The sequence below is a fragment of the Ureaplasma rhincodontis genome (genome assembly GCF_057537535.1).
On record NZ_BAAKAX010000001.1, the window covers coordinates 115,343 to 173,013 of the forward strand.

Here is a 57,671-nt window from a genome sequence, read left to right on the forward strand (position 1 = left end):
AAATACGCAGGAAAGTAGCTTTTTACTAAATTATTTAATACAAAAAAAGTGATAAAATCAATTTATCAAGAAGGAACAAACAAAATGTTAACAGTAGCCATAGTGGGTAAACCAAATGTTGGTAAATCAACTTTATTCAATAGAATCATTCAAAAAAGAAAATCAATAACTTTAGATAGTCCAGGAGTAACAAGAGATAGAATATATGACACTGTTACTTGACTTACTAAAAAGTTTGAACTAATTGACACAGGAGGAATTTCTAATGAAAACAACATCTTCCAAAAAAACATTAACGAGCAAGTTGATTTTGCAATAGAAGAAGCTCAACTTATTTTGTTTGTAATTTCATATAAAGAAGGCGTTGATTCAAATGATCAATATATTGCAAAACTATTAAAGAAAAATGCAAAAAATAAAAAAGTGATGGTTGTAGTTAATAAATCAGAATCAACTAATTCATTAGATATACAAAATCAATATTATGGATTGGGCTTTGGAAAGCCAACCTATGTAAGTTCTGAACATGGAATTGGTATTGGTGATTTATTAGACAACATAATAAAAGAATCTGAAACTTTGTTGACTACAAAAGAAGAAGATGAAGACGCTTATAAATTTTGTATTATAGGAAGACCAAATGTTGGAAAATCAAGTTTAGTAAATTCATTATTAAACGAAAATAAAGTAATTGTAAGTGATATACCAGGTTCAACCAGAGATAGCACTGATAATAAATTCATTTATAACAAAAAGAAATATATAATTTCAGATACTGCTGGAATTAGAAGAAAAGGAAAAATTCAAGAAAAAGTTGAAAAATATTCTATTCTTAGGGCCGAAATGGCAATTGCAAAATCTAAATTGATAATATTAATGCTGGATTGCTCAGAAGATTTTAAAGAACAAGATGAAGTTATTGGTGGATTAGCTTATAAAGCAAATATTCCAACAATAATAATTGCAAACAAATGAGACCTAGTTGAAAACAAGACCTCTAACACCATGGATGAAATTACCAAAAAAATAAGATCTAAATTTAAATTTTTGGCATGAGCGCCAATTATATTCATTAGTGCTTTGGATAAAAAAAGAATACATCTAATATTTAATACTATTTTTGAAATTGAAGAACAACTACAAAAACACATTTCAACTTCTATATTAAATGAAGTTGTTCTAAAAGCACAAATGATGCAACAGGCACCAATTTTTAAAGGACAAAGATTAACTATAAGTTATCTTACACAAGTTAAAAGTCAAATACCAACCTTTGTAGTCTTTTGTAATAATACAAAATATTTACACTTTAGTTATGCAAGATATATAGAAAATAAAATAAGAGAAACTTTTGGGTTAAATAAAATACCGGTCACTCTTTATTGAAAAAATAAAAATGCAAGAGAAAGAAACAAAAATTAGGATGAGCAAGAATGTTTTAGTTATAGGTGCTGGCGCTTTTGGAATTTCAATAGGTCAAACTATTCAAAAAAATAAAAATAATGTTTATTATTTAACTTATAAAAACGATATAAAAAATGAACTTCTTAATAAAAAATCAAAAGCATTTCAAGATATTGAATTATTAAGACCTAAAAACGTTTTTGTTTCTTATGAAGAAGCATCGTCTATAAAATATGATTTCATATTAATGGCTTTGCCTTCGAAAGTAATAACATCAACATGAGAAGAATTCATAAAAATTTATAAGCATAAAACAAAATTAATAAATCTTTCAAAAGGAATTAATGAAAAAGAAAGTTGATCTTCTTATTTTTTAAATTTTGATAAGGTAACAGACTATGCTTTTTTAAGTGGGCCTTCGTTTGCCAGAGAAATAATATTAAATCAGAAAACTCTTGTTAATCTTATTTGTAGTTCAGATATTATTTTTCATGAATTTGAATCAATAATAAATAATGATAATTTTAAAGTTTCTTATCTAGATTTAAGTTATGAAACATCAGCAACTTTAATAGCTAGCATGAAAAATATTGTAGCAATTGGAATGTCAATAGTTAAAAACAAGTATCAATCTCAAAATACCTTTTGTGCTTTAATAACTATTTGTTTTAAAGAAATAAAAACAATAACCAATAGTTTTCATAAGGTTTCTGATTTTGAATTAATTGAACCTTTCAGTTTAGGTGATATTTTGTTGACGTGTTCAAGTGATGAATCAAGAAACTTTAAATACGGACAGTGTGTGGCACAATTTGGAGTTAAAGAAGCAAATGAAAAATGTGCAAATCTCACAGTTGAGGGACTTAACGCAATCTCCTCTTTGGAAAAACTTTTAAAAGACAAAAAAATAAAAACTATATTCTTTTCGAATTTAATTGATTTATTGAATTTCAAAATCGATGTTGATGATTTCTTAAAGAATATTTGAGATAGTATTTAAAAAAGGAAAAATATGAAATTAATTTATACACCAGGATTGAATCCAACACCAATGTTAGCTATTGAAAATACAAAAAACAAAGAAGTTTTTAACGGAATAATGGAAGAATCAAATTTTAAAAAGATATTAAAAAACAAAAAATATATTGAAGAAGGAGAGCATTTTTTCAATATAAGTGCTTATATAATAATAAAGAATAATAATGCAATTTCTTTTGCTTTCACTGATTTTATGTATTTAATTTTCATTTTAAGAACAATTAACAGAGAAATTGTTTTTGAACTTTCTACAGAAGTATATAATGAATTTAAATCAATCATCGAAAATAATCTTAAAAATGAATTTAAAAAAATAAACTAATTAGGAGAATATAATGAGCAATAAAAAAAGAATAATATTGGAATTTAATGATTCAGAATTAACAAAGCTTCATGAATTTTATGAAGAATTCAAAAAAATAGAATATTTGGAAGAAGAACATACGTTTGAACAATTTTTAGCAGATATTTTAATAAAAACTACAGATGCAACTAAAAATATGGAACAAGCCTCAAAAGAGATGAAAGATGTTCAAAATATGATGAAAAATGTTAACAATGTAGAAGATTTATTGACAAAATTTAAAGATGTATTTGAGGGTCTTGATCCTGATTTATTCGAAGAACAAATGAATAATATGAAAAATTCAAATACTAAAAAAGAAGAAGCAAAAGATTCAAAAAAAGAATCAAAAGAAACTTCAAGAAAAACATATAAATCATAAGCACTAAAAGACTTATTACAATAAATGTTTTTTATATATAATATTTAAATGACAAGTGGTTAATTGCTGCTAATAAGCAGAGGAAAGTCCGCACTAGCACAACCTGAGATGGTTGTAGTGATTGTTGTATACTCAAATAAAGTATAGTAACTTGATCAGTTAACGTCAGAAAGTTTTGGAGTCTATGACTCAACAACTTTCAGTAAAGTGCCACAGTGACGAAGCCATAAAGCAATTTATGGAGTGAAACGGGGTAAACACCGCAAGCTAGAAACCAAAATTATGGTATGGGAACTTTTGAATTCGAACTGAAGAAAACAAAAGACATATATTCAATATATGTAGATAAATAATTAACGATGTTCATCATTACAGAATGCGGCTTATATCTTGTCAAGATCAAACACCTTTAAGGTGTTTTTTTTAATATAAAATATTTACAAATAAAAAATCACCTGCTTGTAAGGTGATTTTAATTTTATTCTGTTCAATACGAAAGAACATTGAAGTTTTTGTATTCAAATCTGCTTGTGCCGCCCTGTTCATATTCATTTGGGGCATAGTTCATTTCAACAATTACAGGTAGTGTATAAACAAAAGATTTTGTTGAAGGAGTATAAATTAAAGTGGGTTTTTTATTTTTATCTATTCTTATTCCTGCAGATTCAATGAAAAACATATCAGAATATAAACTATCTGTAGGTTGTATTGATTGGAAGAATCCTAAACTATTAGAAAAATTAAATATATTTATTCTTCTAGCTTCAAATAATTCCTTTTTCATTTGAATGTTGCTTATTCTATTTTGAAGATCTGCTTCAGAATTATATAAATTCAAATAATTATCACCAGGTTCAGTTCCAATTAAGAATGAGGCAGGGTTTGTCGCTGTTAATGGTTCAGTTTGATTATTATTAGTTAATGCTAGATCTTTTAGTTCCTTAATATCTTTTTTAAGAGCACGTTTTGTATTGCTTAGTCTTTTAGAATCAGTTATAAAATTTCCTTTAGATTTAACAATTGAATCTGCTTTTTCTTGAACTGCATTTAATTTTTTGAAATCTTTAATGTCGAATATTTTTTCATTAGCAGATAAATATTCTTTAGTATTTATATCTCCAAAATATGCATAGGCGTGAAATTTCATTTTTCCATTAAAATCATCAATAAATAATCAATTGTTTGGAATTTCAAAATGAATTGAATATTCTTTATTTTCGTTAGGGAAATATTTATTCATAAATGCTTTTTTCTCATCAGTTGTCATGCTTAATTTTAATAAAAGATTTCCAACTTCAACTTCTGAAGAATTTGATAAATTTTTGTATTTTGAATAATATGAGCTTGCATATTTAGTAGAATTGTCTTTTGAAATTAAATCAGTTTTATAATCAATAATATAATTCAACGCCTTTTTCTGATTAATTACAAGATCAGAGATTGGATTAGTTTCTTTATATATTAATTTCCTTTTCGTTCATACGTTGTTAATCATTTCTTGAGTATGTATCTTATATTTAATTTTCAAATTAGTAGAATTTAATGTAATAGTCTCTAAATATGTTTTATTCAATAGAGCTATTGACTGTTCAAATGTAGTAGAAACACTATCAATACTTGTTCTTAAATTTAAAACAATTCCTGTTGAATAATTAATTCAATCTTGCTTTTGTCATTTTTGAACATCAGCTTGAGTTTGCAAATCGTCAAATATTTTCTTTTCATCTAATCCATAACTTCTAAAGTCAATAGCATTTGGCGCTGAAAAATCAATAAATCCTTTAACAGTAATTATTGTATTGGCTGGTATAGGTATAGATTTATATTGGCCATTTAATTGAAGTTTTAAAATACCACTGTAATCAGAAGAACCATCGACAATTTTTACTGTGATATTTTCAAAATTAGGATTTTGATTTAAAGTTGTATTTAAAATTGTTTCATCATAATTAGAAACTAGATCAAGAAAGTTTAATCCTAATTTTTCAACAACTGATCAATAAGCAGAAGAATTAAGATTATTACCTTGACCAGATGAACTGATCTCTTCTAAATAATTTTGTGTTGAAGGAATTTTGGGGATTGTTTTTAAAACGATATTAAACTCTTGTGAATAAATAGAAACAAGCACTTTTAATTCATTATTAATAGTATCTAAAACTTTGTTTTTGATAATAATATCACCAGGATCAACTATTGTTCCTTTTGAAAAAATAATTTTCTTATTTTTAAAAATTGTTGTTTTTATAATATCGTTAGCTGAATTTAAGTTATTGTCAAAAGTTGAATCAAGTTTAACTTCATAAGTTTGATTCAATTCAAGTTTTTTATTAAGTTTAGTAATTTTAATTTTTAAATTTGTTACGGGTTCATTTTTAATCATGAAATTTAAGATTATTTCATCATTTGGAACAACCATAATGTCTAATTTAGTAATATCTTCAATAGTTTCTAAATTAGTTTTTGTAAATAATTTATTTTTATTCAATAAAATAAATTCCTTTATAGCCGGATGATTTGTAAGTTCTATATTTGATGGTAGAACAACATTATTTAAATTATTTATTATATTTTTTGCGTTGCTATTTTCATTGGGTTTTTTCAAAGAACATGCAGTTGCAGTTATAACAATACCTGTTGTTATTAATCCAACAGACAATGCAGCAAGTATTTTCTTTGTTAGATTTTTATTAATTTTTTTCATTTTACACACCTTATATTTATAAATTTATTATACATTCTTAAAGAAAATAGTGTTTTAATCAGTACAAAAAGACTAATTGCTATATAATAATTTTTAAATAACACAATGTAATTTTCAAAGTTTAATTCATAGTTTCATATATTTTTTTGAATAGGAAATATTATGAAAAAAATAACAATTGATAGTGTTGCTGACGAACTTTTTGAAGAATCTAATAAAAAAAACTTCAAAACAAATTGATTTCAAATTTGAAATACTTTATACGAGCATCTTAATGAAATTAAAATTTATAAAAAAGAATATAAAATATTGGGTTATAAAATTTGATTTAACGATTTCAACAAAAATTTTGATAAAGATTATTACTACATTGAGTTTGAAACAAAATATTCAAACAATGTCGGTACTAGAATAATAAATTTGAAAATTAATCAATAATTAAGTTACATTAAAAAAAACCATCCGTTAGATGGTTTTTTTATTATTTAATTAGAAAATCAACTATTTTATTTTGTAGAATTTCTTCTGAGATTCTTGAAGTATCATCACCAATCATTTTTCTTATTGATTTTGAATCACCACCATAAACTTTTGTAAGTTTTTCGATATATTCATCAATTTCTTTTTCTTGAACCTTAATTTTTTCAATTTCAGAAATTTTATCAAATACTAATGAAATAGTAACGGCCTTTTTAGCTTCTTCAAGGATTTGTTTATCAAATGCTTCTTTAGTAGAATTTGTTAATTCTAGATATTGATCTATTGTAATGTTTTGTTTTTTAAGTTCTTGTTCATAGTAATTCATTAATTGATTTTTTTGAACTTCTATTAATGAATTAGGCAAATGAGAGATAGTTGTATTTTTAACTAAGAAATCAACAATTTCTTTTAATGCTTTTTCTTTGTATTGTTGATGTTGTTCTCTATAAAGAAGATCAGAAATATATTTTTTGAATTCTTCAACAGTTTTTACACCATCGATTTTTTGTTTAGCAACAAATTCTTCTGAAAGTTTAGGTAATTTAGCAGATTTCATTTTATTCAATTTAACTTTAAACATAACGGGTTGTCCTGCTAATGTTTTTTCATGATAATCTTTAGGAAATTCTAATTCAATTTCTTTTTCTTCATTAAGTTTCATTCCTACCATTTTATCTTCAAAACCTGGTATGAATTGATTTGAACCAATTTCTAATTCAAAATCTTTTGCAGTTCCGCCAGGGAATGCTTTCTTGTCTTTAAATCCTTCAAAATCAAAAATAGCAATGTCGCCTTTTTCAAGTTTACCTTCTTTTTTATCTGAAATATTTTTAGAATATTTCAACATTTTTTCAATTTCAACATTTACTTCTTTATCGTTTGATTTAGTTGGTTTTTTTTCAGTAATTTTAATGTTTTTATAATCTTTTAATTCAATTTCAGGAACTTTATCATAAATACATTCAAAACTGAATTCATCTTTAGATAATTTAACAACATTTACTGTACTTCCTTCAAGAATGCTTGAATTATTGTTTTTGTATTCTTTAGATTCTTCAAGTTTGGCTATATTGTCATTAATAACATCATTTATGATTCTTGAAATAGCTTCGTTATCATTAATATATTTTTTAGCAATTTCATAAGGAACTTTTCCTTTTCTGAAACCTTCAATTTTAATATTTTTAGCTAGACCTTGTCTTTTTTTCTCAACAGAAGCTTGTCATTCTTGTTTATTAACTTCTATTTCAAATTTAACATTTGTTTTTTCGTCATTTTGTTTAATTATTTTCATATTAATTCCTATGGATTTTTATATATTTATAAACCATTATTATTTTACAATATTTTTAACTATAAAAAGAGCATTAATTAAATCTTTTAATTTTAAGTGTTTTTTTTATTTTTATATTCATAATTATTTTAATGAATTCTATTAATTAACTAATTCTATAAATTAAGTAATAAAGAAAAAATAAACACAAATGTGTTTATTTTTTTGCTTCTTCTAGTGCCTTTAAAAGATCATTAAGATTCTTAATATTAACTAATTTTTCATCATCAATAGTTACACCTAATTCTTCTTCGATTTTAAAAATCAAATTCATCATAGCAAGTGAATCTATTCCGATGTCTTTTAAATTAGTATCAAGATTATTAACATCTAATTTTATTTGGTTTTGACTAGCGATTTTTTGTATTATTTTTATAATATCCATAATAATCTTCTTTTTTATTTTTAATTAATTATATATGAAATTTTATAACTTGTTAATAAACTATTTTGGCTTGTTCATCTACAATTGAACACATTCTTTTTAGTATTGATCCCATGAATGAAAGAGAACCAGTTTGAAGACCTGGAGTAATAGCATGAGCAGCAGAACCTATTCCGTTTTTGATAATTGAACCTTGTTTTTTAGATTCTGCAGCTAAGAATGTGAATAATATTGTGCTTATTCATATAAATAATCAAAACAATAAACTTTGGGCACTATTTATAAATGAATCTTTGTACCCAGGAGCACCTACAATTAGGTTTGTGCTTCCAAACTCAGTTAAATTACTGAAACCTAAAAATACAGTAAATACAGTACCTATAATAATAGTATGAGCTATATTAAAATAATGTTTTGAAGTTTTATAGTAATTATTTTTTATATCTTCATCTTTGAAATAATGTTTTTTGTTTATTAATGTATTAATAGTTAATAATAAAAATTCTTTTGCAAATGTTTTTTTGTTTTTAAATTTAAAAATACCTTTAGCAAACATTAATAAACTTAATAATAAAACAACAATAACAACCATAGTGAATACAACACCGATGTGTGTAAATAATTCTCTTATATTAAACATCATAAATGCCGTAAAAAACATATATAAACATATACTTCCAAATGCATCAAAAAATTTAAATGGAGTTTCTGTATATTTTAAATAAGATTCAAAAGGGCTTTTTGGAATATCATTAGAAATTGTTGCTTCGTATTCTTTCATACTTTTAATAAGAATTTTGTTTTTCTTCTTTTCCACCAATGCGATAGATAAGAAAACAACAAAATTAATAACTAATCAAAGAGTAAAAGCAATAGCATATCACTGTGTCAAAAATACTTTTTGATAAATTGTTTTAATAGTTTTGAAAAATATATCATGATTATTTTCTAATGAAAATGGTCATAAACTAGTATCTTGATTATTTAATCCAATTACAAAGAAAAGACAAGATATTGCTAATACCAAACCACTAATAAAAGTGATTCAAATTAATTTTTTAATTATTTCGTTTTTAGAATTTGTTGCTATTATTTTTCTGAAACTTTTTAATGATGCAAAAGGAATAGCAATAATTAAAGAAAATAATATAAATGCCACTATTCAAGAACCAAATGCATATTGAAATGAAATGATTTGTCAAACTCAATCAGGAGATTTTCCTGAATAGTAATTGGCATAATTTGTAAAAGAACCATATATTAAACCCATAATGATAGCTAATATTAAAGAAATATAATTAGCATATGAGGTTTTAAATATTTTGTTTACAATTTTTGATTTTGATTTATTCTTATTCAAAAAATAACTTGTTAAATAATACACACCTATTAACAACATTAAAGCTGAACTTATACACACAAAAGAAATAGATTTCGGATCTGTTAATCAAATTGAATAATGAGATATTATATTTTGAGGAATTGGAGTTTGAGTCATAATAATTAAATAATAAATTTGTTTATAGCAACAGAAACTGCATTCTTCTGTTTAGAAGTTATGTGTTCATCTGTTAGTAAAAGAATATTTTTGTTTTTAGGTTTTCCGATAAGAATATTGAATCCTGTTTTTTTAAACATTTCATAATCATTACCTGAATCTCCCATTGATGCAAACAATTTTGCTTCAACATTAAGCAATTCGCTTAAAAATTGAATAGCTGAACCTTTATTAATGTTTTTAGGAGTTATTTCAACCACATAATCAGTAGTTATTGAAACATCAACTTCATTTGAAAATTTTTCAGCAATTTGTTTAGAAACTTTAAAAAGTTTATTAGTTGAAAACTTTTTAATTACGTTTATTTTATAAGCATCAGAAATTGTTTCTTCTCATGAAACAATCTTTGTTCCGCCTTTAAAAGAAGAAATAATATTTGGAAAAAAACCAAAACCATATACAGGCATTTTATTTTCTTTTAAGACTTTTTCTGAATAATAACTTATTCCTAATTTATTCTTTTTAACAATTTTAAAAATTTCTTCTACAATAGCCGCTTTAATTTTTCTTTCATAAAGAATTTTTTTATTTACATTATCATATATTAACGCTCCGTTTAAAGAACATAAATATGGAATTGTGTAATCTATACTATTTTCAACTTTTTCTGAAACAGAAGATGCAGAATTTAATGATCTTCCCGTTACAAAAATTACCATTCCACCTTTAGAAATATATTTTTGTAAAGATAAATTATTTTTTTTAGAAACATTATTTCTCTTGGTAACTAATGTTCCATCAAGATCAAGGGCTAAAATAGAAAATCTCATAATATTTTTATTTACTCTTTTATTTTTTTAATTAATGAATCGAAATCTAAAAATCCAACATGTCTTGAATGTTCTTTTCCGTTTTTAAAGAAAACAGTTGTTGGAATACTTTTAATATCAAACTCTTCTGCTAGAGATGGAGCTTCATCAATGTTGATTTTACATACATTGATTTCTGAAGATAATTCTTCGTTTACTTTTTCAAAAACAGGTATCATCATTTTACATGGTCCACATCATGTTGCGAAAAAGTTTACAACAGAAATTTCTTTTGATTTAAGAAGTTCTGTTAATTCTTCTTTTGTTTTAATAAAAATCATATTTATGACCTTTCTTGTTATTAATAATGTTATTTAATAATATCATTTATTAAAATATTAATTTAATTGATTTAATCATATAAGTTGAAAAAAAATAATAATTAGAATAGTTAAATAAAAAAAATAAACACAAAAATTTCATTTTGTATTTATTTTATTTACCTTTTTTATTCTTTTGATTTGATAAATCTACATTTAGGAAAACCAGAACATCCAATGAATTCTTGTCCTTTTTTAGATTTTCTTTCGATTAATTGTGATGAACATTGGGGACATTTTTCTTCCAAATAAACTGGTTTTTCAATCGATTCTAAATGTTTACATGCAGGGAAGCCTGAACATCCAATAAACTTCTTTTGGTATCTAGAAATTTTATAAACAAGTTCATTAGAACATTCGGGACATTTTCTATTAACTAACTCATCTTCTTTTTTAATTATATTTGAGTAAGCATTTTTAAGTTCTTTTTCAAATATTGGCGAGAATTTATTAAGTCTTTCTTTTCAATCGTATTCACCTATTGAAATTTTGTCTAAATTAGCTTCCATTTCTGCAGTGAATTCTTTTGAAATAATATTAGAAAAATTTTTAACTAATGAATCTATTAAATTCATTCCTAATTCATTAGGAATTAACTTTTTATTTTCATTAACAACATATCCTCTTTCTTCTCCTATTCTAGCCATTGAAGAATAAGTAGAGGGTCTTCCGACACCTGAATCTTTTAAAGCAGCAATCAATGTCGCTTCTGTATAGTAAGGAGGTGGTTGTTTTTCATGTTCTGAAAGAACTATATCTTTTGTTTTATAAATAGTATTTAATGTAAGATCTGGAAAAGCTTTGCTTAGTTCTTCTTTTAATTTTTTGAAATTACTTAAAACTAAATAACCATCGAATTCAATGGTTTTATGATTTGTAAAAAAATCATGACCATTATTTTTGAAATATAAACCACAATTTAGGAATATAGGTTTTTTCATTAAACTCATTAAAGTTCTATTTCAAACAAGTTCATATAATTTTTGAATATCAGATGCATTAATTCTAGAACTTGCAGTTAAATTTAAATTAGATGGCATTATTGATAAATCAATAGGCCTAATAGCTTCATGGGCATCTTGTATTTTTTGTTTAGATTTAACAGTTGCCTTTAAGCCTTCATAATAATCAGGACCATATTTTTTATCAATGAATATTTTAGACTGATTAATAAAATCTTCGCTTAATCTTTGAGAATCAGTTCTAGGATATGAAATTAATGCAGTTTGCTTGTTGTCTATTTCAACACCTTCAAACATAACTTGAGCAACAGAAGTTGTTTTTTTAGCACTTCAACCTAGCGAAGTTGCTGCTATTTGTAACAATTTATCGGTTGTTAATGGATTATGATTTTCTCCTGTTGTTTTAGTAGGTTTTGCTTTTTTAACCAATTCAAACTCATGGCCTAATGAATTATAAACTTTTTGAGCTTCTTCTTTAATTCCAAACTTGAATTTTTTAAGACTGTTAGGTGCATCTTTGTAAGGAGTGAATTTTTTTTCTAAATCAACAAAACTCAATTTAACATCTGTAAAAATTTTTGCTTCTATTTCTCATCAGCTAGAAGGAACAAATCTTCTTCTTTCCAATTCTCTTTCAACAATAAACAATAAAGCAACAGATTGAACTCTACCAGCAGAAATTGCATTCAAGTTTTTTCTTACATAATTAGAAAGTTTATATCCGATCATTCTGTCTATAATTCTTCTAGTGAATTGAGAATGAACAAGATTAAAATTAATGCCTGATTTATTTTTAATGGCTTCCAAAATGGCACTTTTAGTAACTTCATTAAAAGTTATTCTTTCACATTTCTTTTTATCTTTTTCAGTCAATATATCTCAAACGTGTCAAGAAATAGCTTCACCCTCTCTATCCGGGTCAGTTGCTAAATATATTTTATTGGCTTCTTTAGCATGTTTTTTAATGTCAGAAATAATAGCTTTTACTTTAGCTTGTTTTTTTGAATCAGTAATAACTGATCAAATAGGATTAAATTCTTCATCATAACCCTTTTTCTTATTTAGCTCTCTTAAGTGTCCACTAGTCGCTAGAATATTGTATTTATCTCCTACATACGATTGAATAGTTTTAATCTTATTTGGAGATTCAACAATAATAAGATCTTTTTGATTTTGCATTTGTTTTACACCTGTCTATATTTACGCTTTATATTTAAAAGAATGCTCAATTAGTTTTATTTTATTAATACTTTTGTTTTCTTTTAAAAAATTTTGCTTATTTTTGCTATTTTCTTCACTATTATTGTTTAAGTAATAGCATTTTCTATCATTATTCATAGTATTTCTATGAATTTTATCAAATTCAGTCAATACTTCTTTAATAGGCTTATCAAGAATTAATCTATCACATAAAGCATATAAAATTCTATTTGTTGTTTGAAACTCTTCAAGATTTACTTCATTATAATAAATTTCTGACAATATTAAATCAACATATTTTGAATATTTTTCCAAAGACGAGTCTTTGATTGATTTATCAGAAATTAAAATAATTTTTAATTTTAAACTTCTTATTTTTTCTAATATTTTCATATTTATCTGCGATTCTAAAACACATAACAATTCTATTTTCTCTTTTGTTTCTTTTAGTTGTTTTATTATTTCATCATCAAAAGTCGAATATAAAGAAAAAACTTTGTTGTTAATAATCACATCAATATCGCCTTTATAAAATATTACAAAAGGTGGAAAATCTATATCTTTAAATTTATTAAAATATTTATCATCTGTTATTGGAATAGCTTCTTTATAAGTTCTAATAACAAAATCATTCTCTTTGATTTCTTCTTGCTCACTAAGAGCTTTCATGACAAGTTGCCAATTTTGTTTGTATTTTTTTAAAAAATACATCAGTACATTTATCATAATAAAAACCTTTCACTTATATATATGAAAGGTTTTTATTTTTATTTAATTTTTTATCAAATAATGTCTTTTATTTTTCCTTGTGATATATCTTCATACAACATATTTAGAGCTCTATTAAAATCTAGTTCATTATTTTTTGAATAAAATCTATATTTTTCACATATAGATTTTAAAAATTGTTCATATTCTTCAGAATCTTCTAATTCGTAATATTTTAATAATTTGTCTTTTATTTTTATAAAAGCAAATTTAATAACATCATAAAGATCAAGGATTTCTTTTTTGATACATCTTATTAAAGCTAAAGAATAAGCTGTTTCAATATCATCTATGTTTTTTAATAAAACCCCAGGAGTATCAATAAGATTAAAGTTTTTGTTTAAACTTACAACGTTTTGATTTTTTGTAACGCCTGGTCTGTTTTCAACTTTTGTTTGTTTCTTATTTTTTAAAAAATTAATTAATGAAGATTTACCAACATTTGGCAATCCTACTATCATTACTAAGAACTCAGGATTAACGACCCCTTTATTTTTTAGTTTATTTATTTTAGGTTCTAAAGTTTTATACATAAAGTCTAATATTTCTTTATTAAACTTTTTGTCTTTAATAGAACCTATAAGAACATTGTCTTCTTTAGTTTTTAAATTAGTTAAATCTTTTTTAAGTGCTATTTTAAAAAATGGTTTGTTGTTTAACAATGAAAGTATTTCATTGTTAGATGATTTAGAAATTGCTCTAGAATCAACAACTTCAATTACAAGATCAACGGTTTTCAATCTATTTCTGATTTCATCAGTTGCTTTTTTCATATGTCCTGGAAATCAATTGATTTTTTGTAAATTCATAATTGTTTCTACTTTTGTTCTATTTGAGAATTTTCAGATTCATTATTTTCTGTATAGTTAGTTAATTTTATTTCACCATCTATACCTAATATTGGGTGAATATATACAATAGAATCTTCATCAATTTTTTTGATTTGTTGAACTAATCACGGTATGTTTTTATACAAACAAATAGTTGAAAAACTATTTGCTTCTTCATCAGAATCTAAAGTTTCTATTACTGTATCTTTCATTCTTATTTTGTGAGTTCAATTTTTATAAAGTAATCTTGAAACAATTTCGGTTGATTTTTCTGAATCAACTTGAACATTCACAATTTTGTTTTTTGGAAAGAAATAACTAATAACCAAACTGAATATTACAGTATCTAAAATAGATACAACTAAATTAGGAGAAAAAATTGCTTGAACTGGTTGAACACCAGCGAATTGATTTGGATCTAAAAAGTATGAACCAATTGATCCGATTGAAACACCTATTAGTAATGAAGCTAAGTTGAAATAAAGTAATAAAACAGAAATAGATTTATTCTTTTTCTTTTCTGTGTAGTAAGCTAAGAAATCAGTTCCTGCCATAGAAGAACCAACTATATATATAACAGCTGATAATAAACCATCAAATAAACTCATAATGATTCCACTAACAAACATAACTAATATTGAGTTCGGGTTTTGGTTGTCTCAAGCAACTATTGCGGCTACATCTAGACCTACATTTCCAAATAATTTGAATGTAGAAGCGCCAGGAATATTATCAATTACCAAACCTGTACATTGTGTGAAAACAATGCAAACGGCAGTTAATATTGTAAATTGTTTTCCAAGTTTAAATCACGAAAATACTAGTAACGGTATGTTTGCTAATAGATACATTCCATAAAACATTAAACTATAAATCAAATCGACAGTTGACTGATTCATTCCTTCTTTTGTTAAAGCCGTTTTAACAATTCTTGCAATACCTTGCAATGAACCACTAATACCAAAACTATATATTCCAGTTTTTTGAACAAAAAATCAAACTAAAACTGAAATAAAAGCAGAACAAAAAGCAACTATTAATGCTTTTTGTCATAATTTATTAACTCTGTAAAATGATCCTAACTTAATTGTTCTTGCTGTATATTTAGTTTCTTTTACAAAATTGTCGTCTCCATAATAAGATTGTATTTCTTCGTTAAGAGAATCGACAGAAGTGTTAAGATGTGATATTCTATTGTTTATTTTTTCAAGATATTCTTGATCGACATTATCTTCAGAAATAATTTTTTGGATTTCATCATCAAGTATTTTTATATGATCTAAAAGTTTATTTCTTTTCTTTTTACAATCTCACAATGTTTTAGGAACTTTAATTTCTTTACATGGTTGAGAAAGAACATATTCAACGTCAATTACTATTTCGCTTTTTTTTGTTTTCATTTTAATTTTTCTTTCTACAATATTTTAAATCTTTAATTTAAAATATGTAAATTTTATAAATAAAAAACCTGAAAAAATTCAGGTTTTGTTGTGAAATTAAACTCTTTCTTTAATTCTAGCTGATTTACCAGAACGACCACGCATATATGATATGTATGCTCTACGCACTTTACCACGACGTATAAGTTCAATTTTTTCAATCATAGGACTATGTAAGTCAAAATTTAATTCAACTCAAACTCCATTAGATTCTTTTCTTACAATAGCTGATTCTGATATTCCTGAACCTTTTCTACGTAATACAACACCCTCGAATTTTTGAATACGAGATTTCTTACCTTCGACAATTCTGTTATGAACAATTATAGTATCACCTGAATCAAACGGAGGAATATCTGTTTTAAGTTGTGGGGCAACAATATCATTAAGTATTTGGCCTTTGTTTATTTTAAAAACACCCATTTTATTCTCCTTTATTTTTTATATATTTTTTGTAAAGATCTGGTCTTTTTTCTTTAGTTCTATTAATTTGTTGATTTAATCTGAATTCTTCAATTTTCTTATGATTACCACTTAACAAAACAGAAGGAACTTCATATCCTTCAAAATTATTTGGTTTAGTGTAAACTGGATAATCTAATAAATTATTTTCAAAACTTTCGTTTTCAAGACTTTCTTTTTTAATAACACCATCTATTAGTCTAATTATGCTGTCTGCCATTATTTGTGAAGCAAATTCTCCACCAGTAAGAACAAAATCGCCAATACTCATTTCTTTATCAATGAAGAATTTTATTCTTTCGTCAATTCCTTCATAATGACCACAAATTATAATCAAATCTTTAACATTTTTTGAAGTTTTCTTAGCTATTTCTTGATTAAAACTAATCCCTTGAGGACTAGTCAATCAAATTTCAGAATTTTCTGTTTTGATTTCTCTTAAACAATTAACTAACGCTTCAATACCAATAACCATTCCCGGTCCACCACCATATTGATAATCATCAACTTGACGATGTTTATTAGTACTATATTTTCTAAAATTAATTATTTTTATTTCTATTAAATTCTTGTCAATAGCTTTTTTGATTATTGAATGTTCTATGAAACTTTCAAAAGCTTCAGGGAACAACGATATAAATGTTACTTTAAACATTTATTATTTTAAGTATGCAAAACCTGATGGCCCTCTAGTCATTGAGAACTCTGAAATTTGTTTAGGTTTTGAATATTTAATAAAACCATCAATTTCCATCATTTTAACACCATCAATTGCAGCATTTTCAAAGTATTTGTCGAATTGTGATTTTGAGAAGATTGATTTAGGACCAAATTCACTTCAAGCTTTGTTTCTTGATAAAGCTTGTGTAGATTTAAGATCAAATTCACCAATAACTAATCCAACTGGTTTAATTGCATAAATTAAAACACGTTGTACATCTCTAACTGGTAATCTTTTCATGAATAAAAAGATTTTGTCTTCTTCAAGAATTTTTTGAACATCATTAATTCCTAATGAAATAATAATGTTAACTTTTTCATCTTTACTTGCATTAACTGCAATTTCTTCTTCTTTAGCAACTTTTAAAGTTTCAGTTTCACGTTTTTTAATTTCTTCTTCAGTATATTTAGAACTTAATTTAGATTTAACTGAACCTAATTTAGATAATAAATCATCTTTTGATTCTTTTTTAACAGGATTGTCTTTAATTGAAAGAGTTTTCTTGTCTTTTTTAATAATTTGAGTTTCTGTACCTTTTTTAAGGTTAACAAACTCTTCCATAATTTTTTCTTTTCTTAAAATTGATCTAACAGTGTCAGTTGGTTGAGCACCAGTTGATAATCATTTTAGAATTGGTTCTTTATTTAATGAAGTTGTTTCATTTAAAGGATCATATTTTCCTAACAATTCAATATATTTACCATTTGATTTTGTTTTTGAATCAACAGCAACAATTCTATAAACAGGCTCTTTATGACGACCTTTTCTTAATAATCTTAATTTAACCAAAATAATTCTCCTAATCGGGTTTTATAGTTTTTTTTATTTTAACTAATAAATTATACACATTTTTTTAATAAAGTGTCAAGTATTTTTTCTTGACACCTAAAAAGACATACCAAATGGGTTTTTTCCAGACTTAAGCATCTTAGAAACATCTTGCATTTTGTCTTTTCCTACTTCTCATTGTTTTAGTAATTTATTCAATTCGTCCATTTTTCTACCAGATCCTTGAATAACTCTAATTTTTCTGTTTGGTTGTTTTTTGAATAGTCTTGGATTTCTTCTCTCTTTCTTAGTCATAGAAGAAAGAAGAATAGTTCAAACTCTCATTTGTTCTTCTGCTATTTCTACTTTAGATTCACTAATTTTGTTCATTCCTGGAATCATATTCATAACTCCTCCAAGTGAACCAAATTTTGACATTTGTGACATTTGATTTAAAAGATCTTCTAAATCAAATTTACCAGACAACATTCTTTGCAAAGTTCCTTTTGCTTTTTTTTCATCAAAAACTTCTTGTGCTTTTTCAGCTAAAGTTACTATGTCACCTAATCCTAATATTCTATCTGCCATTCTTGAAGGATGTCAAACATCCAATTTATCAACAGTTTCACCAACTCCTGTGAAAAATATAGGAACGTTCAATAAAGACACTAAGCTAAAAGCTGCACCAGCTCTAGCATTAGAATCTAATTTAGAAATAATCATTCCAGTAAGTTTTAATTTATCATTAAATTCTTTAGCAACATTAATAATATCTTGACCAGCCATTCCATCAACAGTTAAAATAATTTCTGTCGGGTTATAAACTTTTTTGATTTCTATTAATTCATTCATTAATTCATCATCTGTTTGTAATCTCCCAGCAGTATCTAATATCACAAAATCGTTTTCTTCATATTTGTCTAATGCGTTTTTAACAATTGTGCTTGGATCAATTTGTCCTTCTTGATAAAAATCAACTTTAATTTGTTTTGCTAAAGTTTCCAATTGTTCAATAGCAGCAGGTCTATATATATCTGCGGCTATTAATAAAGGTTTCTTGTTGTGTTTTTCTTTATAAAAATTAGCAACTTTTGCAACAGAAGTTGTTTTACCAGAACCTTGAAGCCCAACAAACATTACTCTCGTTTGTTTTTTATTTATATTAATCTCTCTAGTTTGAGAACCTAAGATAGAAATTAATTCATCTTTTATTATTTTTAATACATATTCTGAAGCATTTTGATTTTTAACTAAAGTTTGTCCTACAACTTTTTCTTTAACATTATTAATAAAAGTTTTAACAACTTTAAAATTAACATCAGCATCTAATAAACTGATTCTTATTTCCCTAAACAGATCTTTTACATCTTCTTCTTTTATAGTAGAACCTATCAATTTTTTTGACATATTCTTAGAAACTATATTAGAAATCATTGATTTCAACATGTTTTACCTTTATATTTTTTTAAAAACTATAAATACATTTTAATACACTAAAATGAAGTTTCCAGAAAATAACTTTTAAAAAAGAGTTTTTGCTTTATAATTTAAACGTTAATCATCTAGGGGTGTAGTTCAATTGGTAGAACAGCGGTCTTCAAAACCGCCTGTTATGGGTTCGAGTCCTGTCACCCCTGCCATTTAAAATTTATATTTCAAAACAAAAAGTAACTGCTTTTACAGTTACTTTTTTTATATAAAAAAATATGAGAATCGAATAAGTTCAAACTCATATTATTTATTTTAATTAAGCAGCAATTTTCTCTTTTTTAATTTTATTAATAAAAGAAGTTTTGTTGCTTTTTTCTTTTTTTGTAGCTACATAATCAATTAATAATTGATCTTCTTTTATTGATGATCACATTTTTGCAACTTTTGCAATATATAGTAAGAAGATTACTGAACCATATGCAACAAATGCAACAGTTCATCCATCCATTACTCTAAGAGTCGAAGTTGATTGGTAATGAACACCAAGAGGGAAGATTGTAATAATAATTAAAAGTTGAATTAATATTGTTGAAATCATATCTTTAACATTATGATATTCTTTTCTCAATACTAATGTAGTACTAAATAAAGCTAAACCAGTTGAGTAAGTTAATGTTCAAGTTACTAAATAGAAGAACACATTAAAACTATTTGAAGAACCTAGTGTTCCATCAAAATCATATAATAGGTTACCACCAACACTTGAAATAGAATTTAGTTGAGCAGATAAATTTATAGGCAATCCATTAAGATCAAATCAATAATCATTATAAGTCATAGCTTTCATTATAACTTCATTAAAAGCAGCGGGGTTTGAATTGTGAAGTTTTTGTAGAACTCCTTGAAGAGACTTAATTTTGTCAGTTTTTTCACCAAGATCAGTATAAACATCTATTTTGTTTTGAAGAACACTCATAATATAGTTGTAATCAACTGAATCAACTTGGAATCATTTTGAAGGAATTTCACCATCTTTAATTGAGTTGTTTCTCATTAATCATTCACCGAATGGTTGCATTGTATGATACATACCACCTGCTATTCCCATTTGTAATAAGAAAGCAACAGCTAATGAACTTATTGAAACTTTAAGGAAAGTTAAAACACTTAATTTTTCATTGTGTTTTTGTAAACCATAGAATAATATAGCATCTGATAAACCAAATGTAATAAACGGCATTGAATACATAGTACAGTATCATACTGTTCTAGTTAATTGCATATTTAGTGGTAATGGTTGAATTAATAAAGTTGAGTTTCAAATGAATAATGACATTAAAGCAATACCTTTGAACACTTGGATAGCAATTAAAGCACCAGAGTGTTTGATAGTATCTTTAAATAATCTTCATGAATTTGAACCAACATTTTTTAAATTAATGTTTGATAATATTGTTTGTTTAAATACATAAATACCTAAACCAATAACTGATATAATTGCACCTAAAGTTGTACCAATACCTATTAAAGTACCATATTGGTTCGCAAAATTATGATCTGCAATTTTAACAGGCAATGATAATAAAGCAGCAAAACCTACAACAAATAATGACATTATTGTTAAAGATATAATAGCAGCTAATATTGATTTTTCGAAATAAATAATCATTATAAAGAAAATTGAGAAAGTGTTTAAGAATAGATAACCAGTAACTGATCATATATAGTTATTAGCAGCGCTTCTTGCTAATAGAGTATTAATATGCCCTGAAGCAAAGAAGTTGTATGCATATGAAGAACCTTGGAAAACAGGAATCATTAATAAAGAATAAATAAATATTACAATTAATGAAGTTCCTAAGAATTGAGGATCAAGAGAAAGTTTTTCACTTCTCTTATTGATCATGCTTGAATTTAAATTGTATTTTTGAATCATGAATAATATTGAAACAACAATAGTTAAACTTAATTGAGTGAATGCAATTTGAATGAAAGCAACAAAACTAATACCAGCAGCAAATTGTGCACCAAATGGATTAATACTTGATGAAATTAAAACTATCGATATAGGTATTAGTGAATTAAATAAGAAGAATAAAACAAAAAACAAAGCGTGTTTTAAAAAATCAAAATAAGCTTTTGAAGTTCTCAAAAATTGATTATTTTCATTTTTTACTTTGGTAGTGTTATTCATTTTAATCTTCATGTTTTGAAGAGATTTCAATTTCTACCTTTTTAAACTAATATTTTTAAAATATTGTAATTTTTCAATTACTAATTTATTTTAACATACAAGCAAGTAAAAAACTACCTGAAACTACAAAATCAGATTTGTCTTCTACTAATGAGATTGTTTCATTATTTATTCCACCATCGAATTCAATATCGATATTTTTCTTATTGATTTTAAATTGATAAACATTATCTAAATTTTTTATGCTTTCATTTATAAACGATTGTCCACCTTTTCCAGGTTCTACGCCCATAATAGTAACACAATCACAATACTCTAAAATATTTGAATATTTTGAGTATTCAGTATAAGGAGAAATGGCAATTCCTGCTTTTATGTTTTTAGATTTTATTGTTTCTAATGTTTTTATAATATATTGAAAATCTAAATGCTCAAATTGAAAAGTAATACTTAGAGTATTTTTGTCAAAGAAGTTTCTACTATCTTTTAAAGGATCAACAGTCATTAAATGAACTTTCATTTTGAAATTGTTTGAAGATAATTTTTTCAGATCATTTTTAGTAAAGGCAACATTATTTACAAGTTCTTTGTCCATTATGTCTAAATGAATTATTTCAAACTTATTTTTTTTAATCAAATTAACAGATTCATTAAAATTAATTTCTTTGAAAGCTAAAAAACTAGGAATCAAATTATTTTTGAATTGCATCAATGATAATTTCTGAAATTGAATCTGTATTATTATTCTTAATTATTTTATCCTTAAAGAAAGCCTTAAAATCTTCTCCTGCATTTTCCATACAGAAAGAATTTTTTGCTTTTTTAAGCATTACATAATCATTAAATGAATCACCGAAAGCAAAAACATTTTTTAAATCAACATCAAATTCTTTAATTATTTTTTTTATTGCTGTTCATTTATTAACATCTCTTGCATCACCATCAATAAATACTTTTGAAGTTAAGTTAATATCTACATCATGAATTTCTTCAAGTAATTTAAATTTAGGAAGTTCATAATTAACAATTTTCTTTTCAGCTTTCATAGAAATATGAACTATATTTTCATTTAAAGCAAATCTTACACCAGATCTATCTTCAAAACTTGAAACATTAACTCCTGCTATAAAATAATCTTCATCTTTAATGTCATATTCTTCTTGTGAACCAAAATAAAATCTTTTGACTTCTGTTTTGTCATTAACTAAAACCAATTGACGTTTATTTATTAAGGCTTTTTCATAGAAGAAATCAACAATAGCTGGCAATAAAACTTTTCCAGTACATTTGATTTCTTTTGTTTTCATGTTGTACATGAAATTTCCATTAGAAAATATAATATAAGTATTACATTTAATTTTTTTAGCAATTTTTAAAAGATTTTCATCAAATGATCTTCCTGTAGCTATACAAATTAAGTGTCCATTTTTGTTAGCCTTTTTTAAAGCTTTTATTGATGATTTATTAACTTTTTTATCCCCATTTAATAAGGTTCCGTCTAAATCAAAACAAAATAATTTTTTCATGTGTGAATATCTCCAATATCATTAATAATAATTGTATTATAAATAAAAAATATCACTCAAAAAGTGATATTTTTTTAAAATTATTGTTTTCTTAGAAGTAGTTCGTTTAAAGAAAAGACTTTTTTTCTAATGTAATTATTAATTAATTTAAAAACGTCTTCAACTTCATAAGTTTCGTTAGATAAAATTCTAAGACCAAAGCCTGAAGTTTCAAAAGCAGATATGCCAACTCTTGTGTTTGTGTCTTTAATAAAAGAATTAACTTCTTTTTTTAATTCTTCAATGTGTTCAAATTTTATTTTTTCTGAAAAATAAAAACCTGTTCCACACCTTTTAAAACCGTTTAGAACACCAAATTGATTTGGGTCTTCTTTTTTAGGTTCAAGAATTAAATTATCAAAAACTTCTAACTCTGAGTCAATATATAGTTCAGTTTTAAGATGCATTAAATCATATGGATGATTATCATCTTTTTCACTATAACCTGAAGAAAATATTTCATTGAAAATAAAGTTTGAACTTTTTTCTAAATTTATTATGTTTTCTTGACAATATTTTGAGTCCTCATATAAAATTATTGAATCATTGTAAAATTCTAACATTGAATTTTTACCAACTTCAACATTAACTTTATACAAAGCTTTTTCATTGTCCTTTTCACATTTATAAATTTTCGTGGCTGATTGTGATGAAATTATTGTTTGAGAATCATCACCAACTGTAATATCAGTTTGGAACGATTCATTTTGCATGATACCACCACCTAAGTGTAGTAACTGAAAATATGGTCTATTTTTTTCATCTTCTAGAAACAAAGGCGCTGAACATCTACCAAGTTTTGTAAAAAAGTAATCACTTTTTGGAGCAATTGTTTGCTCTTCATTAATGCCTTTTTTAACTGATATATAAATATATCCAGCTAATAAATCATATTCTTTTTGGCTTAATCTTTTTAGTTTCATTTATTAAGAATTAAAAACATCCAAACGTTTTTGTAATCATTCAACGATTTCAACCAAACCTTCATCTTTTTTAAGATTTGTAAAATAGAAAGGTTTTGCGCCACGATGTTCAATAGTATCTTTTTTCATAATATCTAAATTAGCGCCAACATATGGTGCAAGATCAGTTTTATTGATAATGAATAAATCAGATTTGATCATACCTTGTCCGCCTTTTCTAGGGATTTTTTCACCTTGAGCAACGTCAATAATGTAAATACTAAAATCAACTAGATCTGGACTAAAAGTAGCGGCTAAATTATCACCACCTGATTCTAAAAATAGAACTTCTAAATCAACATGTTTTTCTGATAATTCTTCTATAGCAGCAAAGTTCATACTTGCATCTTCTCTAATGGCTGTATGAGGACATCCACCGGTTTCAACACCGATAATACAATCTTCTGGTAATATAGAATCTCTTTTTAAGATTTTAGCATCTTCTTTTGTGTAAATATCGTTAGTGATAGCTGCACATTTCATTTTTTTGTTTGTTATTAAATAACGTGTTAGACGTTCTAATAACATAGTTTTCCCAGCACCAACTGGTCCACCAACACCAATAACTAATGGTTTTGACATAATAATTCCTTAATTAAGACATAAATAATCTGATAGCAATGTCTTCATGTTCCATTTGAGACATTTCAAATTCAGTATAATTTTTACAAAAATATAAACTAGCGTTTATTTTCAGAGCTTTTTTAGCAACGTCTTCATAATATTTATTTTTAATATTAAACATAGCTCTTTGTCCATCAAGTTGACCTAATGGAATAGCTCTGATTGAATTCTGTATTAACGCTGAAATTGTAGAATGAGTGTGGGTTAACAATGTAGCTTCAAGATCAATTTTTAAATAATCACATAAAAGAGCATAACAAATGCCAGGGTTTCCTTGTGCTTTGTTTTCTTTAATAGCTTTTTGATATTTTTTAAGATTTTCACAATCTTTATATATATCCAAATAAACTTTTAACATTTGTAATGCGATTCTTTTATTACCTTGTCTTGTTTCTTTTGACATACCTTGAGCAAATGATTTTTTATCAATTTCTCAAATTTTTTCAAAACTATTATTTTTCAAAAAATCATATGTCATAACAATTGCTAATAAATCAACATGTAGAAAAGGACCATAAATGTAAGATTTTAAAATCTCATCTAGTGTTTCTTTGTTGTTTATAATGTTTTTGTTTATGTAGGTTTCTAAACCAAATGAATGAGCAAAAGATCCAATAGGAAAGTTTGCATTTGTTATTTGAAGAACATGTAATAAATTTTTATTTAGCATCGTCAACGTGTCTGAAAGCTTTTTCAAGCTTTATCTTAGTAACTTCAAATGGAGTTTCCATTTTAACTAAATATTCTTCAATTAAATAATCATAAGGAATAATCATAGTGTCATCTTTAAATTGAGCTTGAGCGTGTCTATTGCCTAAGTTGTGAGCAACCTCAGCAATTTGATTTATTGATTTAGGTTTAATAATAATAACTTCAGCTTTTTCAAGAATTACTACAAGAGCTTTCTTATTTCTTTCATCGATTTCTAAAACATCACCATCAAAAATATCTTTGATATTTTCTTTTTTGATGCCTATTTCTGTACCATGATCAGTAGTTTTAACAATAACTTTTTTTAGTAGATCATCAGCTGATAATGAAATTTTTTCTAAATGAAATTCAGAGTAATTTTCAACATCTTTAATGTTCTTTAATATAGTTGTAAATATTTTCATATTTTAGTATAAGAAGTAAAGTTGAGCTAATGCTATTTCTTTTTCAGGATTTGCTAAAATATTTCAGCTTCCTGATTTATCTTTTTTAAATTGTTTTGATCAAACTGAATCAGTTGATAATCAATTTTGTAATGATTTTTCATCAACAGTAACTGAGAATGTTTGAGGATCAACATTTAAATTAGGTAATAAGCTATTGTTTTTCATGCTTTCTTTGTTTACAGTTCTACAGCCTTTAACTGGTAATACATTTCTCTTTAAATTGTATTTTTTTTGAATATTATTTTCAATTGAAAGTTTTGAAACAAATGATAATGAACCAAAAGCAGCTAATGCTTTAGTTGCAGCATATTGATCTCTTAAAATTAACGGTTCACAAGTAGGAATTGATCCATTTGCATCACCAGATAATGCTTTAGCTAATATACCAGATTTGAACACAGCGTATGGTTTTGCACCAAAGAATTTAGGATCTCAAACAATAATGTCAGCAAATTTTCCTTCTTCGATTGAACCAATATAGCTATCAATACCATGAGCAATAGCAGGATTTATAGAATATTTAGCAATATATCTTTTAATTCTGTTGTTGTCATCGAATTCTGTATCATTTTTTAAACTACCGAATTCTTTTTTCATTTTGTCTGCAACTTGTCATGTTCTAGTTACAACTTCGCCTATTCTACCCATAGCTAGGGCATCTGATGAAGTAACTGAAACTGCACCAATATCATGTAAAATATCTTCAGCAGCAATTGTTTCTTTTCTAATACGAGAATCAGCAAAAGCAACATCTTCTGGAACTTTAGGGTTTAAATGGTGACATACCATTAACATATCTAAATGTTCATCAATTGTATTTACAGTATATGGAAGTGTGGGACTTGTAGAAGCAGGGATAAAGTTATTTAAACCAGAAACTACTAAGATATCAGGAGCATGTCCACCACCAGCACCCTCTGAGTGATAAGCATGAATAGCTCTACCAGCAACTGCATCAATAGTATGGTCAACAAAACCACCTTCATTTAATGTATCAGTATGGATTGAGACTTGAACATCTGTTTTATCAGCAACACGTAATGAATGATCAATTGCAGATCAAGTTGCACCTCAGTCTTCATGAATTTTTAATCCACAAGCACCAGCAGCTACTTGTTCTAACATAACTTCTTCATTAGCACCATTACCTTTACCTAAGAAACCAACGTTAATAGGAAAGTCTTCTGCTGCTTGTAGCATTTTTTCTAATCAGAATGCACCAGGAGTTGTAGTAACAGCTTTTGAACCATCATTTAAACCAGCACCACCAGTAATTAAAGTAGTAGTACCATTTTCCAGAGCTACATCTGCTATTTTAGGTTCAATAAAGTGAACGTGAGTATCAATAGCACCGGGAGTAAAGATTTTACCTTCTCCAGCAAAGATTTCTGTTGAAATACCAACAATCATGTCAATATCATCAGAAATAGAAGGATTACCAGCATGACCTATTTTTGCAATTTTACCGTTTTTGATACCAATGTCAGCTTTGTAAATACCATAGTAATCTAGAATTAAAGCATTAGTAATCACTAAGTCCATTACTAATGGATTTGAATGTAATTCAGTAGAACTCATACCCATACCATCACGTAATGTTTTACCACCACCAAATACAGCTTCTTCACCATATTTTGATAAGTCTTTTTCAACTTTAGCTCATAAGTTTGTATTACCTAATCTAACGCTATCACCAACTGTAATACCATATAGATCAGAATATTGTTTTCTAGTAAGTTTTTTCATATTTGAGTACCTCGATTATTTTTTACTGTTTTTCTTAACTTTTTCGTTTCTTAAAGTTACAGCTTTTGAGTAAGGAACTTTAGCTTTTCCATCTAGTTTTCCATCGATCATATTATCAAATCCAAAGATTTCTCTTTTTCCTTGCATTGGGATGATGTCAACTTTTTTGGCTTCTCTAGGTTCGAAACGAACTGAAGTAGATGATGCAACGTCTAAACGCATACCATATACCAGCTCTCTTTCTTTGTCTTCTTTTTTATCTTCAGAAAGAACCTTGATTGATGAGTTTACTTCAAATAAATGGAAGTGTGAACCAATTTGGATTGGTCTATCACCGACATTTTCTAAAATAACTGTTGTTGCTTCTACATTTTCATTAATAGTGATATCTGTTGAAGCGTAATTATATTCACCTGGAATTATATATTTTTTCATATTATTTCCTCTTATTATTCAGAAATTGGATTGTGTATTGAAACTAATTTAGTTCCATCAGGGAATGTACATTCCACTTGGATTAAAGGTATTAAAGTTGCTACACCAGACATTACATCTTTAGAGCTTAAAACACCTCTTGCGCTTTGCATTAATTCTGCAACAGATTTTCCATCTCTAGCGCCCTCAATTACATGATTCGTTATTATCGCAACAGATTCAGGGTGATTTAATTTTACACCTCTGTCTTTTCTGTTTTGTGCCACCATAGCAGCAACTGAAATCATTAATTTTTCCGTTTCTCTTAATGTTAAATACATGATTGCCTCCCGGACTTTTTATGTGTGTTTATTTAAACACCTTTATTATAGTACTTTATTACGTACGCGCGCATAAATAATCCAATAAAAAATAAAATAATTTACATTTTATTTAAAGCAGTTATTCCCAACAATTTTAAAGCGCTTCTTATAATGTCATTTATTGTCATAGTTAAAAGGATTTTAAACGCCTTAATTTCTAAATTATTTTCTTTAGAAATTTGTTCATTTGTATAGAAATGATGGAACAATTTAGACAAATTAACTAAATAATTTGTTAGTTTTGTTGGATCATATTCAACAGCTGATTTGTATATTGTTTGTTCATACATATGAATCAAATTTAGAAGCTCTCTAATGTTATCGGTTTCTTTTATTTTAATTTTAGTGAAATCTATTTCTTTAATATTTATTTTTTCTAATAAATTATTAGATCTTGCATGAGCATATTGAACATAATAAATTGGATTCTCATTAGTATTCAATAAAGCTATATTTATATCTATTTCTAAATGAGTATTATATGAAGTTCCAATCATGAATCATCTAGCAACATCTTTAGTAAGTATTTTTACAAGATCTTGTAGAGTTATAGAATTTCCAGAACGTTTAGAGAGTTTGTATTCTTCTCCATCTTTTGTAAGTCTAACCATTTGCATACATATAACATCCATGATGTCTTCATATCCCAAACATTTAAGAGCAATTCCCATTCTAGTTATGTAACTATAATGATCAGCACCTCAAATGTTTATTAGTTTATCAGGTTTTGGTTCTGAAGTTATTTTTTGTAAATGATAAGCAATGTCTGGAGTGAAATATGTAAAACTCTTATCACCTTTTATCAATACTCTATCTTTATCATCCCCATACTTAGTTGTTTCTAATCACAACGCTCCGTCTTTTTCATATGTAGAGTTTTTAAGTTTTTCAAGAACATTAGGAATTGCATTTGATTGATGTACCTTTTTTTCTGACGAATATTTATTAATTTCCACTCCTATGCTTTTTAAATCTTTTTTTATTTGATTTAATAAATAATTTCCTGAAAATTCTTGAATTTCTTCTCTTGCTTCTTTTTTAGAAATATTAAAATTTTCATCGATTAATTCATCAATGAATTTTTTATCAAATTTTTTATAAAGTTCTTTGGCTACTAATATTATTTCTTCTCCGTGATATGAATCTTCTGGTAAATCAATTTTCATATTATTTTCTTGTTTATATCTAACAAGAACACTAGAAGATAATTTTGACATTTGATTACCAGCATCGTTTACGAAGTATTCAGTATTAACTTCATAACCCACTTTTGTTAATAAGGAATTAATAACATCACCCAATACTGCATTTCTTGCATGACCTAAATGCAAATATCCAGTAGGGTTAGCAGAAACAAATTCCAAATTTATTTTTTTATTTTTCTTTTCAAATATAGGATATTCATCTTTAATCGAGTTTATAGTTTCTAAAATTTTAATATGATCTTCATCTTTAATGTAAAAATTTATAAATCCGGGTTTTGAAATTTCTATGTTTTTAAATGAATTGCTGTTTATTTTAGAAACCAATTCTTCAGCAAATTCAATAGGGTTTTTATTATTTTTCTTAGCAAGCATCATTGCGATGTTTGAACTGAAATCACCAAATTTAATATTTCTTGATTTTTCTATAACTATGCTCGAAACGTCTTCAATCTTCATTAAAGAAAGTGCGTTTTTAATTTCTTTTTTTATTTTTTTAATTATCATGTTTTATTTACCGTTTTCATTTATTACAAAAATATTTCCATTAAACAACTTTTCAATAATTCTTAATAAGATATCAGCCGATATTTTATCTTCTAAATTATTTGAATAATGTCATTTTAAATTTGGGTAGCTTCTTTTACTACTAAAAATAGTCGGTTTTCGTTTTTGTAGTCTATATTCTAATATTTCTAAAAAGAAAGATAAATGGAATCAGTCTTTTGGTCTTTCTAAACCAATATCATCTATAAAAAGATATTCTATATCTTTAAGTTGTTTAATTAATTTTTTTGTTTTTTGTTCTTTAGCATCAAAAGAAAGTTTAAAAGTTTCTATTAAATTTTTAATAGAACAATAAATTACATAACCATTTTCAAAATGAATAATTTGTTTAGAAATGTTTATAGATAATATAGTACTTAATTCATGTTGATTTGAGCTATATATAAAATTGTTTTCTATTTCTTTATTAATTAGTTGTTCATGAATTCTTTTTTTGAAATAATTGTTTTTTAATTCGTTGTCAATTTCTGAAAAATTAGTATCTAAAAATGGTTCAAATTTTTCATCAAAGAAAACATAACCATTATTTAATAATTTGTATTTAGTTTCTTTTGGTTTTTTAGGACAATCTGTAGAAACGAAATATAGATTATTTGTTTCTTTTTCTCTTTCAAACAAATAATGAAGTTCATTACAAAATTCACTATTTAATGAACATTTTTTTTCAACATCAAGCAAAAGCAATATATCATTCTTGAATTTTTTAAATTCTTGATCTGATATAGAATATTTTTTAATAATCGATTCTAAATTAGTTTTGTTCATAGCATTCACCTATTAATACTATTTTAATATATCTATCAATGTTAATTGCTTAGATTCTTGATTTTCAAGAGATTTTGTATTTAAAGAAACTTCATTAAGTATATCTTTGGCAAATGAGTCAATTCTGTCAGATAGAGCGTAACTTAAATACATAATAACATCTTCTATCTTTTTAACTCCTGTTCCTGAAATCGATTTAGCAAGTTTAAGAACATAAGCAGATTCAAATCTTCCTTTATTTTTAAACAAGGTGTAATCAATAATTACATTTATGAAAGAATCATCTAATAAATATCTCTCTCTTAATGTTTTTAGCATTTTATTAATAGTTAGGTTCACGCTATTTTTTGATGCTAAAGAATAATAGTTTTCAGAATTAAAAAGTTGATAATCATTAACTATCGTTTTATAGTTCTCTAAATTAGCGTTTCTAGCAAAGATTTCATAATTTCTATTAATCTTAATTTTTGTTCTTAATGAAAGATTTACAGAATCGATATATAAATTATTAAGATTCTTTTTATAAACAACATCAGAAACCTTATATTGGCTTCCATCTTGTGAAATCGAATTCATAATTAAGTTAAGAATTTGTTTTTTGCTTAATTCTTTAGATTTTAATGAATCAAATATAGAAGTTTTAACTAGATCGTCGATTACTACATCTGTTGTTTTAAGTTGTTTTGTTAATTCTTTATAAATGAAATCTAAACTTATTACTGATTTCATTTGAACATTTCCGACTTTTAAAAGGAAAGTATCCTTCTTAGATACATTAATGTAATTAGGCTCTTGAACAAATCTTTCGAATATAAATTCAAGCTTAAGATAATCTTCTTTTGATATTTTTTCTTTCAAAAGATTTACTAATAATTCGTTATTTTGAAATTCATAATATTCTAGATTGTTATTTAATAAAAATATTATCGGTTCATTTGGATTATTGTGATTTTCATATTTAGATATAAGATTTATTGCTTCTAGTTGTTCTATGTGATTATTTAATTCCTCAGCAGAACAATCAAACACTTCTGTTAATGATTCAAAGTTTTTTGGAATTTTGTTAGAAAATGATAAATTTGTATCAATTGAGTGCTCTTGTATTAAATATAGATATATACTGATAGATTTATACCCTATTATAGGCATATATAATTTATATAAAATCGTTTGATTAGGAACAAAAATATTGTTCATTTTAATTAAAAAATTATTATGATTTCTCACAGTTTTTGCTCCCATCCAAAATTAAGTTTTATTTACTCATACATAAGTTTTAAAAAGAAATTGCAATCATATTTAAAATAAACTCGATTATTGTTTTTTGTTGGTTGTTATTAACAAATGTTATTAACAATTAAAGCACATATTTAGCATTGATTATAGAGTGTTTTATGACAATCAACATAAAATGTTGATAAGTTAATGACTGCTTAAAATTTGTTATTATTTTGTTATCAATTTCTTATAAATTTTTATTTAAAAAAACATTAAAAAAAATAAATAATATTTTTCTTTTTTTGGAAAATTTTAGTGTACAATATATAAATTTTGGAAGTTTTTTAGTGAAAACTGATGCATTTAATATAGAAGTTCTAAAATCTATCATTTGATTAAAAAGATCATCAATTTTAATATTCCTATATATAAGGCATATTTTCCATTTAATGTATAAAAAAAATCAACTTTTGTTGATTTTTAGTTGTTATTCGTCTTTTTTAAAGTCATTTCAATTATGAACAAATTTTTCGCCTAATGTGTTAGCTATTCTTGCATCATATACTGTAATCTTATTAATTGATTCTTCTCTAAATTTAGTCATAGCATCTGTTGCTAATTTTTGAATATTTGAATTCATAGCTAATAACACAATAGCGTTGAAGAATGTTTGAGGAGGTAAACCTAAATATATATCTTTACCAGTTGTGTTTAATGTAGCTGGTTTATCAGTGGTTGCTTTTGTTAATAAATTGTTAACGTCATTTTTTGAGAATTGACTAACAACATATTCTTTTCTTAAAGCACCAGTACTTTCAAATAAAGTTGTTGAAGTCCCATTTTGGTTATTTCATAAATATGTTCCTCTTAATGGTTGATAAGCAATTGAAGGAATGTTTTTAACAACTGATAAGAAGAAGTTCTTTCTTTCTTCAAATTTTAACGTAGTAACAATACCATTAGTAGTTGTTTGTCCTGTTTGGGCTTTTTTAAGATCTTCTAATGTTTGAGAATTAAAATCAAAATTACAATTTTTAATGATTTGAACAAAATTAGTTAATTCTGAAACTGAATTTATATTACTTATTAATTTTTCAAATTCAGTTTGTGAACCATATTGATATAAAGCGCCTTTTCAATTTAGTGTTTTGTTATTTGAAACATTATTTCCAAAAATTGATGAATCATATGCGCTTGATGGAAGCTGATTGTTTGTGTTTGAATTACTTGAAGATTGAAAACCAAGAAATCCTGTTAATTCTTGCATTGTTCCTCCGATTTTCATTGATGAAGTATTTCAGTAATTTGTTAATGTTGTATATGAAATATCATTTGACGTTGTAGAAGATGTATCAAAAGGATTTTTAGCACCTCGATAAGAATAAGGGTTTACATTATTTAGATAAATGGGGTTTGATTTAAACTTGCCATCATTAGTAATAGAAGCATTAATTTGAGTTTCAGTGGTTTGTCCAGTTATTCCAAATGTGTTATTTGTAGTTTGGTTTTTTATTGTTGATTCAAAATTTCAAGCGACATAAGCTGTTTTGTCAAATTGAACCATTTCATTTAATTGTGAAACTAAATTATTAAATGAAAAATTATTATTTTCTTTATTAAGTCCAACTAATCAAGATAGTGAAATTAAGAAAGTTTTTAAATTACTTAAATCAAAATTACTAAATGATTTATTTGATGATATAGAATTTTTTCAACTTTCAATTTTACTTGTTTGTAATTCTTTTTTAAGTTGATCTAAGGTTGTTCAATCTCCGTTAGCAAATTTGTTTGCTTGAGAGTTGAAATTATAAGTGAAATAATTATTTTTAATAGCATTAGCTAAATAGTAATATATTAAATCATTTGTCGCAGCGGGCTCAGAAGTAAGTTTTGAATTTTTAGTCAATCCTGTAATAAATGGATTTAATAAATTTCACTCTTGATAATTAGTAACAATGTTTGTTAATGTAGAATCATTAGTTTGGCCTAATTCAATAGCTGAATTTACTAATGCATTGTTTGTAAATACATATGTACTTGAACCAGTTCTTGTTTTATTAGTTCAAAAAGCATCTGTTGCCGGTAAAACATCAACTAAATAAGAAGTCATAGCACTATTTAAAAGAATTTCTTTTTCATTAATTTTGCTATTTAATTGTTGAATTAAAGATTGAGAAGTTGAAGAATTTTTTACAGTCAATGAATAACCCTTGACAATTAATTCATCTAGAGAATTATAATTACCGCTAAAAGTATTTCTCTTGTAAGGAAGAATTCCAGCAATACCATTTTTATATCATGATTCAGGATCTATGTTTGAATTATATTTTGATTGATTATCTAAAATCTTAGTCTTAATAGTATCTAAATAAGTTTTAGTTTTTTTAAGATCTTCAATTTCTTCAAAATTTGTAAATATTGTTTTGAAGTTTTGATTTATTGTTTGAGGTTTAGTAGTTCACTTATTTGAAGTGAATAAATTATCAGAATTTGTTGATGTATCTTGTGAAGAAATATATTTAATAATCAATGATGAAAAATTAGAATTTACATAATCAGTGACAGCTTTATTAATATCAACATTGTTTGTAGTAGGATTTATTGAATTTATCTTTTGAGCTTGTCTTCAAAGAATTGTATTAGCTAATTCATTATCAACGTTTTTGATTTTTTGAGCAGCAGTTCCTGCTTTTTGTGCTGCTTCTTTAATTTGTGAATATCTATCAATACCTATTATATGGACACCAAATTCATCTCTAGTCATAATATAAGGTGTATTTGAAATATTTATAGTATCTCTTGATCCAACTACTCCGGTATAATTTCCTGAAAAAGCTTTAATTGATCCTCTTGTTTCTGAATAAGGAAATAAAAAGTCATTTTGAGTAAGTTCAGAAGAATTAACCAAAAAGTTTCCCATAATTGTGTCTTTTAGTTGTGTAAGCGGAATTGAAGGAACAAAAGAATATTGATTATTAAATATACCTTTGTTTAATTTATACATTACAGCAGCAGTATAAGGCGCAACATATGTTGTTCATCCATCACTTACATTCGTAGTTAAATCATAACTACTGTCTTGAGTTAATTTAACAGCGCCATCTCCACTAGGAAAATTTATAGCACCGGTTGCTTGATCAATATAAGTGTTTGCTTTTTGTTTGAATATTTTATAAAGATCAGTTGTACTTAAAGTTTGTTCGTTTTTGCTTGAAGGTGCAAATCATTGAAAATTATATGAAGCTTCTTCAGTTAAAGAATCTCCAAAAAATTCTTTATTAAACAAACCAGATGTATTAGGATTTGCTTCTGATTTAAATAATATTGAAGGAGTTAATATCGGCATTGTGTTTTTGATTCATTGATCAAAAGCGAAATTAATAAAGTTAACATAACCAACATCAATAGATTTTTGATCGCTTGTTGAAGGAACAGAAAAACCAAAGTTATTTCTAGAACCTGCACCATTTGCACCATTGACATTTGTAGATGAATTTAATACTGAAGTTTGAATTCCATCTTTAACCAATACTTTTTTCGAACCATCATTTAAAGTTAAAAAGTTTTCTACAAAATTAGAAAAAACTTGATTAACAAATGAAGATTGTAAATTTGATACTACTTTTTTATAAATATAAGATTGTTTTGAACCACCAGAAGGATCTAATACTTCTGCTTGAAATTCTTGATGTCAGTTTCCTGAACGTTTTGAATAAGAATCGTATTCATTATCATAAGAATCGTTTGCTTGTTTTTCGAATTCTTTGAATTTAGATTGAATTAAAGGATTGTTTGAATTTTTAAATCAATTATAAAGAAGATCATTAACATAAACTTCTCTTAAAGATTTAACTCCAGATGTTGTTGAAAAGAATTTTTCTAACATTTGTTTGTTGGTTAAATTAATCCCTCCTGTGGAATTTTTTTGAGATTTAGTGAAATCTTGATTTTTGTTATTTAGAATCGTACCATTTGTATTGTTATTATTTGTATTTTGTGCACAACTAACGGCACTGATGGTAGTTGCCGCTGCAATTGCTGTAAGACCTAAACCAACAGTTACATATTTTGTAATTTTAGTTTTTTTCATTTTTTTCCTTCAAATTTAATTATTTGATATTTTTAATCGAATAAATAATAATATTTTATATCATTTTTTGCTCTTTTAAATCATTGTTTTTTTATAAAATAACATATTGTTGAACATATTTAATTATAAGAAATTTTTTTAAAAACAAAATATGTATGAAAAATGATATATTTTTTTGAAAGGTCTTAATTATTTAAGAACTCTTATTTGTGTATAATTTATAATATAAAATTCAATTAAAAATGTATTTTTATATTGAAAATATACTTAAAAAAGACAAAAAATGAAAAATATAAAAAAACAATTCAAATGATTTGAAAAAAATAAAAATTTAATTTATTTTGACAATGCTGCAACTTCTTTAAAACCTAAATCTACAATAAATGCAATTGTTGATTATTATGAAAATTACAGTATGAATTCTCATAATGAAGATTCTGATATTTCTCTTAAAATAAATGAAAAAATATTAGATACAAGAATAAAATTAGCCAAATTTATTAACGCCAATAACGATGAAATTGTTTTTACTAGTGGTGCAACTGAAGGTTTGAATTTATTTGCTTTTGGACTAAAACATCTTCTTAAAAAGGGAGATGAAATAATATTAACAACTGCAGAACATAATTCAAACATAATCCCTTGATTAGAATTAAAAAGAGAAATAGGAGTTGTAATAAAATTTGTTAATACCATAAAAAAAAGTCCAACTTTTGAAGATTTCAACAAATTAATAACTAAAAAAACAAAAATTGTTTCTTTTTCAAATGGTTTTAATTTAACTTCTACAATTCTAGATGAAGAAAAAATAGTCAATTCGATAAAAGCTAAAAACAAAAATATTTTAGTTATTTTAGATGTAACTCAAAGCATAATTCACAAAGAAATAGATGTTAAAAAAACAAAAGTTGATTTTTTAACATTTAGTGCTCATAAAATTTTTGGTCCAACTGGAATCGGTGCTTGTTATATCAAAAAAGAACATTTTCAAACTTTAAAACCGATTAAATACGGAGGAGGAACAGTTGTTGATGTTCATTTAGAAAGTTATGTCCCATATGAAGATCACAGAAAATATGAAGCCGGCACTCCAAATATTTCAGCTATATTTGGCTGAAATGCAGCCTTAGATTTTATTAACGAAATTGGTTATGAAACTATTAAAAATATTGACAAAAAATTATTTAATTATGCATATGATAAACTTAAAACAATAAAGAATTTAGAAATTTACAAACTAGACAACGAAGTATCGACTTTGGCCATAAATTTTAAATCTATTAATTCTCAAGATCTTTCAAATTATTTAGGAAGAAATAATATCATTGTAAGAAGCGGAATGTCTTGCGCTCACTTGATGAGTAATATGATAGATACAGATAGTGTTGTTAGAATTTCATTTGGAATATACAATGATTTTGAAGATATTGATAAACTTTATGATTGTTTAAGAAAGTTTAAGAAAGAAGATATATTAGATGGACTATTCTAATTTAACTATAGAAGAATTTAGATCGCTTGTAATGAAGAGATGAGAACATCCATTAAATAAGTTAGAAAATCAAAACACTTCTTCTTATAAGAAGTTTAGAAACAAAACTTCAGGTTGTAGCGATGAAATAACTATTTATATAAAAATAGAAAATGAAAAAATAAAAGATTCGTTGTTTGATGGCAAAGGATGTATAGTTAGCATTTCGGTTGCTGATTTTTTAATAGATGAAATAAAAGAAAAAGAAATTAGTGAAGTTAAAATTATTATTCAAAATTACTTTAAAATGATTAATGGTGAAGAATATAATAAGGATGTATTTAAATATTTAAACATGTATAAAAACATTCACAAACAAAAAAATAGAAAGAAATGTTCTAGATTAGCAGCAGATGCTTTATTAAATATAATTGGAGAATAAAATGAGTAAATCATATAAATTAGAAAAAATTGTATCAAGAGAAGAAAATTTTGCTAATTGATATACAAGTGTAGTAAATCATGCAGAATTAATTTTATATTCGAATGTAAAAGGTTTCATGATCTTTCAGCCAAATGGGTGAGCAATTTGAGAAAATATAAAAAATATATTGGATAAAGAATTTAAAAAATTAGACATTAAAAATGTTTATATGCCATTTTTAATTCCAGTAGCCGATTTTGAAAAAGAGAAAAATCACATAGAAGGTTTTAGTCCTGAATTATTTACTATTACAAAAATAGGAGATAAAAACTTGGATTCTCCACTTGCTGTTAGACCGACAAGTGAAATATTGTTTTGTAATTATTTTGAAAATAAATTAAATAGTTATAAAGATTTGCCTATGAAATTAAATCAATGAACAAGTGTATTAAGAGCCGAAAAAACAACTAAGCCATTTCTAAGAAACTCTGAATTTCATTGACATGAAACTCATGCTATTTTTGAAGATCATAAAAGCGCTTATGAATTTAGCGTTATGTTCTTAAATTTATATGCAGATTTCTTTGAAAAAGAATTATGTATTCCTGTTGTTAAAGGCGAAAAAACTATAAATGAAAGATTCTCAGGCGCTGATGTTACTTTAACAATAGAAACTATAATGCAAGATGGACAAGCTCTTCAATCTGCAACTTCACATTTGTTAGGTGAAAACTTTACAAAACCCTTTAATATAAAATTTCAAGATAAAAATAATAAAGTTAAACATCCATTCTCTACTTCTCATGGATTATCAACAAGAGTTATAGGTGCTTTAATTATGGTTCATGCTGATGATAATGGATTAATACTTCCACCAGCAGTTGCTCCAAATCAAATAGCGATATTGCCATTATTTATTGATAAATTTCCAGTAACCTTAGAAAAAGCAAATGAATTTAAAAATTTATTTAGTGATTTTAGAATCTTTATAGATAAATCAGACAAGGGAATGGGTTCTAAAATAGCTACTCAAGAAATAAATGGAACACCAATATCTATAATAATAGGTCCTAAAGATATAGAAAACAACAATGTGACTGTTTATAGAAGAGATCTAGGAACCAAAACTAGTGTTGCTATCAAAGACATAAAAGAACATGTTTTAAAAGTATTAGAAGAATACAAAATAAATCTTTATTCAAAAGCTAAAAACAGATTAGATAATTCAATTGTTGATTGTAAAAATATAGATCAATTAAAAGAAATACTTGATAACAAAAAATGAGCTAGAACTTATTTTTCAGCAGAACCTGAAGATGAAATCAAAATCAAAGAATTAACTGGTGCTACTGCTAGATGTATTGTAAAAGAAGAAAAAGATGAAAAAGAATGCTTCTTTAGTAAGAAAAAAACAAATAAAGTTGTAATTTTCGCAAGATCATATTAAAATTAAATAATACATTTATTACAATGTATTTATTTACAAAACAAAATTACGAAGAAAGTTAACAAATGTTATCTTTAATTAATTATCATGCACCAGGTGAATTGCCTACGGAAAATCCATCTGGTCCGACTTTAACTGAAGTTGCAGGTAATTTAGGAATTCTATTAGCGCTAATAATTGGTATACCATTAATAATTACTGCTATATTAACATTATTTAAAATCAAATTCACTAAACTAGTAAGAATGAGTCTTTATGCTTTTTCTTGTGGATTAATTATGATGATAGGAACGGTTGGTTTTATAAGTGAAGCGATTCATCACTTACAAGAATCTCCAGAAATCATAACAAATTCTGTTGGTGGTGCTTTTACAATAATAGGTGTTATTCTTGGTGGTTGTATTGTCGGAGTACTTCTTATTTTTTCAATAAGATGATTCTTTATTATTAAAAATAAAAAAGAACTTCACAATAACCACGATCATCATGAACATAGTGATATCATTATAAATTTTGCTGATATTGAAACAAGTAGTTCTCAATCAAAATGAATGGGGATCATATTATTACTATCTCATAAATCAATAGATGGTTTAAGTATAGGACTTATAGTATCAGGATCTCATCTTGGTCAATTAAATTGAGGTTTTATAATTGCTTTTTTACTTCATATTGTTCCACTTACAGTTGTTGTTTATTTAACACAATATGATCTTTACAAGAGTAGAAAAAAAGCATTCCTTTATTCAACATTATTGTTACTTATGGGAATACCATTTGTATTTATTGGGGGATTCTTAGGTCATTCAATAGAACACGTTTTCTGATTAATGCCATTCCTGTTTTCGATATCAGGAATAATATTAACAGTAATGTCCTTTATAGAACTAATTCCTGAATTTATAGATAATAGGTCAATGGACAGAAAGAATTGATATATAACAGTAGCAATGTTGATATTTGGTATCATTCTTGCAATAGTCTTATTATCTATTCATCATCATTAAATTATTTCGCCTAAGTTAGTTACAACTCATTGAACATCATCATCGTTTTCACAAGTTTCTATAAACTTGTCTAATCTTTGGTCTTCTTCTTCTGAAATATCAACTAATGAATTAGAAATTAATTTAATTTCTGAAGAGTAAATTGGAAAGTCTAGACTTTCCAATTTTTCTTTTACTAAAAAGAAATCATTTTTGTCTACTAGTAAATTAAAAGCAGTTTCATCAGAAGTTAAATCTACAACATTAAAATCAAGTGTGGCTTCAAGAATTTCATCTTCTGTTTTTGTTTTTTTAATAATGAATTGTCCTAATTCTTCAAACAACATCATAACACTATTTGGTTTAGATATTTGTCCCTTAAGTTTTGAAAAATAACCTCTTAGAGCACTAATAGTTCTTTGTTCGTTGTCAGTTAGGGTTTTGACTATAATAGCTAATCCGTTAGGACCATAACCTTCATAAGTTAATTCTTTTAAATTGTCAGTGTCTTTTTTAGCACCTTTAATATTTTTTTCTATTGAGTCTCTACTTAAGTTATGAGCAAGACCTCTAGCAATAGCTGCTTTTAATCTTGGGTTTGCTTCTGGATTATCTCCAAGTTTAGCAGCAGCTTTTATTTCTTTAGCTAGTTTCATTCAAACTTTAGCTTGCGATTGTTGTTTTTTATTTATTCCAGATGCTATTAAATGTTTTCTAGGCATGTTTATTTCTTCTTTCTTAATTGTTAGTTAAAATGTTATTTATTTCTTTTTCTATTTTTAATATTTGATCTTTAGTAAATGAATGATTTAATTTAGATATTTCACATTTAAAAGTATAAAAAACTTTATCTTCTTTTTTGAATATATCTATTAATTGAATATCAATAACTTCTTCAATTAATTTAATTTTATTAGTTAATTTATTAATATTGATTTTTGAGTTTGATTCTAAAGTAAAGTTTCTAAAAGTAGAATTTATAGAACTAATATTTTTAATTATTGGTTGTGTTAATTTATTGTTTGTTAATAAATCAATATTTAAACTAAAGGCAAATATTTTATGGTCTGATAAATCATATTTTTTCAAAACGTTTTTTCTTAATTGGCAAATAGTACCAACATGCTTAAATGACACAAAAATATCTAAGGAATTTTCTTCATAAGCTTCTTTTAGTTTAACGTCTTTAAATTCAAAATTATATTCAGTCATTTGATTTAATAATCCTACAACTATTTCTTTTGCATTTACAAAATTGTTTTTGATACTTGAATTTTCCAAATTATTATTAAAAATCTCTTTGCAAATAACAGCTGAAAGATTAGTGAATTTTTCTTTTTCAGTTTGAATTTTTTGAATTTCAAATATATTGTTAAGTTCGTTTTTTCTATTATTGTTATATTCGACTACTGATAATAATGAATGAATTAAATTAGTTCTTAGAAATTCTCTTTTCAAAGATAAACTATTAACTATTTTGTAATTATTTTTTAATTTAAATCAATTAAAAGCCAATGATTCTTCTTCTGAAACTAAATTATAAGTTTTTGTTTCAATAAAGTTTTTTGTTAAGAAATAATTTCTTATTTTTTGTGTTTGTTTATAGTTTTGATTAATATTCAAATCAAAATTAAATTCAGTTTTAATAGGTTTAGGTTTTAAAGTGTTAATGTTAATTACTTTTATTACTTCTTCACAAACATCTGATTTAGTTAATAAATCAGTTCTGTTAAACGGAATTTCAAATTTATTTTTTGAAAAACTTGATTCAATATTCTTAGCTAATTCTTTAATAGTTTTTTCAGTAATCTCAACACCTAAAAATTCATTAATATAATTAATATCAATGTTTATGTATTTTGTATCATTTGTTTTAGATACTGATAAATTAGTAATACTTGATGAATAATCAGATAAGAATTCTTTAAAAATATTTATAGAGTAATTAGCAATATCACTTGACAGCTCTTTTGAAAAGATAGTTTGTGCTTTATTAACTATTTTTAATCTTTCACTAGTTTGTTTTATTTGATAATGATCAAAGTTAGCAATTTCTAAAATAAGTTCTTTTGATTCACTAGTTACTTTTGTATTATCAGAACCTAAAATACCAGACAATGAAATTATTTCATTATCTGACTTGGTTACTATGTCACCTTTTTTTAATTCATAACTTTGATTATCAAGACCTATAAATTTTTTATTTGATTCTAATTCTTCCACAATAATGTTTTCAATGTTTATTTTAGAAGCATCATAGAAATGAATTGGTTGAGAAGTTAATAAAGTTAAATAATTTCCAATATCAGCAAAAGTATTAGTGATATTTATTTCATTTTTAATTAATACTTTTCTTACATATCAAGGTGTTGTTTTATAAGGTTCGTTTAAAATTAATTTAATTAAATTAAAAGATTTAACTTTATTAGAATTAATTTTAATGTTCTCTGAATCAAGTTTTTTTGAAGATTTAAGTTTAAATTCAAATTTATTATTTAAATAAATTCTCAATTCTCTATTTAAAAATAAATAAGAATTCAAATCATTTCTATTTGTAGGAACAAATAAATCATACACGATGTCATCTAAATCTAGAAATTCAGATACTGAAATATTTGGTTTATTATCTAATGAAATAATATGATCATGTTCTTCTTTAGGAAAGAAGTTAAGGGTGTTAGGAACTATTTCGTCATATGAACACAACATTCCTTCAGACATTATTCCATATAATTTTGTCGGAGTTATTTCAAAAGTAGGAAGTTTAGTGCCAGGAGTCGCGACTATTACATATTTGTTAAGTTCTACATTTTTAGCAGAACAAATAATATTAAAATTCTTATTTTTAACTTTAACAGTAAGAATATTAATAGTTTTTTTAGTAGGATGAGATTCAACTTTAGTAATTTTTCCAAATTCCAAACCTTTAATTTCATTAAAAGTTGTTTTGTTTTCTATTTCTAAACCGACCGCATTAAAAGCTTCTTCAAGTTTAGAAATTTCTACATTTTCTAAACTAGGGTTTAATTTAGTTAATAATTTATAAGAAATCAACATTTTCTACTCCTTAATGAATTGCTTTAATACTTTAAAGTTGTTACTATAAAGATCTCTAATATCAGTTATTTCATATTTTAACATTGCAAGTCTTTCAACACCAATACCAGCAGCAATTGCTCTTGCATCTTTTATTTTAGTATGTTTCAAAACGTTAGGATGCAACATACCAGCACCTAAAACTTCAATTCAGCCCGTGTTTTTACATATTGAACATCCCTTGCTTTTACATTTAAAACATTCAATATCCACCTCAAAACTAGGTTCAGTAAATGGAAAAAAACTTAATCTATAATTAGTTTTTAAATCTTTTTCAAATATATATTTTAAAAAGCCATCAACTAATCATTTTAAATTTGACAAGGTAATGTCTTTTTTTATTCAAACAAAATCAATTTGCATAAATTGATGACTGTGTGTTGCATCGTCATCGTCTTTTCTATACACGTTTCCAAAAGACATAGTTCTAATATCATCTTTTGTTTCGTTTTTTATTCTTTTTGCAGTTGAAACAGTACAATGAGTTCTTAACAATAAATTCTTGTCAATAAATAATGAATCTTGCATATTTCTGGCAGGATGATTTTTAGGTATATTAAGATTTTCGAAATTAAATTCATCAGTAACAATTTCATCTCCATTAATAATTTCAAAACCAAGCTTATCAAAGAATTCATATGCTTTATGAACAACTTCATTCAATAAATTGGGGTGCTGTTTTTTAAAAATATTCATATTTATTGAATTATTAAAAACATCTTCAGAACTTAATAAATCTGAAGCGATTTCCAAATTCGAAATAAAATTATTAAATAATAAATCTAATTCATTTTTAAGAATGTTAAGTTTTTTACCAAGTTCTTTTTTTTCTTCAATTGAAGCTGTTTTTAAATCTTTGTATAAAGGTGCTACATTTTTTTTAAAAAATATGTTTTTTATTTCAATAGCATTTTTTTCATTTTTTGCAGTTTCTAAATCTTTAAGAAATAAAGAAGATAATTCTTTTATATTACTCATTTGTTTCTCCTATAGATTCTTTTTTAAACATGTTTTTAAATGAACGTTGTCATTTATCTTTATAGTATATTAAATAAGAAAAATTAACAAAAATTATAAGAGAAATGAACAGTGGAATAGCAATTAAAAGAGCTCCTTTTAATATTTCAAATTTAGTAGAATTAGTTCCAACAATAACCGCTCCTCATATCAATAAACCTAATAAAGTTAACAAAATCAAAATAATTAATATTATTATTAATTTTCTGTATATTGGTTTATTTATTTTTTCGTAAGTTTCTTTTTTCATTTAAACTCTTTCTTTAAAATATAAATTAAACAAAGAAAATTTCAATGCAGCTTGTTTGTGTTTGTTTTTCTTATGAATCATTTCTATTCTATTAATAATTTTTGAATTATTTAACTTATTCTCATGATATAAATCCAAATCAGAATAAGTTATTCCAAGTTCTTCTTCATCATAAACATCCTTATATCCTGGAGATGGTTTTTGATTTATATAAATATCTTTAACTTTAAGAATTTTAGCTAATTCATAAATATCGATTTTTCTAAGACCACTTAAAGCCAAAACATCTGCTTGACTATCACCAAATTTAGTAAAATATCCTAAATAATATTCATCATAATTTATACAACCTAAAACTAATCCTTTATGTTCTAAGGCTTTGTTATATAAAAACATTGATCTTATTTTTGATTTAATATTATTTTGATTATATTCAATGTCTATTTTTAATTCTTTGTTAAAGCAATTAAAAACATTAGTTAAATTTATTTCTTTTATGTCAAAATCTTTTTTAAGTTTTTGAATTAAAAAAATTTCTGAGTCAGTAGAATCTATGTTCAAATGATAAAGATCGAATTGATCTTTATTAAAATGAGTTTTAAGTATATAAGCCATAAGAACACTATCTATTCCTCCGCTTATTCCCAATATAAATTTATTTGATTTAGATTCTTTCAAAAGTTTTTTTAATTCATAAACTATATAATCTAAATAATCATTAAGATTATTAATCTTCATATTCCACTTCTCTTCCATATATAGAAATAATATCTCCACGAACTGCGCCCATTTTTTTAAGTGTCGGTTCAAGTTCTACTGTTGCTAATTTTTGATTATATCTAACTAAATTATCGTTAGTAGTTAATGGGATTCTATGAGTTCAATATTTTAGAAATTCTGATTCAACAACTCAAGTTGTTTCATTAGATTTTTCTATAAATAATTCTTTTGAATATTCTTTTTCGCTAGTAGAATTATCAAAAGTTTCTATTTCTTCTGGAATTTCGTTTTCAGTTATATCTTTATAAGTTTCTAAAATTATTTCTTTAATTTGTTTAATATTTGTTCCTTCAACAGAAGAAATTTTAATAACATTATTATTTCCAGAAACCACTTTAAGTTTATTGAAATTTTCATCTTCTATATCTTGATCTAATTTAGAACCCACTAATACCATTTTTTTGTCTAATAAATGTTCTGAATATTTACTTAATTCATTCATTATTACATTATATGAATCTTCTATACTATTTTTATGATCCAAAGTATCTAAGGAAACTAAATGAATTAAAATTTTACATCTTTCAATGTGTTTTAAAAATTCATGACCTAGACCAATTCCTTCAGAAGCTCCTTCAATTAATCCTGGAATATCAGCAATTATTACTTTTTTATTGTCAAAATCAATAGTTCCTAAAATAGGATTTAAAGTTGTAAATTGATAATCTGCTATTTTTGGTTTTGCATTAGTTAATTTTGAAATTAATGTTGATTTACCAGCATTAGGTAAACCAACCAATCCAACATCGGCTATTTGTTTTAATTCTAATTTTATTTCAAATTCTTCACCAATTTCACCCAATTCATATAAAGTGGGTGCTTTATTAAATTGTGATTTAAAATGAGCGTTTCCATGGCCGCCTTCTCCGCCTTGTGCTATTAGAATTTTTTGATTTCTAAATTTAATATCAGCCAACACTTCGTTTGTATCATGATTAATAACAACAGTTCCTAAAGGAACTTTAATAAAAGTATCTTCAGCATTTGCTCCGTGCATACTTTTAATCATTCCTTTAACGCCATTTTTGGCTACTATTTTTCTTCTATATTTAAGATGTTCTAAAGAAGTTTCGTTATGATCACCAACAAAATAAACACTTCCTCCGTGACCACCATTTCCACCAGCTGGTCCACCAAGTGGCACATGAGCTTCTCTTCTTCAAGACATCATACCGTCTCCACCATTTCCAGCTTTAATAGTAATTAAACATTTATCAATAAATGCCATATTTTATTCCTCTAATTCTACAAATTCTTCATCATCAGAATGATATTTTTTCATTCCTTCTTTTTTGTTTGTTTCTTCAAATTCTTTCGATTCTTTCATTTCAGATAACAAATCAAAATAATATAAATCGGCATTTTTTGAATTAACAATAATTTGATTAAATATTACATTGAAACTAACAAAAGAAAGCATAAATGAAAATATTAAAACGATAATAACAACAGGTATTTTATAACTAGCGTTTGAAGGTATTAGTCCTGAGCATATCATACAAAATAAAGCGGTTCAAGAACTCAATAAAAACGGGAACGAATCAAGATGAAATATCTTAGTAAAATAATTAAGAATTAATAATAAAACTATATCAAATACTAGTATAGAACAAGCAATAACAAAAACTCAAGGTTTTAATAAATAATATTCTCCTCACCCCGGAATTATTCCTCTCAAAGTTTGAACCATCAATGGATCTTTAAGAAATTCTTCAGTCAATGATCATCCGTAAAAACCTGGATTTTTATTTCATCCAGGAAAATTAACATGTAATGAATTTAATGAATTGGCTTCTGCAGAATCTACAAAATATCTTCCGCCAATAGGCACAAACCAATTATTGCCAATAATATTAAACTCTCCTGCAAACAATCAACATAAAATCATAGGAACTAAACAAAATAAGGCAATAAAACCAAACTTTCAAAGTCCTGGCGTAACTGCATTTAATGTTGATTTAGTAGAAAAGAGCTTTGAATCGCTATATCTAGCGCTAGAACCAAAATTAGACATATATTTCCTTATATAGAATTTCAACATTAATATTATACTTTAAACAAAAACAAAATAAAACCTATACTTGCGTATAGGTTACATAGATGCTTAGATTATAAATTAAATTAAAATTGGAGCGGGTGATGGGAATCGAACCCACATTAATAGCTTGGAAGGCTATAGTTCTACCATTGAACTACACCCGCGTATCTGGTGCTGGAAGAGAGACTCGAACTCTCACGTACTTAACGTACACGGGATCTTAAGTCCCGGGCGTCTACCAATTCCGCCACTCCAGCAAAACAACAATATATTGTTGTAAATATTTTTTTTAAAATGGTGCCCCATGCAGGTCTCGAACCTGCGACCCCTTCATTAAAAGTGAAATGCTCTACCGCTGAGCTAATGAGGCGTTATGGCTGGCCTGGTAGGAATCGAACCTACGCATGGAAGAATCAAAATCTTCTGCCTTACCGCTTGGCTACAGGCCAATATGGTGGATAGTGAAGGATTCGAACCTCCGAAACTTACGTATCTGATCTACAGTCAGGTGCGTTTGGCCAGACTTCGCTAACTATCCAAAAAGTGTTATCAATTTTGCTAACACTTTAATAGTATATAACAATATTATTAAATTTTAAAATATTTTTGTAATTTTAATTTTATAAGGTTTTTCAATGCTCTTAACTTCTACAACATCGCCTTTTTTATGATCCAATAAAGCAACAGCTACAGGTGATTCATAAGATATTTTATTGTTACTAGGATCAGTCTCTTCTGATCCAACAATTTCAAATCATTGTTCTTTATTAGTTTCTATATTTACATATTGAACTTTGTGACCAATTGAAACTTGTCCTTCTTTTTTTGTTTCATCAGAAATTAACTTTGATGTATTTAAAATATTTCTTATTTCTGATATTCTTTTTTCAATAACACCTTGTTCATTTTTTGCAGCATCATAATCTGCATTTTCAGATAGATCACCTTGTGCTCTAGCTTCTTGAATTTGTTTAATAATTGCTGGTTTTTTTTCGTTAACTAAAATATTAAGTTCTTTTTCTAATTCTTCTTTTAGTTCTAGTGATATTAATTTTTCTGATCTCATTGTTTATATCCTTTATGAAGTCGTTATTAATATTATATAGATTTTAATATAAGTCTTTAAGTTATTTTCTATATTTAAAAATTTGTTTTTTTATATAATAATTTTATGAATGACAAAAATAAAAAAATTTATAGTAACGAATTATTTTTAAAGTCTAATTTAACTAATCCAAAGGGAACAATTATATTCATACATGGTTTTACATCTTCTTATGTAATTCACAACGAATTTACAAAGTCAAAAAAATTAGTAAATTACAATTATTTTGCTATGAATTTAAAAAATCATACATTTCAGGATTCTGAAGAATTAAATATTGATAACATAAACAATTATGTAATTCAATTAGAAAAAAGAATTCAAGAACTTAATTTAAAGAATTTAATTATTATAGGTCATTCAATGGGTGGTGGAATCACCGCTCTTTTAGCTGAAAAAATTGAAAGAAAAATTAAAAAAATAATATTAGTTGCTCCAATAAGTTTATCCATTTATTGAAGTAGAGTCGGTTTTAAATATTTGTTTGCTACTTTAAAAAATAGATCTAAACTTATTAAAGAAATTGAAATAGGTAAATCTAAAATTAAAAATGAAAAAATTAATGACTATTTATATTATGAAATAGCTAGATTCATGAATAACAAAAGAAAATATTTATTAATAGGAAAAAAATTGATTCAACCATCTTTCTTATTAAAAGTAGATTCAGCATATAAAAAACTTAAAATTCCAACTTTGGTCGTTTCTGGTGATAAAGATAGAGTTGTTCCATATAAAGAAACTAGAAAATACTTTTTACACCATGTAAAAAACAGAAACATAACTTTCAAAACACTCAAAGATGTTAATCATGTTCCTTTTGTTGAGAACTTTGAAAGTTATCAAGAACTAATATGAAAATTTATAAAATAAGTTTGTTTAAAGCAAAATTTTAAACTATAATCTTATTTGTCTTGCAGATGTAATTCAATGGTAGAATGCAACCTTGCCAAGGTTGATACGCGGGTTCGATTCCCGTCATCTGCTCCATTTAAAACATATTACTCATTTACAAACTCCTAAGGGAGTTTGTTTTTTTTATTATGAAGATTTTTAAAGTTTTTGTTTTTTATTGCATATTAATATAGTGAGGTGAAAAATGAAAATTATTGATCAAAATACTGAATATGAATGTGGTGTTTGTTGTGTAACAATGTTGATTAAACATTATAAAAACAAAAAGATTACAAAACAAGATGTTCTTTCATTAACCGATTTGACCGATAAAGGTTTGAATTTATTGGATATTGAAAATTTAATGAAAAATTTTGGTATTGAATCTGAAAGTTATGAAGCTGATTGAAATGAACTTTTTGAATTAAAAATTAACAAACCATTCATAATTCTAATGAAAAATGAATTAAATTCTAATCATTATGTAGTAGCTAAATTAGTAAATAATGAAACAATTGAAATATACGATCCAATCAATAAAAAATATTTATTTAAAAAAGAGCAAATTGATAACAATTATTTGGGATATATATGTTTAATTGAAAGCATAAATAAATCAAAATACACTTCTTTAGATATTTCAAAACCAATTTTCAATCAACTTTTTTCACCTAATTTAATAATAATTTTTTTGATTGAATTATTTTCATTTGCTTTAAGCATTTTTTCAAGTTTTTTAGGAACTAAGCTTATAAGTTTATTTAAAGAAAATAAAGGTTTTTTATATGTTCTTATATTTACTATTTTATTATTATTTTCTATATTATTTTTATTAAATAAAATTTCATATTTATTAAAAAATAAATTTATATTTAAGTTTTACATAAAAACATATTATTTGTACTTAAATTCCTTAAAAGAAAAAAGCGATAATTTTTTCAGAGTTACAAAAGAAAACGAATTTGTTAATTTTAATGAATATTTAAAAACATATATAGAATTTAAAACTAATTTTTATATAAATATTACTTTGCAATCCATTGTATTTTTTAGCTGCTTCATAATAATAATTTTTAATAATTCTTTTTTCTTATTATTCATCTTATTACTACTAATAATTAAAATAACAATAACAACATACAAAACAAAAATAAATAATAAAAATAACAAACAAATACTAGAAAAATCAAATCTATTTTCAAAAAACATAATCAATTATTTTGTAAATAAAAAAAATTGTATATATACAGATATTAATTTAATAAAAGAAAATATTTACAAATTAGAAATAAAAGATTACAACAATACAAATTGAAATTTAAACATTAATAATATAGAAAGTTTTCTTTTTAAAATAATTAATGTCTTAATTTTTGTTTTTTGTTTTTTAAATCCAAAGAATGAATTCGAAAAAATATTATTTTTATTAACTATAAATAATTTTTTATGAAATGCTTCAAGTTCTATTATAGATATGATAAGTAACAATTTAAACATCAAACTTTTAAAAGAAATTATTGATTTTCAATTTAATAGTTCTAATGTAATTAGAAACAAACTAAAAGAAAGTTTGTTTCTCGTTAATAAAGATCTTTTTTATCAATCAGAAAAATTATTGTCTTCTAATATGATTATTTATAAAAGAAATACATTAGAAAACAATTTTAAAATTTTTTTAAACAAAACTACAAATATAAACAACACCAAACTTAACGAAATAAGTTCTTCATCATTCGTTTTATTGACAAACGAATTAAATCAGTATGAAAAAAATATTCAAGATATAATAAAAAATCATGATTTTAAAAATCTGTTTTCTATTTTTTTATTAGAAACTAAAATTAATTTTCTTGATTTTGAAAATTTGAACAATTTAGATGACGAAATGAAAACAATTATTAATTTATTTGCTATGAATTCAAAAGAAAATAAAATAATAATCATTGATTTGAAAATAATAAAATTAACAGATATTGGAATTAAATTTATAAGTTTATTAACAAATTTGATTTCAAAAAACAACAAAGTGATTTATATAACTAAATCTAAATTGAATATTAAAACTGAAAAAATAATTTATGATTAAAAAAACAAATTTTATTATTTTAAATTTTTTAACATTTATTGTTTTATTGTTTTTCATCATAATTTTTTTTGGATATAAAATACAATCTTATTACATTACTAATATGTATAAATTTGACAACAAACAGATTGTTGGTGTTAATAAAAAAACATACAAATACTTAATCAAAAATAAATCATTTATAGTTGAATATGAAGACATTTTATATGAATCAAAATCAATGTTTTTAGATAAATACGAAAGTAATTATTTTTTCATGATATCTAACAGAATACAAACAAACAAAAATATTTCATTAAAAATATTTTTAAATAAGATAAGCTTATTTACTTTTTTAGAAGGATATTAAATGAAAATAATAAATAACAAACAAAAAATATATGCTAGTGGATCAGTTTCTAAGATTCAATATGGATGAAATAAAGTAATGTATACTTCTATTTTTGGTTCATCTCTTAATGGCGTTATGAACTTAATTAATCAAATTGTTTATAACAATAATCCAAACCCTCAATATAGTGTAAAAAACACTTATAGAAATGCTGGAAATACTTTATATTTAAGAACAGCAATGATGCCAGGCAAATCTACTATGAATTTTGGTAGTCCGTTTATTTAAAATGAAGATAATAAATAACAAACAAAAAATAGATATATTTGCAGGAAACGCGTGAATGCGTTTTTTATCTCCGCTAATTACAGGCATGGGAGGCCCGGCTTTTGGTAAATGAAATACTGCTATGTTGTTAGGGAGCGGAATTTCGATTGCAACCGATTTTTTAACTAATAGTTTAAATATTGCAAATTCAGCAAAAAGAGCCCCAGAAAAAGCTCCTCCTAACATACTTATGAATAATAAAAAAACATACATTACAAAAGTGTTTTAATTATTAATAAATAATTAAAAAACAAGAGTTATTACTCTTGTTTTTTTCTTTCGGTTATCATTCTATTTTTAAAGATTTCAAGAATTTTTAGTGTTTTTGTTCTATACTTCAAAACCTCTTTTGTTTCTTCGGTACTATAAGTTCATTGAACAGCAAAATTTGTACACAAATATATAAATTCTAATAATTCTAAATAAGAAACTCTTAAAAAATTAGCTATAAATTTAATTGATGCTACTTTTAAGTTTTCTTCTCTTATAAAATTAGAAATATCTCATAATGGGTGATTAATTCTAGTTCATTCAAAATCTATAAAATAAATTTTGTCTTCTTTTTCATTAAAAATTATATTTCTTCTATTAAGGTCGTTATGTGAAAGAACTCAATCATTAGTAGCAATTTTTTCAATCATCTCTTTATATAATTTTTGGTGTTGTTTTGGTAATTTTTGATTTTCTCAGAATAGATAATAATTATGAGGAATTATTCTCACATTGTTAGGGATTTTAATTTTATGGAAATCATCTATTTCTTTCAATATTTTAATTATGAATTCATCAGTGTAATCAGAAGTTGTTAAAGTTCTTCCCTTTATTCATTTTTTAATAGCATTTCCTGTTTCTAAATCGTAATATATAAACAGATCTTTATAAGTAAGATTTAAGACATTAAATTCGTTTTCTCTTGAAACAATATTGTTATTCATTCCAAATCTTATTTGATATTCTTCATTGTTAATTAATTTGACATAAAAACTAATATTTGTAAAACCGTGATGTAATTTTTTGAAATTTAACAAATCAGATTCTAAATCTGATAATTCAATCATTTTTTTTATATTTTTTTTATTTATTGTCTTCATAAAATGATATTATCAAAATACAATGAAATTTATAACAAAACAATATAACTCAAAAATCAATTTAGTTGTATTTGGTGAGTATGATAATCCCGAAAGTGATTATTTAACATTTTTAACTTCTAATTTTGAAGGTATTAATCTTCATATTTTTGATTGAAGCATTTTATATAAAGAAACTGAATATGATTATAAAGATTTTGTAAAATATTTTTACGAAACAGTAATAAAATATTCAGAACTTTTATCAAACTCAATAATTATAGCTCACGGAATATCAGCAACAATTCTAAATCAATTATCTAAGCAATTTGAGTGTCTAGAATTGGTACTTATATCTCCAATATGACACACAAGTTACATTAATCCGTTTATGGTTCCTAAACCTACATTTCAATCTGACATAAATACCTTCTATAGAAATTTAAGCAATCTTTATTATGATTCAGAAAATATTTTTGGATTAATAAAATCAGATGTCTTTTTTAATAGATATATTTATTATCAAAAAAATCTTGAATTTTTCGAAAATCTAAGAAATAATATTTCATTATTTGAAACGTTAGTTCATATAAAAGATTATTCAAGAAAAAATAGAAAAAATACTAGATTATTTTTAGGAAAACACGATGGTGTTGTTTCGTTAAGAGAAACTAAAAAATTAATAAACAGTGGTCATTTTCAACATAAATTTATAACTACTTTTTTTAATATTTCTGCACATAACTTATTATTTGAAGAGAAAGAAATATTCAATAACGAATTAAATGAATTAATAAAAAACCATAAAAAATAAAACTTGGAATTGTTACTTTTTTTACATGAAATCAAAATAATTTATTTTGGATTCATGTTTTTTCAATATAAAAACTATCATTTGAAAAGCGCTTATGCTTATTATGATAGTTTTATAAAATAGATTTTGATTTATTTTAGTTATTTCTTTTTCTTCTTAATAAGAAAATTGTTAAGGCGACAATAATTGCAATTATAAGAATTGCACCTATTGTGCCTCCAGCAATTGCAGCAGTGTTATTGTTTTTTGTCGTTTCTCCGCCATTATCTGGTGTTGGAGGAACTGGATTTGGTGTTTGGTTGTCACCGCCACCTTGGTCAGGTGCTGGAGGAGTTGTGTTATTGTCTCCGCCTTGGTCAGGTGTTGGAGGGGTTGTATTATTGTCTCCGCCTTGGTCAGGTGTTGGAGGAACTGGTGTTGGAGGATTGAATTTAAGAACGAAAGGTATAGTGTCAATTGTCTTAGTAGTTCCTTCTGGCAAATATGTCGATGAATTTTCTAATAATGTTTTAATTTCAAAATTAAATAAAGAAGTATCTGTGTTTGTTTTTTCTACCTTTTCTAATCTAATATCTGAATTAATATCAGCAATTGATAATTTCAAAGCTTTTAAAATTTTAAAATTAGCAAATGGGTCTCTAAAATCAATTGCTTTTTGAGCCATTTTTTCATTGAAAGAAGTAATTTCAGAATTTAATTCTGTGTTAAAAGCCGTTACTTTAGATTCATCATATTCTCCGCCATCAAGTTGATGATTTGCTAAATTAGAAGTGAATGTCATATTTGGAATTAAATTAACTTCACTAGTTGCAGTTAATTTTCCGTTAGCGATACTATTAACAACAGCATTTCTTAATGATAAAGTTGCAGTTACAGTATTTGAATCATTAGTTTTCACAAAAGAATCAATTGCTAATTGCGCCCTTTCAGGAGCATATTTAATATCAAAACTGAATCCATACATTAACATTGGAAAGTTTCTTTGATCAGCCCTAGAAGGAATATTTGTATTTCATTTATATATTTCTTTCTGAAGTTGAAATTTGATGTCATTAAAATCCTTCTCTTGAACATTGATTTGAGTTGCTTGTTGATTATGGCGGTTAAAAATTGTTTCTTCAGGAGGTTGTGTTATTCAAACAAATGGAATTGAATAATTAAATGATGGTCAATAATTAATTGTGTTATTTTCATCAAATTCTACATATCTAAAATACAAATCAGCAGACAAAGTTTTTGCTTCTGGTCCAGCCAATATAAAGTATTTAGCTTTTTCTGACATTGATAAAGAATTAAATTTTATTCTATTTCATGAATCGGATCATGGAAAATCAAATTTAAATTTATTTACATTAATGTAGACTGTTAAATTTTTTTTGCTTGTTGGTGAATTTTTTCTAATACCAATAAAGTTTAATTTTTCATTCGTATAATATTCATCTGGCAAATTAGCAAAGTAAGGGTCTAAAGAGTTGTCAGAAGTATAAAAGGCATTTGAACCTATTATTACATTATTTGGAACAAAGACTTTTTTAATAGGAGAATTGTAAAAAGCTGATGTTTTTATTTCTTTCAATTTAGTATTACTTAAATCGATTGAATTAATTTTAGATTCTGCAAAAGCATAATTATCTATAATTTCTAAAGTAGTTGGAAATTGAATAGATTCTAATGCTGTAAATTTAAACATATCTCTTGAAATGTTTGTTGACATAACATTATTAAAATTTAAAACTCTTTTTAGAGAACCACAATTAGTAAAAATACTTGGTTCAAAATAACTAATTCGATAGTCGCTATATTTATCAAAGACAACTTCTTCCAAACTAGAAATTTCACGGAAAGAATTTTCTTCCACTGCTGTTAAATTAGTGGCATTTGAAAAATCAGCTCTAATTATTTTATTATTAACAACAGTATACTTGTCTTTATATAAGCCGTGCATATGAGCCATATGAGCAGTGTTTGAAGCAAATGCACCATACTTAATAACTGTCGTGCTAGCTGGAATTACCATATTAATATAAAAATTTTTTCTACCATATCACTCTTTAACTTTTTTGATTTTAAGCCCCATTAATGAGTGAACATTACCACTTACGTTGATTTCAAAATCTGATTCAAGTGTAGTATAAATAGTGCTCGTTGCGCCATTTACCATTACTTGAGTTTCTTCTCCTGCTGCTGGTCAAGTGATATTTTCAAGAGAATTTGTAGCTAATTGGTTTTTAATTTTTTTATTCTTTTGAGTAGCGTTTAAATTAGTAACAAGAGTTGAACTTAAGACTCCAGTTGTTAATATTAAAGCACTAGTCATTAAAATTATTTTGTTATATTTTTTCATTTTTTCTCATTTTTTTAAATCTAAATTAACACTAATTAATTTTATCAATTAATTTACTTTAAAAAATAAATTGATATATTAACATCAATAATTATTAAAAAACTATCACATTAAATGACATCTGCATTTTTTTGATAGTTTTCAAAAAATAAATTTTAATCAAAATCTCTGTTTGCTTTTTTTCTTTTTCTTAATAAGAAAATTGTTAAAGCGACAATAATTGCAATTATAAGAATTGCACCTATTGTGCCTCCAGCAATAGTTCCAGCACTATTATTTTTTTCAACATTTCCACCAATGTCTGGATTTTGATTATTCTCTCCCTCTTGATCTGGTTCTGGAGGAACAGGATCTGGATCTGGCTTTGGAGGAACAGGATCTGGCTTTGGAGGAACAGGATCTGGTGTTTGGTTGTCACCGCCACCCTGATCAGGTGGTGTAGGAGTTATATTATCGTTTCCGCCTTGGTCAGGGTTTGGTGGACTTGGAATGTTAAATTTAACAGAAAACGGAATTGTGTCAATTGTTTGTACAGCTAATTCTTGTAAATAAATTGAAGGATTTTTTATCGCTTTGATTTCAAAATTTATTAAAAGATTATCATTATTTGGTTTTTCTACTTTTTCTAATCTAACATCTCAATTAATATCAGTAATTGATAATTTTAAAGCTTTTAAAATTTTGAAATTAGCAAATGGGTCATTTAGATCAATTGTTTTTTGAGTCATTTTTTCATTGAAAGAAGTAATTTCAGAATTTAATTCTGTGTTAAAAGCCGTTACTTTAGATTCAGCATATTCTCCGCCATCAAGTTGTTGATTTGCTAAATTAGAAGAGAATGTCATATTTGGAAGAATACTCATTTCACTTGTTAAAGTTATATTTTTATTAGCAATACTATTAACAACAGCATTGCTTAATGTAAATGTAGCTGAAACAGTAGATGAATTGATTTTTTCAAAGGTGT

The 57,671-nt window shown here is 25.3% G+C and carries 54 protein-coding genes, 7 tRNA genes and 1 other RNA gene (1 of these 62 cut by a window edge); 18 read left to right on the forward strand and 44 right to left on the reverse strand.

Annotated elements, in window-relative coordinates:
- The first annotated feature begins 84 nt into the window (after nt 1-84).
- The 5 genes from der (at nt 85) to rnpB (ending at nt 3,558) form a co-directional block, all read left to right on the forward strand.
- A complete protein-coding gene (gene der / locus AC27EK_RS00530) occupies nt 85-1,422 on the forward strand; it encodes a ribosome biogenesis GTPase Der (RefSeq protein WP_487231420.1) in 1,338 nt (445 codons plus the stop codon).
- A gap of 1 nt (nt 1,423) precedes the next feature.
- Complete coding sequence (locus AC27EK_RS00535) at nt 1,424-2,404, forward strand: NAD(P)H-dependent glycerol-3-phosphate dehydrogenase (protein WP_487231421.1); 981 nt, start codon at nt 1,424-1,426, stop codon at nt 2,402-2,404.
- Between the two features lie 12 nt (nt 2,405-2,416).
- Entirely contained in the window at nt 2,417-2,764 is a 348-nt protein-coding gene (locus AC27EK_RS00540) for a hypothetical protein (protein ID WP_487231422.1), read from the forward strand.
- Nucleotides 2,765-2,777: 13 nt separating this feature from the next.
- Nucleotides 2,778-3,167, forward strand: a complete 390-nt coding sequence (locus tag AC27EK_RS00545) for a hypothetical protein (protein WP_487231423.1) — start codon at nt 2,778-2,780, stop codon at nt 3,165-3,167.
- Nucleotides 3,168-3,218: 51 nt separating this feature from the next.
- Nucleotides 3,219-3,558: RNase P RNA component class B (gene rnpB, locus AC27EK_RS00550), an RNA gene on the forward strand.
- 87 nt (nt 3,559-3,645) lie between these two features.
- Here the strand turns inward: rnpB and AC27EK_RS00555 are convergent.
- Nucleotides 3,646-5,871, reverse strand: coding sequence for a hypothetical protein (locus tag AC27EK_RS00555; protein ID WP_487231424.1), 2,226 nt, complete (start codon nt 5,869-5,871; stop codon nt 3,646-3,648).
- Nucleotides 5,872-6,033: 162 nt separating this feature from the next.
- Between AC27EK_RS00555 and AC27EK_RS00560 the strand changes: the two genes are divergently transcribed.
- The gene (locus tag AC27EK_RS00560) at nt 6,034-6,309 is read left to right on the forward strand and encodes a hypothetical protein (RefSeq protein ID WP_487231425.1); all 276 of its coding nucleotides are present in this window, start codon (nt 6,034-6,036) and stop codon (nt 6,307-6,309) included.
- Nucleotides 6,310-6,352: 43 nt separating this feature from the next.
- On the opposite strand, the gene tig is transcribed toward AC27EK_RS00560, so the two are convergent.
- The 13 genes from tig to ffh form a co-directional block, all read right to left on the reverse strand.
- Entirely contained in the window at nt 6,353-7,645 is a 1,293-nt protein-coding gene (gene tig, locus AC27EK_RS00565) for a trigger factor (RefSeq protein WP_487231426.1), read from the reverse strand.
- Nucleotides 7,646-7,841: 196 nt separating this feature from the next.
- A complete protein-coding gene (locus AC27EK_RS00570; RefSeq protein WP_487231427.1) occupies nt 7,842-8,069 on the reverse strand; it encodes an acyl carrier protein in 228 nt (75 codons plus the stop codon).
- Between the two features lie 52 nt (nt 8,070-8,121).
- Nucleotides 8,122-9,567, reverse strand: coding sequence for a hypothetical protein (locus tag AC27EK_RS00575; protein WP_487231428.1), 1,446 nt, complete (start codon nt 9,565-9,567; stop codon nt 8,122-8,124).
- 5 nt (nt 9,568-9,572) lie between these two features.
- On the reverse strand, nt 9,573-10,397 hold the full coding sequence (locus AC27EK_RS00580) for a Cof-type HAD-IIB family hydrolase (protein ID WP_487231429.1): 825 nt from the start codon (nt 10,395-10,397) through the stop codon (nt 9,573-9,575).
- 11 nt (nt 10,398-10,408) lie between these two features.
- Nucleotides 10,409-10,717 carry a thioredoxin gene (gene trxA / locus AC27EK_RS00585; protein WP_487231430.1) on the reverse strand — a complete coding sequence of 103 codons (309 nt, stop codon included), beginning with the start codon at nt 10,715-10,717 and terminating at the stop codon, nt 10,409-10,411.
- 167 nt (nt 10,718-10,884) lie between these two features.
- Nucleotides 10,885-12,897 carry a type I DNA topoisomerase gene (gene topA / locus AC27EK_RS00590; protein ID WP_487231431.1) on the reverse strand — a complete coding sequence of 671 codons (2,013 nt, stop codon included), beginning with the start codon at nt 12,895-12,897 and terminating at the stop codon, nt 10,885-10,887.
- 21 nt (nt 12,898-12,918) lie between these two features.
- Nucleotides 12,919-13,587 (reverse strand): hypothetical protein, encoded by a 669-nt coding sequence (locus tag AC27EK_RS00595; protein ID WP_487231432.1) that lies wholly within the window; start codon nt 13,585-13,587, stop codon nt 12,919-12,921.
- Nucleotides 13,588-13,697: 110 nt separating this feature from the next.
- Complete coding sequence (gene ylqF / locus AC27EK_RS00600; protein ID WP_487231433.1) at nt 13,698-14,495, reverse strand: ribosome biogenesis GTPase YlqF; 798 nt, start codon at nt 14,493-14,495, stop codon at nt 13,698-13,700.
- Between the two features lie 8 nt (nt 14,496-14,503).
- Nucleotides 14,504-15,916 carry a YitT family protein gene (locus AC27EK_RS00605; RefSeq protein ID WP_487231434.1) on the reverse strand — a complete coding sequence of 471 codons (1,413 nt, stop codon included), beginning with the start codon at nt 15,914-15,916 and terminating at the stop codon, nt 14,504-14,506.
- 96 nt (nt 15,917-16,012) lie between these two features.
- Nucleotides 16,013-16,378, reverse strand: coding sequence for a 50S ribosomal protein L19 (rplS, locus tag AC27EK_RS00610; RefSeq protein WP_487231435.1), 366 nt, complete (start codon nt 16,376-16,378; stop codon nt 16,013-16,015).
- 1 nt (nt 16,379) lies between these two features.
- Nucleotides 16,380-17,072: a tRNA (guanosine(37)-N1)-methyltransferase TrmD gene (gene trmD / locus AC27EK_RS00615; protein ID WP_487231436.1), complete on the reverse strand. Its 693-nt coding sequence runs from the start codon at nt 17,070-17,072 to the stop codon at nt 16,380-16,382.
- A 3-nt stretch (nt 17,073-17,075) separates the two neighbouring features.
- Nucleotides 17,076-17,927 carry a 30S ribosomal protein S16 gene (gene rpsP, locus AC27EK_RS00620; RefSeq protein WP_487231437.1) on the reverse strand — a complete coding sequence of 284 codons (852 nt, stop codon included), beginning with the start codon at nt 17,925-17,927 and terminating at the stop codon, nt 17,076-17,078.
- 96 nt (nt 17,928-18,023) lie between these two features.
- Nucleotides 18,024-19,352, reverse strand: a complete 1,329-nt coding sequence (ffh, locus tag AC27EK_RS00625; protein ID WP_487231438.1) for a signal recognition particle protein — start codon at nt 19,350-19,352, stop codon at nt 18,024-18,026.
- Between the two features lie 118 nt (nt 19,353-19,470).
- Here ffh and AC27EK_RS00630 point away from each other — a divergent pair.
- Nucleotides 19,471-19,546, forward strand: a tRNA-Trp gene (locus AC27EK_RS00630).
- A 107-nt stretch (nt 19,547-19,653) separates the two neighbouring features.
- Here AC27EK_RS00630 and AC27EK_RS00635 read toward each other — a convergent pair.
- From AC27EK_RS00635 to AC27EK_RS00700, 14 genes are all read right to left on the reverse strand, one after another.
- On the reverse strand, nt 19,654-21,531 hold the full coding sequence (locus AC27EK_RS00635; protein ID WP_487231439.1) for a hypothetical protein: 1,878 nt from the start codon (nt 21,529-21,531) through the stop codon (nt 19,654-19,656).
- Between the two features lie 85 nt (nt 21,532-21,616).
- Nucleotides 21,617-22,240, reverse strand: a complete 624-nt coding sequence (locus tag AC27EK_RS00640) for a ribulose-phosphate 3-epimerase (protein WP_487231440.1) — start codon at nt 22,238-22,240, stop codon at nt 21,617-21,619.
- Complete coding sequence (locus AC27EK_RS00645) at nt 22,224-23,057, reverse strand: HAD-IIB family hydrolase (protein ID WP_487231441.1); 834 nt, start codon at nt 23,055-23,057, stop codon at nt 22,224-22,226. Before AC27EK_RS00645 ends, AC27EK_RS00640 begins: the two co-directional genes overlap by 17 nt.
- Before the next feature lie 80 nt (nt 23,058-23,137).
- The gene (locus AC27EK_RS00650; RefSeq protein WP_487231442.1) at nt 23,138-24,019 is read right to left on the reverse strand and encodes an urease accessory protein UreD; all 882 of its coding nucleotides are present in this window, start codon (nt 24,017-24,019) and stop codon (nt 23,138-23,140) included.
- 3 nt (nt 24,020-24,022) lie between these two features.
- Nucleotides 24,023-24,640, reverse strand: coding sequence for an urease accessory protein UreG (ureG, locus tag AC27EK_RS00655; protein ID WP_487231443.1), 618 nt, complete (start codon nt 24,638-24,640; stop codon nt 24,023-24,025).
- A 13-nt stretch (nt 24,641-24,653) separates the two neighbouring features.
- The gene (locus tag AC27EK_RS00660) at nt 24,654-25,352 is read right to left on the reverse strand and encodes an urease accessory protein UreF (protein WP_487231444.1); all 699 of its coding nucleotides are present in this window, start codon (nt 25,350-25,352) and stop codon (nt 24,654-24,656) included.
- Nucleotides 25,342-25,797, reverse strand: a complete 456-nt coding sequence (locus tag AC27EK_RS00665; RefSeq protein WP_487231445.1) for an urease accessory protein UreE — start codon at nt 25,795-25,797, stop codon at nt 25,342-25,344. The genes AC27EK_RS00660 and AC27EK_RS00665 overlap by 11 nt, the downstream gene beginning before the upstream one ends.
- A 3-nt stretch (nt 25,798-25,800) precedes the next feature.
- Nucleotides 25,801-27,585 carry an urease subunit alpha gene (gene ureC / locus AC27EK_RS00670; RefSeq protein ID WP_487231446.1) on the reverse strand — a complete coding sequence of 595 codons (1,785 nt, stop codon included), beginning with the start codon at nt 27,583-27,585 and terminating at the stop codon, nt 25,801-25,803.
- Nucleotides 27,586-27,600: 15 nt separating this feature from the next.
- The gene (gene ureB / locus AC27EK_RS00675; RefSeq protein WP_487231447.1) at nt 27,601-28,020 is read right to left on the reverse strand and encodes an urease subunit beta; all 420 of its coding nucleotides are present in this window, start codon (nt 28,018-28,020) and stop codon (nt 27,601-27,603) included.
- Nucleotides 28,021-28,034: 14 nt separating this feature from the next.
- Nucleotides 28,035-28,340, reverse strand: a complete 306-nt coding sequence (locus AC27EK_RS00680; protein ID WP_487231448.1) for an urease subunit gamma — start codon at nt 28,338-28,340, stop codon at nt 28,035-28,037.
- 101 nt (nt 28,341-28,441) lie between these two features.
- On the reverse strand, nt 28,442-30,091 hold the full coding sequence (argS, locus tag AC27EK_RS00685; protein ID WP_487231449.1) for an arginine--tRNA ligase: 1,650 nt from the start codon (nt 30,089-30,091) through the stop codon (nt 28,442-28,444).
- Between the two features lie 3 nt (nt 30,092-30,094).
- A complete protein-coding gene (locus AC27EK_RS00690) occupies nt 30,095-30,916 on the reverse strand; it encodes an ATP-binding protein (protein WP_487231450.1) in 822 nt (273 codons plus the stop codon).
- A gap of 18 nt (nt 30,917-30,934) precedes the next feature.
- The gene (locus AC27EK_RS00695) at nt 30,935-32,143 is read right to left on the reverse strand and encodes a replication initiation and membrane attachment family protein (RefSeq protein ID WP_487231451.1); all 1,209 of its coding nucleotides are present in this window, start codon (nt 32,141-32,143) and stop codon (nt 30,935-30,937) included.
- A gap of 478 nt (nt 32,144-32,621) precedes the next feature.
- Nucleotides 32,622-36,224: a DUF3713 domain-containing protein gene (locus AC27EK_RS00700; protein WP_487231452.1), complete on the reverse strand. Its 3,603-nt coding sequence runs from the start codon at nt 36,222-36,224 to the stop codon at nt 32,622-32,624.
- 283 nt (nt 36,225-36,507) lie between these two features.
- Between AC27EK_RS00700 and AC27EK_RS00705 the strand changes: the two genes are divergently transcribed.
- The 4 genes from AC27EK_RS00705 (at nt 36,508) to AC27EK_RS00720 (ending at nt 40,573) form a co-directional block, all read left to right on the forward strand.
- Entirely contained in the window at nt 36,508-37,716 is a 1,209-nt protein-coding gene (locus tag AC27EK_RS00705) for an aminotransferase class V-fold PLP-dependent enzyme (protein ID WP_487231453.1), read from the forward strand.
- On the forward strand, nt 37,703-38,137 hold the full coding sequence (locus AC27EK_RS00710) for an iron-sulfur cluster assembly scaffold protein (RefSeq protein WP_487231454.1): 435 nt from the start codon (nt 37,703-37,705) through the stop codon (nt 38,135-38,137). The genes AC27EK_RS00705 and AC27EK_RS00710 overlap by 14 nt, the downstream gene beginning before the upstream one ends.
- 1 nt (nt 38,138) lies before the next feature.
- Nucleotides 38,139-39,566: a proline--tRNA ligase gene (proS, locus tag AC27EK_RS00715; protein ID WP_487231455.1), complete on the forward strand. Its 1,428-nt coding sequence runs from the start codon at nt 38,139-38,141 to the stop codon at nt 39,564-39,566.
- Between the two features lie 65 nt (nt 39,567-39,631).
- The gene (locus tag AC27EK_RS00720) at nt 39,632-40,573 is read left to right on the forward strand and encodes a ZIP family metal transporter (protein WP_487231456.1); all 942 of its coding nucleotides are present in this window, start codon (nt 39,632-39,634) and stop codon (nt 40,571-40,573) included.
- On the opposite strand, the gene AC27EK_RS00725 is transcribed toward AC27EK_RS00720, so the two are convergent.
- The 13 genes from AC27EK_RS00725 to greA all read right to left on the reverse strand — a co-directional run bounded on the left by AC27EK_RS00725 (nt 40,570) and on the right by greA (nt 48,799).
- On the reverse strand, nt 40,570-41,274 hold the full coding sequence (locus AC27EK_RS00725; RefSeq protein ID WP_487231457.1) for a YebC/PmpR family DNA-binding transcriptional regulator: 705 nt from the start codon (nt 41,272-41,274) through the stop codon (nt 40,570-40,572). The genes AC27EK_RS00720 and AC27EK_RS00725 overlap by 4 nt on opposite strands.
- A gap of 16 nt (nt 41,275-41,290) precedes the next feature.
- Nucleotides 41,291-43,609, reverse strand: a complete 2,319-nt coding sequence (gene pheT, locus AC27EK_RS00730) for a phenylalanine--tRNA ligase subunit beta (RefSeq protein ID WP_487231458.1) — start codon at nt 43,607-43,609, stop codon at nt 41,291-41,293.
- Nucleotides 43,610-43,612: 3 nt separating this feature from the next.
- Nucleotides 43,613-44,626, reverse strand: coding sequence for a phenylalanine--tRNA ligase subunit alpha (gene pheS / locus AC27EK_RS00735; RefSeq protein WP_487231459.1), 1,014 nt, complete (start codon nt 44,624-44,626; stop codon nt 43,613-43,615).
- Complete coding sequence (locus AC27EK_RS00740; protein WP_487231460.1) at nt 44,619-44,915, reverse strand: hypothetical protein; 297 nt, start codon at nt 44,913-44,915, stop codon at nt 44,619-44,621. The genes pheS and AC27EK_RS00740 overlap by 8 nt, the downstream gene beginning before the upstream one ends.
- A complete protein-coding gene (gene nadE, locus AC27EK_RS00745) occupies nt 44,916-45,653 on the reverse strand; it encodes an NAD(+) synthase (protein ID WP_487231461.1) in 738 nt (245 codons plus the stop codon). It lies immediately after the preceding gene.
- Nucleotides 45,643-46,923: a GTPase ObgE gene (gene obgE, locus AC27EK_RS00750; RefSeq protein WP_487231462.1), complete on the reverse strand. Its 1,281-nt coding sequence runs from the start codon at nt 46,921-46,923 to the stop codon at nt 45,643-45,645. Before obgE ends, nadE begins: the two co-directional genes overlap by 11 nt.
- A 3-nt stretch (nt 46,924-46,926) precedes the next feature.
- The gene (locus AC27EK_RS00755) at nt 46,927-47,709 is read right to left on the reverse strand and encodes a hypothetical protein (protein WP_487231463.1); all 783 of its coding nucleotides are present in this window, start codon (nt 47,707-47,709) and stop codon (nt 46,927-46,929) included.
- A gap of 114 nt (nt 47,710-47,823) precedes the next feature.
- Nucleotides 47,824-47,897 (reverse strand) — tRNA-Gly (locus AC27EK_RS00760).
- A 5-nt stretch (nt 47,898-47,902) separates the two neighbouring features.
- Nucleotides 47,903-47,990: transfer RNA gene (locus AC27EK_RS00765), tRNA-Leu, on the reverse strand.
- A 38-nt stretch (nt 47,991-48,028) separates the two neighbouring features.
- Nucleotides 48,029-48,103 (reverse strand) — tRNA-Lys (locus AC27EK_RS00770).
- 4 nt (nt 48,104-48,107) lie between these two features.
- Nucleotides 48,108-48,182, reverse strand: a tRNA-Gln gene (locus tag AC27EK_RS00775).
- A gap of 3 nt (nt 48,183-48,185) precedes the next feature.
- Nucleotides 48,186-48,271: transfer RNA gene (locus AC27EK_RS00780), tRNA-Tyr, on the reverse strand.
- A 57-nt stretch (nt 48,272-48,328) separates the two neighbouring features.
- On the reverse strand, nt 48,329-48,799 hold the full coding sequence (gene greA / locus AC27EK_RS00785; RefSeq protein WP_487231464.1) for a transcription elongation factor GreA: 471 nt from the start codon (nt 48,797-48,799) through the stop codon (nt 48,329-48,331).
- Nucleotides 48,800-48,904: 105 nt separating this feature from the next.
- On the opposite strand from greA, the gene AC27EK_RS00790 reads away from it, so the two are divergent.
- From AC27EK_RS00790 to AC27EK_RS00815, 6 genes are all read left to right on the forward strand, one after another.
- On the forward strand, nt 48,905-49,711 hold the full coding sequence (locus AC27EK_RS00790) for an alpha/beta fold hydrolase (protein ID WP_487231465.1): 807 nt from the start codon (nt 48,905-48,907) through the stop codon (nt 49,709-49,711).
- A gap of 43 nt (nt 49,712-49,754) precedes the next feature.
- Nucleotides 49,755-49,828, forward strand: a tRNA-Gly gene (locus tag AC27EK_RS00795).
- A gap of 109 nt (nt 49,829-49,937) precedes the next feature.
- The gene (locus AC27EK_RS00800) at nt 49,938-51,818 is read left to right on the forward strand and encodes a cysteine peptidase family C39 domain-containing protein (protein WP_487231466.1); all 1,881 of its coding nucleotides are present in this window, start codon (nt 49,938-49,940) and stop codon (nt 51,816-51,818) included.
- Nucleotides 51,811-52,167, forward strand: coding sequence for a hypothetical protein (locus tag AC27EK_RS00805; RefSeq protein WP_487231467.1), 357 nt, complete (start codon nt 51,811-51,813; stop codon nt 52,165-52,167). The genes AC27EK_RS00800 and AC27EK_RS00805 overlap by 8 nt, the downstream gene beginning before the upstream one ends.
- Entirely contained in the window at nt 52,168-52,437 is a 270-nt protein-coding gene (locus AC27EK_RS00810; protein ID WP_487231468.1) for a hypothetical protein, read from the forward strand.
- 1 nt (nt 52,438) lies between these two features.
- On the forward strand, nt 52,439-52,705 hold the full coding sequence (locus AC27EK_RS00815) for a hypothetical protein (protein WP_487231469.1): 267 nt from the start codon (nt 52,439-52,441) through the stop codon (nt 52,703-52,705).
- Between the two features lie 31 nt (nt 52,706-52,736).
- Here AC27EK_RS00815 and AC27EK_RS00820 read toward each other — a convergent pair whose 3' ends face one another.
- On the reverse strand, nt 52,737-53,567 hold the full coding sequence (locus tag AC27EK_RS00820; protein WP_487231470.1) for a phosphotransferase: 831 nt from the start codon (nt 53,565-53,567) through the stop codon (nt 52,737-52,739).
- Between the two features lie 22 nt (nt 53,568-53,589).
- Here AC27EK_RS00820 and AC27EK_RS00825 point away from each other — a divergent pair, with 22 nt between their 5' ends.
- Entirely contained in the window at nt 53,590-54,360 is a 771-nt protein-coding gene (locus AC27EK_RS00825) for a hypothetical protein (RefSeq protein ID WP_487231471.1), read from the forward strand.
- A 136-nt stretch (nt 54,361-54,496) separates the two neighbouring features.
- Here AC27EK_RS00825 and AC27EK_RS00830 read toward each other — a convergent pair whose 3' ends face one another.
- Entirely contained in the window at nt 54,497-56,704 is a 2,208-nt protein-coding gene (locus AC27EK_RS00830; protein ID WP_487231472.1) for a leucine-rich repeat domain-containing protein, read from the reverse strand.
- Between the two features lie 155 nt (nt 56,705-56,859).
- On the reverse strand, nt 56,860-57,671 hold the final stretch of the coding sequence (locus AC27EK_RS00835; protein ID WP_487231473.1) for a leucine-rich repeat domain-containing protein. The gene runs 1,444 nt beyond the window's last position; 812 of the gene's 2,256 nt are visible here — the last part of the coding sequence; the start codon falls outside the window, past its right edge — the gene reads right to left on this strand; it ends in the stop codon at nt 56,860-56,862.